Source organism: Halomonas koreensis (genome assembly GCF_031451675.1).
In the GTDB taxonomy this organism is placed as follows: domain Bacteria; phylum Pseudomonadota; class Gammaproteobacteria; order Pseudomonadales; family Halomonadaceae; genus Halomonas; species Halomonas koreensis.
On sequence record NZ_JARWAK010000018.1, the window covers coordinates 1 to 54,195 of the forward strand.

Annotated in this window: 57 protein-coding genes and 1 other RNA gene (1 of these 58 only partly in view); 19 read left to right on the top strand and 39 right to left on the bottom strand. The window is 71.1% G+C overall.

Going from position 1 to position 54,195, the window contains the following annotated elements; genetic code table 11:
• Positions 1-229: 229 nt before the first annotated feature.
• Both secA and QC818_RS16335 read right to left on the bottom strand, forming a co-directional pair.
• Positions 230-2,953, bottom strand: coding sequence for a preprotein translocase subunit SecA (gene secA / locus QC818_RS16330; protein ID WP_309653925.1), 2,724 nt, complete (start codon positions 2,951-2,953; stop codon positions 230-232).
• Between the two features lie 61 nt (positions 2,954-3,014).
• Positions 3,015-3,410: a hypothetical protein gene (locus tag QC818_RS16335; protein WP_309653926.1), complete on the bottom strand. Its 396-nt coding sequence runs from the start codon at positions 3,408-3,410 to the stop codon at positions 3,015-3,017.
• Between the two features lie 145 nt (positions 3,411-3,555).
• On the opposite strand from QC818_RS16335, the gene QC818_RS16340 reads away from it, so the two are divergent.
• On the top strand, positions 3,556-3,981 hold the full coding sequence (locus tag QC818_RS16340) for a DUF721 domain-containing protein (RefSeq protein WP_309653927.1): 426 nt from the start codon (positions 3,556-3,558) through the stop codon (positions 3,979-3,981).
• A gap of 137 nt (positions 3,982-4,118) precedes the next feature.
• Here QC818_RS16340 and lpxC read toward each other — a convergent pair whose 3' ends face one another.
• From lpxC to rsmI, 17 genes are all read right to left on the bottom strand, one after another.
• A complete protein-coding gene (gene lpxC, locus QC818_RS16345; protein WP_309653928.1) occupies positions 4,119-5,030 on the bottom strand; it encodes a UDP-3-O-acyl-N-acetylglucosamine deacetylase in 912 nt (303 codons plus the stop codon).
• A gap of 112 nt (positions 5,031-5,142) precedes the next feature.
• On the bottom strand, positions 5,143-6,339 hold the full coding sequence (ftsZ, locus tag QC818_RS16350; protein ID WP_309653929.1) for a cell division protein FtsZ: 1,197 nt from the start codon (positions 6,337-6,339) through the stop codon (positions 5,143-5,145).
• 34 nt (positions 6,340-6,373) lie between these two features.
• Complete coding sequence (ftsA, locus tag QC818_RS16355) at positions 6,374-7,666, bottom strand: cell division protein FtsA (protein ID WP_309653930.1); 1,293 nt, start codon at positions 7,664-7,666, stop codon at positions 6,374-6,376.
• Positions 7,667-7,867: 201 nt separating this feature from the next.
• Complete coding sequence (locus tag QC818_RS16360) at positions 7,868-8,593, bottom strand: cell division protein FtsQ/DivIB (protein WP_309653931.1); 726 nt, start codon at positions 8,591-8,593, stop codon at positions 7,868-7,870.
• A gap of 4 nt (positions 8,594-8,597) precedes the next feature.
• On the bottom strand, positions 8,598-9,524 hold the full coding sequence (locus tag QC818_RS16365) for a D-alanine--D-alanine ligase (protein WP_309653932.1): 927 nt from the start codon (positions 9,522-9,524) through the stop codon (positions 8,598-8,600).
• Complete coding sequence (gene murC / locus QC818_RS16370) at positions 9,521-10,933, bottom strand: UDP-N-acetylmuramate--L-alanine ligase (protein ID WP_309653993.1); 1,413 nt, start codon at positions 10,931-10,933, stop codon at positions 9,521-9,523. Before murC ends, QC818_RS16365 begins: the two co-directional genes overlap by 4 nt.
• Positions 10,934-10,994: 61 nt before the next feature.
• Positions 10,995-12,080, bottom strand: a complete 1,086-nt coding sequence (gene murG / locus QC818_RS16375) for an undecaprenyldiphospho-muramoylpentapeptide beta-N-acetylglucosaminyltransferase (RefSeq protein ID WP_309653933.1) — start codon at positions 12,078-12,080, stop codon at positions 10,995-10,997.
• Positions 12,077-13,285 (bottom strand): putative lipid II flippase FtsW, encoded by a 1,209-nt coding sequence (ftsW, locus tag QC818_RS16380; protein WP_309653934.1) that lies wholly within the window; start codon positions 13,283-13,285, stop codon positions 12,077-12,079. Before ftsW ends, murG begins: the two co-directional genes overlap by 4 nt.
• Positions 13,282-14,670: a UDP-N-acetylmuramoyl-L-alanine--D-glutamate ligase gene (murD, locus tag QC818_RS16385; RefSeq protein ID WP_309653935.1), complete on the bottom strand. Its 1,389-nt coding sequence runs from the start codon at positions 14,668-14,670 to the stop codon at positions 13,282-13,284. Before murD ends, ftsW begins: the two co-directional genes overlap by 4 nt.
• Before the next feature lie 10 nt (positions 14,671-14,680).
• Positions 14,681-15,763: a phospho-N-acetylmuramoyl-pentapeptide-transferase gene (mraY, locus tag QC818_RS16390; RefSeq protein WP_309653936.1), complete on the bottom strand. Its 1,083-nt coding sequence runs from the start codon at positions 15,761-15,763 to the stop codon at positions 14,681-14,683.
• An 8-nt stretch (positions 15,764-15,771) separates the two neighbouring features.
• Positions 15,772-17,139: a UDP-N-acetylmuramoyl-tripeptide--D-alanyl-D-alanine ligase gene (locus tag QC818_RS16395; protein WP_309653937.1), complete on the bottom strand. Its 1,368-nt coding sequence runs from the start codon at positions 17,137-17,139 to the stop codon at positions 15,772-15,774.
• A complete protein-coding gene (locus QC818_RS16400; RefSeq protein ID WP_309653938.1) occupies positions 17,136-18,650 on the bottom strand; it encodes a UDP-N-acetylmuramoyl-L-alanyl-D-glutamate--2,6-diaminopimelate ligase in 1,515 nt (504 codons plus the stop codon). The genes QC818_RS16395 and QC818_RS16400 overlap by 4 nt, the downstream gene beginning before the upstream one ends.
• A gap of 30 nt (positions 18,651-18,680) precedes the next feature.
• Positions 18,681-20,396 carry a peptidoglycan D,D-transpeptidase FtsI family protein gene (locus tag QC818_RS16405; protein WP_309653939.1) on the bottom strand — a complete coding sequence of 572 codons (1,716 nt, stop codon included), beginning with the start codon at positions 20,394-20,396 and terminating at the stop codon, positions 18,681-18,683.
• A complete protein-coding gene (gene ftsL, locus QC818_RS16410; RefSeq protein WP_309653940.1) occupies positions 20,393-20,716 on the bottom strand; it encodes a cell division protein FtsL in 324 nt (107 codons plus the stop codon). Before ftsL ends, QC818_RS16405 begins: the two co-directional genes overlap by 4 nt.
• Before the next feature lie 8 nt (positions 20,717-20,724).
• A complete protein-coding gene (gene rsmH / locus QC818_RS16415) occupies positions 20,725-21,681 on the bottom strand; it encodes a 16S rRNA (cytosine(1402)-N(4))-methyltransferase RsmH (protein WP_309653941.1) in 957 nt (318 codons plus the stop codon).
• A gap of 54 nt (positions 21,682-21,735) precedes the next feature.
• Positions 21,736-22,088, bottom strand: an RNA gene (rnpB, locus tag QC818_RS16420) — RNase P RNA component class A.
• Positions 22,089-22,120: 32 nt separating this feature from the next.
• Positions 22,121-22,981: a 16S rRNA (cytidine(1402)-2'-O)-methyltransferase gene (rsmI, locus tag QC818_RS16425; protein WP_309653942.1), complete on the bottom strand. Its 861-nt coding sequence runs from the start codon at positions 22,979-22,981 to the stop codon at positions 22,121-22,123.
• 47 nt (positions 22,982-23,028) lie between these two features.
• Here rsmI and QC818_RS16430 point away from each other — a divergent pair, with 47 nt between their 5' ends.
• The 4 genes from QC818_RS16430 to QC818_RS16445 are packed head-to-tail and all read left to right on the top strand — an operon-like array spanning position 23,029 to position 26,346.
• Positions 23,029-24,792, top strand: coding sequence for a penicillin-binding protein activator (locus tag QC818_RS16430; RefSeq protein WP_309653943.1), 1,764 nt, complete (start codon positions 23,029-23,031; stop codon positions 24,790-24,792).
• Complete coding sequence (locus QC818_RS16435) at positions 24,776-25,144, top strand: YraN family protein (RefSeq protein WP_309653944.1); 369 nt, start codon at positions 24,776-24,778, stop codon at positions 25,142-25,144. The genes QC818_RS16430 and QC818_RS16435 overlap by 17 nt, the downstream gene beginning before the upstream one ends.
• Before the next feature lie 25 nt (positions 25,145-25,169).
• Complete coding sequence (locus QC818_RS16440) at positions 25,170-25,763, top strand: phosphoheptose isomerase (RefSeq protein WP_309653945.1); 594 nt, start codon at positions 25,170-25,172, stop codon at positions 25,761-25,763.
• 4 nt (positions 25,764-25,767) lie between these two features.
• Positions 25,768-26,346, top strand: coding sequence for a BON domain-containing protein (locus QC818_RS16445; RefSeq protein WP_309653946.1), 579 nt, complete (start codon positions 25,768-25,770; stop codon positions 26,344-26,346).
• 421 nt (positions 26,347-26,767) lie between these two features.
• Here the strand turns inward: QC818_RS16445 and QC818_RS16450 are convergent, their stop codons facing one another.
• From QC818_RS16450 to zapE, 8 genes are all read right to left on the bottom strand, one after another.
• Complete coding sequence (locus QC818_RS16450) at positions 26,768-27,223, bottom strand: ClpXP protease specificity-enhancing factor (RefSeq protein WP_309653947.1); 456 nt, start codon at positions 27,221-27,223, stop codon at positions 26,768-26,770.
• Positions 27,224-27,278: 55 nt separating this feature from the next.
• Positions 27,279-27,905 (bottom strand): stringent starvation protein SspA, encoded by a 627-nt coding sequence (gene sspA / locus QC818_RS16455; protein WP_309653948.1) that lies wholly within the window; start codon positions 27,903-27,905, stop codon positions 27,279-27,281.
• A gap of 153 nt (positions 27,906-28,058) precedes the next feature.
• A complete protein-coding gene (locus QC818_RS16460; protein ID WP_309653949.1) occupies positions 28,059-28,829 on the bottom strand; it encodes a cytochrome c1 in 771 nt (256 codons plus the stop codon).
• A complete protein-coding gene (locus QC818_RS16465) occupies positions 28,829-30,088 on the bottom strand; it encodes a cytochrome b (RefSeq protein ID WP_309653950.1) in 1,260 nt (419 codons plus the stop codon). The genes QC818_RS16460 and QC818_RS16465 overlap by 1 nt, the downstream gene beginning before the upstream one ends.
• Positions 30,088-30,687 (bottom strand): ubiquinol-cytochrome c reductase iron-sulfur subunit, encoded by a 600-nt coding sequence (gene petA / locus QC818_RS16470; RefSeq protein WP_309653951.1) that lies wholly within the window; start codon positions 30,685-30,687, stop codon positions 30,088-30,090. The genes QC818_RS16465 and petA overlap by 1 nt, the downstream gene beginning before the upstream one ends.
• Before the next feature lie 220 nt (positions 30,688-30,907).
• Positions 30,908-31,297, bottom strand: coding sequence for a 30S ribosomal protein S9 (gene rpsI, locus QC818_RS16475; protein WP_309653952.1), 390 nt, complete (start codon positions 31,295-31,297; stop codon positions 30,908-30,910).
• Between the two features lie 13 nt (positions 31,298-31,310).
• Positions 31,311-31,739 (bottom strand): 50S ribosomal protein L13, encoded by a 429-nt coding sequence (gene rplM, locus QC818_RS16480; protein ID WP_309653953.1) that lies wholly within the window; start codon positions 31,737-31,739, stop codon positions 31,311-31,313.
• A 328-nt stretch (positions 31,740-32,067) separates the two neighbouring features.
• Entirely contained in the window at positions 32,068-33,234 is a 1,167-nt protein-coding gene (gene zapE / locus QC818_RS16485; RefSeq protein ID WP_309653954.1) for a cell division protein ZapE, read from the bottom strand.
• 206 nt (positions 33,235-33,440) lie between these two features.
• Here zapE and QC818_RS16490 point away from each other — a divergent pair, with 206 nt between their 5' ends.
• A complete protein-coding gene (locus QC818_RS16490; RefSeq protein ID WP_309653955.1) occupies positions 33,441-33,881 on the top strand; it encodes a Z-ring associated ZapG family protein in 441 nt (146 codons plus the stop codon).
• Between the two features lie 52 nt (positions 33,882-33,933).
• Here the strand turns inward: QC818_RS16490 and QC818_RS16495 are convergent, their stop codons facing one another.
• On the bottom strand, positions 33,934-34,695 hold the full coding sequence (locus QC818_RS16495) for a Nif3-like dinuclear metal center hexameric protein (RefSeq protein WP_309653956.1): 762 nt from the start codon (positions 34,693-34,695) through the stop codon (positions 33,934-33,936).
• 100 nt (positions 34,696-34,795) lie between these two features.
• Between QC818_RS16495 and QC818_RS16500 the strand changes: the two genes are divergently transcribed.
• On the top strand, positions 34,796-36,010 hold the full coding sequence (locus QC818_RS16500; protein ID WP_309653957.1) for a Do family serine endopeptidase: 1,215 nt from the start codon (positions 34,796-34,798) through the stop codon (positions 36,008-36,010).
• Positions 36,011-36,077: 67 nt separating this feature from the next.
• Here QC818_RS16500 and hisD read toward each other — a convergent pair whose 3' ends face one another.
• The 9 genes from hisD to QC818_RS16545 all read right to left on the bottom strand — a co-directional run bounded on the left by hisD (position 36,078) and on the right by QC818_RS16545 (position 42,934).
• Entirely contained in the window at positions 36,078-37,400 is a 1,323-nt protein-coding gene (hisD, locus tag QC818_RS16505) for a histidinol dehydrogenase (RefSeq protein ID WP_309653958.1), read from the bottom strand.
• Positions 37,401-37,428: 28 nt separating this feature from the next.
• Entirely contained in the window at positions 37,429-38,082 is a 654-nt protein-coding gene (gene hisG / locus QC818_RS16510) for an ATP phosphoribosyltransferase (RefSeq protein ID WP_309653959.1), read from the bottom strand.
• Positions 38,083-38,098: 16 nt separating this feature from the next.
• Positions 38,099-39,361 (bottom strand): UDP-N-acetylglucosamine 1-carboxyvinyltransferase, encoded by a 1,263-nt coding sequence (murA, locus tag QC818_RS16515; RefSeq protein WP_309653960.1) that lies wholly within the window; start codon positions 39,359-39,361, stop codon positions 38,099-38,101.
• Positions 39,362-39,374: 13 nt separating this feature from the next.
• Complete coding sequence (locus QC818_RS16520; protein WP_309653961.1) at positions 39,375-39,629, bottom strand: BolA family protein; 255 nt, start codon at positions 39,627-39,629, stop codon at positions 39,375-39,377.
• A gap of 199 nt (positions 39,630-39,828) precedes the next feature.
• Positions 39,829-40,176: an STAS domain-containing protein gene (locus tag QC818_RS16525; protein WP_309653962.1), complete on the bottom strand. Its 348-nt coding sequence runs from the start codon at positions 40,174-40,176 to the stop codon at positions 39,829-39,831.
• Positions 40,173-40,823 carry an MlaC/ttg2D family ABC transporter substrate-binding protein gene (locus QC818_RS16530; RefSeq protein ID WP_309653963.1) on the bottom strand — a complete coding sequence of 217 codons (651 nt, stop codon included), beginning with the start codon at positions 40,821-40,823 and terminating at the stop codon, positions 40,173-40,175. Before QC818_RS16530 ends, QC818_RS16525 begins: the two co-directional genes overlap by 4 nt.
• 5 nt (positions 40,824-40,828) lie before the next feature.
• Positions 40,829-41,293 (bottom strand): outer membrane lipid asymmetry maintenance protein MlaD, encoded by a 465-nt coding sequence (mlaD, locus tag QC818_RS16535; RefSeq protein WP_309653964.1) that lies wholly within the window; start codon positions 41,291-41,293, stop codon positions 40,829-40,831.
• A gap of 49 nt (positions 41,294-41,342) precedes the next feature.
• Positions 41,343-42,125 carry a lipid asymmetry maintenance ABC transporter permease subunit MlaE gene (gene mlaE, locus QC818_RS16540; protein ID WP_309653965.1) on the bottom strand — a complete coding sequence of 261 codons (783 nt, stop codon included), beginning with the start codon at positions 42,123-42,125 and terminating at the stop codon, positions 41,343-41,345.
• Positions 42,122-42,934, bottom strand: coding sequence for an ABC transporter ATP-binding protein (locus QC818_RS16545; protein ID WP_309653966.1), 813 nt, complete (start codon positions 42,932-42,934; stop codon positions 42,122-42,124). Before QC818_RS16545 ends, mlaE begins: the two co-directional genes overlap by 4 nt.
• A 146-nt stretch (positions 42,935-43,080) precedes the next feature.
• On the opposite strand from QC818_RS16545, the gene QC818_RS16550 reads away from it, so the two are divergent.
• From QC818_RS16550 to QC818_RS16600, 11 genes are all read left to right on the top strand, one after another.
• The gene (locus QC818_RS16550; RefSeq protein WP_309653967.1) at positions 43,081-44,022 is read left to right on the top strand and encodes a calcium/sodium antiporter; all 942 of its coding nucleotides are present in this window, start codon (positions 43,081-43,083) and stop codon (positions 44,020-44,022) included.
• Between the two features lie 40 nt (positions 44,023-44,062).
• Positions 44,063-45,049, top strand: a complete 987-nt coding sequence (locus QC818_RS16555; RefSeq protein WP_309653968.1) for a KpsF/GutQ family sugar-phosphate isomerase — start codon at positions 44,063-44,065, stop codon at positions 45,047-45,049.
• A 14-nt stretch (positions 45,050-45,063) separates the two neighbouring features.
• A complete protein-coding gene (locus tag QC818_RS16560) occupies positions 45,064-45,621 on the top strand; it encodes a KdsC family phosphatase (RefSeq protein ID WP_309653969.1) in 558 nt (185 codons plus the stop codon).
• Between the two features lie 3 nt (positions 45,622-45,624).
• Complete coding sequence (lptC, locus tag QC818_RS16565) at positions 45,625-46,209, top strand: LPS export ABC transporter periplasmic protein LptC (RefSeq protein WP_309653970.1); 585 nt, start codon at positions 45,625-45,627, stop codon at positions 46,207-46,209.
• Positions 46,206-46,736: a lipopolysaccharide transport periplasmic protein LptA gene (lptA, locus tag QC818_RS16570; RefSeq protein WP_309653971.1), complete on the top strand. Its 531-nt coding sequence runs from the start codon at positions 46,206-46,208 to the stop codon at positions 46,734-46,736. Before lptC ends, lptA begins: the two co-directional genes overlap by 4 nt.
• On the top strand, positions 46,733-47,458 hold the full coding sequence (gene lptB / locus QC818_RS16575) for an LPS export ABC transporter ATP-binding protein (RefSeq protein WP_309653972.1): 726 nt from the start codon (positions 46,733-46,735) through the stop codon (positions 47,456-47,458). The genes lptA and lptB overlap by 4 nt, the downstream gene beginning before the upstream one ends.
• Before the next feature lie 154 nt (positions 47,459-47,612).
• Positions 47,613-49,013: an RNA polymerase factor sigma-54 gene (locus QC818_RS16580; RefSeq protein ID WP_309653973.1), complete on the top strand. Its 1,401-nt coding sequence runs from the start codon at positions 47,613-47,615 to the stop codon at positions 49,011-49,013.
• A gap of 112 nt (positions 49,014-49,125) precedes the next feature.
• A complete protein-coding gene (gene hpf, locus QC818_RS16585; protein ID WP_309653974.1) occupies positions 49,126-49,437 on the top strand; it encodes a ribosome hibernation-promoting factor, HPF/YfiA family in 312 nt (103 codons plus the stop codon).
• 3 nt (positions 49,438-49,440) lie between these two features.
• Complete coding sequence (locus QC818_RS16590) at positions 49,441-49,923, top strand: PTS sugar transporter subunit IIA (protein ID WP_309653975.1); 483 nt, start codon at positions 49,441-49,443, stop codon at positions 49,921-49,923.
• A gap of 29 nt (positions 49,924-49,952) precedes the next feature.
• Positions 49,953-50,855, top strand: coding sequence for an RNase adapter RapZ (gene rapZ, locus QC818_RS16595; protein WP_309653976.1), 903 nt, complete (start codon positions 49,953-49,955; stop codon positions 50,853-50,855).
• 4 nt (positions 50,856-50,859) lie between these two features.
• Positions 50,860-51,129: an HPr family phosphocarrier protein gene (locus QC818_RS16600; RefSeq protein ID WP_309653977.1), complete on the top strand. Its 270-nt coding sequence runs from the start codon at positions 50,860-50,862 to the stop codon at positions 51,127-51,129.
• Between the two features lie 174 nt (positions 51,130-51,303).
• Here the strand turns inward: QC818_RS16600 and pmbA are convergent, their stop codons facing one another.
• The gene (gene pmbA, locus QC818_RS16605; RefSeq protein WP_309653978.1) at positions 51,304-52,644 is read right to left on the bottom strand and encodes a metalloprotease PmbA; all 1,341 of its coding nucleotides are present in this window, start codon (positions 52,642-52,644) and stop codon (positions 51,304-51,306) included.
• 115 nt (positions 52,645-52,759) lie between these two features.
• On the opposite strand from pmbA, the gene yjgA reads away from it, so the two are divergent.
• Positions 52,760-53,266, top strand: a complete 507-nt coding sequence (gene yjgA / locus QC818_RS16610) for a ribosome biogenesis factor YjgA (RefSeq protein WP_309653979.1) — start codon at positions 52,760-52,762, stop codon at positions 53,264-53,266.
• Positions 53,267-53,442: 176 nt separating this feature from the next.
• Here yjgA and tldD read toward each other — a convergent pair whose 3' ends face one another.
• On the bottom strand, positions 53,443-54,195 hold the 3' portion of the coding sequence (gene tldD, locus QC818_RS16615; protein ID WP_309653980.1) for a metalloprotease TldD. Its footprint extends 702 nt past the window's final position; only the last 753 of its 1,455 coding nucleotides appear in the window; its start codon lies off the right edge, out of view — the gene reads right to left on this strand; it ends in the stop codon at positions 53,443-53,445.

Below are 54,195 nucleotides of genomic sequence, written 5' to 3' on the forward strand. Positions count from 1 at the left end.
GGTTCGAGGTTCGAGGTTCGAGGTTCGAGGTTCGAGGTTCGAGGTTCGAGGTTCGAGGTTCGAGGTTCGAGGTTCGAGGTTCGAGGTTCGAGGTTCGAGCAGGTTAATGACCCGTCGGCCGGGACGCCAGGCCTTCTCGCCCGAACTCCTTGCCCCTCACGTTTTACTCCTCGCCCCTCGCTCCTTGCCCCTCACGCCTTACTCCTCGTCCCTCGCCCCTCGTCCCTCGTCAGCTCAGTTTCCCGCAGCACTGCTTGAACTTCTTGCCCGAGCCGCAGGGACAGGGATCGTTGCGCCCCACCTTGGGGCCTTCGCGACGCAGCGGCCGCCCGTCGCTGCCGGGCGCCGGCGCCTCGTCACCGGCCGCGGCGGCCTCGGGGGCGTCGTGCCGGCTGGCGGCCGCCGCCTTCTCGCGCTCCAGGGCTTCGCGGCGCTGGCGCTCCAGGGCCTCGACCTCCTCGGGCTGGCGGACCTTGACGTGGCTGAGGATGCGGGTGACATCGGCCTTGATGTTGGTCAGCAACGCCTGGAAGAGCTCGAAGGATTCCCGCTTGTATTCCTGCTTGGGATTCTTCTGGGCGTAGCCGCGCAGATGGATCCCCCGGCGCAGGTGATCCATGGACTGCAGGTGCTCCTTCCAGCGGGTGTCCAGCACCTGGAGCATCACCTGCTTCTCGAAGCGGCGCATCAGCTCGGGCCCGGCCAGCTCGGTCTTCTCCTCGTAGGCCTGGCGATGCATCTCCTGCAGGCGCTCGCGCAGCTGCTCCTCGTGGAAGCGCTGATCCTCCTCGGCCCACTGCACCACCGGGGCCTCGAGGTTGAACTCGGCCTTGAGGTGAGCCTCCAGCCCGGCCAGGTCCCACTGCTCGGGGAGGCTCTGGGGGGGCACGAACTCGCTGATGGCCTCGTCGAGCACCTCGGCGCGGATGCCGGCGACATTCTCGGAGACATCGTCGGCGGCGAGGATCTCGTTGCGCTGCTCGTAGATCACGCGGCGCTGGTCGTTGGCCACGTCGTCGTATTCCAGCAGCTGCTTGCGGATATCGAAGTTGCGGCCCTCGACCTTCTTCTGGGCACGCTCCACGGCGTTGGAGACCATCTTGTGCTCGATGGCCTCGCCCCGCTCCAGGCCCAGCGCCTGCATCAGCTTCTGCACCCGCTCGGAGCCGAACAGCCGCATCAGGTTGTCTTCCAGGGACAGGAAGAAGCGCGTGGAGCCCGGGTCGCCCTGGCGGCCGGCGCGGCCGCGCAGCTGGTTGTCGATGCGCCGCGACTCATGGCGCTCCGAGCCGACCACGTGCAGGCCGCCGGCCTCGAGCACCGCCTCGTGGCGCTCCCGCCATTCGGCCTTGAGGCGCTCGATCTGCGCCTCGCTGGGCGATTCCAGCTGAGCCGCCTCGGCCTCCCAGTTGCCGCCCAGCACGATGTCGGTGCCGCGACCGGCCATGTTGGTGGCGATGGTGATGGCCCCGGGCCGGCCGGCCTGGGCGATGATCTGGGCCTCGCTCTGGTGCTGCTTGGCGTTGAGCACGTTGAAGCGCATCCCCGCCTTCTTCATCAGCCCGGCCAGGTACTCGGAGGTCTCGATGGAGGCGGTCCCCACCAGCACCGGCCGACCCGCCTCGGTCTGGGCCTGGACGTCGGCGATGATGGCCTCGTACTTCTCCTCGGCGGTGAGATAGACCAGGTCGTTCATGTCCCGGCGGACCAGCGGCCGGTTGGTGGGAATCACCACCACGTCCAGGCCGTAGATCTGGCGGAACTCGAAGGCCTCGGTGTCGGCGGTGCCGGTCATGCCGGACAGCTTGTCGTAGAGGCGGAAGTAGTTCTGGAAGGTCGTCGAGGCCAGCGTCTGGCTCTCGCGCTGCACGGTCACCCCTTCCTTGGCCTCCACCGCCTGGTGGAGCCCCTCGGACCAGCGGCGGCCCGGCATGGTGCGGCCGGTATGCTCGTCGACGATCACCACCTGGCCGTCGCTGACGATGTAGTCGACGTCGCGGTGGTAGAGGTGCCGGGCCCGCAGCGCCGAGTGCATGTGCTGCAGCAGGTTGAGGTTCTGGGCGGCGTAGAGGGAGTCCTCCTCGCCCAGCAGGCCCTCCCCGCGCATCAGCTCCTCGACCTTGTTGTGGCCGCCCTCGGTGAGCTCCACCTGCTTCTGCTTCTCGTCGAGGGTGAAGTCGCCGCTCTCGGGGTCCTCCTCGTCGGCGCAGGGCGCGAGGTTCACCGCCAGGCGGTCGACGACCTTGTAGAGCTCGGTGTTCTCGTCCACCGCGCCGGAGATGATCAACGGGGTCCGCGCCTCGTCGATGAGGATGGAGTCGACCTCGTCGACGATGGCGAAGTGCAGGCCGCGCTGGACCTTGTCCTCCAGCGAGAAGGCCATGTTGTCGCGCAGGTAGTCGAAGCCGAACTCGTTGTTGGTGCCGTAGGTGATGTCGCAGCCGTAGGCCTCGCGCTTCTCCTCGGGCGTCTGGCCGGCAAAGATGGTGCCCACGGACAGGCCGAGGAATTCGTACAGCGGGCGCATCCAGTCGGCGTCGCGGCACGCCAGGTAGTCGTTCACGGTGACCACGTGCACGCCCTCGCCCGGCAGGGCGTTGAGATAGACCGCCAGGGTCGCCACCAGGGTCTTGCCCTCGCCGGTCTTCATCTCGGCGATCCGGCCGCCGTTCAGGGTGATACCGCCGATCATCTGGACATCGAAGTGCCGCATGCCCATGACGCGCTTGCTCGCCTCGCGGACGGTGGCGAAGGCCTCGGGCAGCAGGGCCTCGAGGGGCTCGCCGCCGGCGAGTCGCTCGCGGAAGGCCGCGGTGCGTGCCTTGAGGGCGGCGTCGTCGAGGCCCTCGAGTTCGGGCTCGAGGGCGTTGATGCGGGCCACGGTGCGGCCCATGCGCTTGACTTCACGGTCGTTCTTGGAGCCGACGACCTTGCGTAACAGGTTGTTGATCATGAAGGATCCAGTGCTGCGGGGGCTTCGGGCCGGGCGTCTCTGCCCGGCGGCTCGTCGCGGTTCAGGGACGAGCCCGCGGCGGCCCGCGGCGGGTCAGGACATCATGGGCGGCCACCGGCCGGTGCCCGGCCGGGCGCCCTCCGACCGGATGGCCGAGGGGGCGCAGGGCGGCGCCCGGGCGGCGACCCGGCGGCCAGCGCCGCCGGGCCCGGCGGCGCGCCTGGAGTCGGGAGCTGGCACGAATCCACGCCGGCGCCAGGATGCAGACCTGGATCAGGCGCTCGACGGGCCGCGCCTCGAGCGAGGCCAGCCCCGCCGGCAGCAGGCAGCCCACCAGCAGCCCGGCCAGCCACCAGCGGGCGTGGCGCCGCTCCGGCGGGCGGGGACGCGCGACCTCGGCCGGCGGGGCTTCCCCGGCGAGGGCAGACGGACCTGTCTCCGCGATGAGGCTGGCCATGCTGTCGAGGGACTCCCGTGCCTGTGCTAGGCTTCCGTGTTCCGGGGCCGACGACCGCGTCGACGGCCGACGACATCGCTCCCAGGGCTCAACCCCGAGAATCAAGCCGATGAGTATAAAGGTTAAGCGGTTCCGAGCACAGCCCATGTCCCGGCTGCTGGACGGTCGGGGCGAGCTCGGCGAGCTGATGCGCCGAGCCCGGCTGATCGACCGCGCCCAGGCCCACCTGCGCGAACAGCTGCCGGCGGAGCTCGCCGAGCATCTCTTCGTGGGCGGCTATCGCCGGGGGCGGCTCACCGTGATCACCGACCGCGCCGCCTGGCTCACCCGCCTGCGCTACGAGCAGGCCCGGCTGCTGTCGCTGCTCCACGAGCTGCCTGGCTTCGAGGCGGTGACCGGCTTCGATTTCAAGGTACGGCCGGTGCGCCCGCCCAAGGCGCCGGTGCGCCAGACTCGCCGCCTGCCGGCTCGCGCCGCCGACGAGCTCTCGAGCTGCGCGGACGACGTGGACGACCCGCGCCTCAAGCGCGCCCTGGAGCGCCTCGCCTCCCATGCCGAGCGGGAGACGTAGGCGCGAGGCCAGGATCGCCCCTCCAGATAGCACACAACCCCGCCGGTAACCTACCAGGCGGGGTTGTCGTTTCTTAGAGCTTAAGGCTTACAGCTCCGGGCGAAGCCCGGGTGACTCCCGGCGAAGCCGGGCCCGGGTCAGGCCATGGCCGGGGCGGCGTAGGAGATCGGCGCCTTGGCGCTGTCCTCCTCGAAGGTGACGATTTCCCAGGCCTCCGGGTTCTCGAGCAGGGCCCGGCACAGCTGGTTGTTGAGGGCATGGCCGGACTTCACGCCGCGGAACTCGCCGATCAGGCTGTAGCCCAGCTGGTAGAGGTCGCCGATGGCGTCCAGCACCTTGTGCTTGACGAACTCGTCGTCGTAGCGCAACCCGCCCTCGTTCACGATGCGGTAGTCGTCGACCACGATGGCGTTGTCGAGGCTGCCGCCCAGGGCCAGGTTGTTCGAGCGCAGGTGCTCGAGGTCGCGCATGAAGCCGAAGGTGCGCGCCCGGGAGACCTCCTTGACGAAGGAGGTGGTGGAGAAGTCGACCGCGGCGGACTGCTTCTGGTCCTCGAAGACCGGGTGATCGAAGTCGATGGCGAAGGACACCTTGAAGCCCTGGTGAGGCAGGAAGATGGCCTCCTTGTCGCCGTCGCGCACCACCAGCTCGCGCTTGATGCGGATGAACTTCTTCGGCGCGTTCTGCTCGGCGATACCGGCGGACTGGATGAGGAACACGAAGGGACCGGCGCTGCCGTCCATGATCGGCACCTCGGGAGCGCTGACGTCCACGTAGGCGTTGTCGATGCCCAGCCCGGCCAGGGCCGACATCAGGTGCTCGACGGTGGCCACCTTGACGCCGTCCTTCGACAGGGCGGTGCACAGGGTGGTGTCGGTGACGCTCTCGGCGCGAGCCGGGATCTGCACCTCGGGTTCCAGGTCGGTGCGCACGAAGACGATGCCGGTGTCGACCGGCGCCGGCCGCAGGGTCAGGTAGACCTTCTTGCCGGAATGCAGGCCGACGCCGGTGGCGCGAATGACGTTCTTCAGGGTGCGTTGTCTGATCATGGGCGGTCGCCAGGCAGTCGGTGATTATCAAACACCGTTCACTATAACACCGAACGTTCGTTTCAACAAAAGCAACGTCCTCTAACGGCGCCTATGCGAACGATAGCGATGCTCAATCGGCCTGGCGGCGCAGGAAGGCCGGAATATCCAGGTAGTCGTCCAGATCCTGGGACTTGCTGGGCTCCGGCTGGGCGCGCGGCGATTCCTGGGGCTCGCTCTTGGGGGCGGTGGCCGCACCGCGATTGACGGTGGCCTGGGGCCGCGCCCCGGCGGCGGCCTGGCGCTGGCGATAGTCGCCGCCGCCTTCGCCGCGCCGGGCGGTCTCGCGGCCGGCCGGCTGGGCCTGGCGCTGGCCGTCGAGGCCGGCGGCCACCACGGTCACGCGCAGCTCGTCGGTCATCTCCATGTCGATGGAGGTGCCCACCACGATGGTGGCATCCTGGGAGGCGAACTCCTGGACGGTGGCGCCCACATCGTTGAACTCGCCGATGGACAGGTCGGGGCCGGCGGTGATGTTGACCAGGATGCCGCGGGCGCCGTGCAGGTCGATGTCCTCGAGCAGCGGGCTGCGGATGGCCTTCTCGGCGGCCTCCCGGGCGCGGTTCTCGCCGGTGGCCCCGCCGGTGCCCATCATCGCCATGCCCATCTCGGACATCACGGTGCGCACGTCGGCGAAGTCGACGTTGATGATGCCCGGGCTGGTGATCAGCTCGGCGATGCCCTGGACGGCGCCCAGCAGGACGTCGTTGGCCGCGCTGAAGGCGGTCAACAGGCTGGCGCTCTTGCCGAGCACCGAGAGCAGCTTCTCGTTGGGGATGGTGATCAGCGAGTCGACGTGCTCGGAGAGTTCCTTCATGCCCTCCTCGGCGGCCCGCATGCGCTTGGGCCCCTCGAAGGGGAAGGGGCGGGTCACCACCGCCACGGTGAGGATGCCGAGCTCCTTGGCCACCTGGGCCACCACCGGGGCGCCGCCGGTGCCGGTGCCCCCGCCCATGCCGGCGGTGATGAAGACCATGTCGGCCCCGCCGAGAAGCTCGGCGATGCGCTCGCGGTCTTCCATGGCCGCCTGGCGGCCGACATCGGGGTCGGCCCCGGCGCCGAGGCCCTTGGTGATCTCGCTGCCGAGCTGGAGAACGGTCTTGGCCGCCACCCGCTTCAGCGCCTGGGCATCGGTGTTGGCGCAGATGAACTCGACGCCCTCGATGCTGCTCTCGACCATGTGATTGACGGCATTGCCGCCCCCACCGCCGACACCGATGACCTTGATGACCGCACTGCTTGAGGGTGCGCTGTCTACCAGTTCGAACATTAGCCCCGTCTCCTGGACCGCTGGCGCGGCCCTGTCAGAAATTTCCTTTGAACCAGCCCTTGAGCTTTACTAGCGCCGGAATCCCTTCCCCTGCTCCGCGCCGGGAGACGTCACCACGCCTCGGCTGCGCCGACATGCCGCTGCCCGGCGGCTCTTGTTGGCCGTGCCCCTGACGGGCCTCGTGTAGAGCGTAATGTAGCAAACCGACCCCCGTCGAATAAATCGGATTGCGCACCACGTCGGCGAGGCCGCGGACGTTCTGTGGGCTGGCGATTCGCACCGGCATGTGGAAGATTTCCTCGGCCAGCTCGACCACGCCTTCCATGCGCGCGGTCCCACCGGTCAGCACCACGCCGGCGGCGACCAGGTCCTCGAAGCCGCTGCGCCGCAGCTCGTCGCGCACCAGGGTGAACAGCTCCTCGTAACGCGGCTCGACCACCTCGGCCAGGGACTGGCGGGACAGGTCCCGGGCGGGACGGTCGCCGACGCTGGGCACCTTGATCATCTCGTCGCTGGCGGCCAGCTGGGTCAGGGCACAGGCGTACTTGACCTTGATCTCCTCGGCGTGCTGAGTCGGCGTGCGCAGGGCCATGGCGATGTCGTTGGTGACCTGGTCGCCGGCGATGGGAATCACCGCGGTATGGCGAATCGCCCCCTCGGTGAACACCGCGATGTCGGTGGTGCCGCCGCCGATGTCCACCATGCAGACGCCCAGTTCGCGTTCGTCCTCGGTGAGCACGGCATGGCTGGAGGCGAGCTGCTCGAGGATGATGGCATCCACGTCGAGCCCGCAACGCCGCACGCATTTCTCGATGTTCTGGACGGCGTTGAGCGCCGCCGTGACCAGGTGGACCCGGGCCTCCAGGCGCACCCCGGACATGCCCAGGGGTTCGCGGATGCCGCCCTGGGTGTCGATGGCGAACTCCTGGGGCAGCACGTGCAGCACGCGCTGGCCCTCCGAGATGGCCCGGGCACGGGCCGAGTCGATGACCCGGTCGATGTCGGCCGGCGCCACCTCGCGCTCCTTGATCGCCACCACGCCGTCGGAGTTCATCGAGCTGATGTGGCTGCCGGCGATGCCGACATAGACGGAGTGGATGTCGCAGCCGGCCATCAGCTCGGCTTCTTCCACGGCACGCTGGATGGACTGCACCGTGGACTCGATATTGATGACCACGCCCTTCTTCATGCCGCGCGAGGGATGCGAGCCGATGCCGGCGATCTCGATGCCGCCATCGTCGGTGGGTTGCCCCACGATCGCCACGACCTTGGATGTTCCGATATCCAGCCCGACTACCATATTGGACGCATTGGATGGACCTGCCATGAGCCGGGAAATCTCCTCGAGCCTGACCCGCTAGGGGAATAAGGTGTTTGAAACGTGAAAAAACCTGGGCCAATTATAGGAACAACATCCCGTGTTCCACCAGCCCATGGCGAAAAACATCCGCCACGATACGGCGATTTTTGCCTAAAAGAAACACCCTTCCGGCGTCGCGATCCGGTGACGGCGGACGGCCAGGATCGACTAGTTGTCGGCGGATGCCTCGGCCAGGTCGGGGCCGCTTTCGCCGTGCCAGGCTACCGCCACGCCATTGGGATAGCGCAGGTCGAGATAGCGGATATGCGACGCCACCCCGGCGAATTCCCGCTCCCATGCCGCCAGGAAGCGAGCCAGGCGCGCCTGGCGATGACTGCGGCCGAGCATCACCCAGATGCCCCCTTCCAGCTGCAGCCGCCAGGCGCCGCGATCCTCGAGCCGCAGCTGGCGCAGCGCCAGGTCGTGACGCCCCAGGCGCGCGGCCAGCGCGTCGTGGTAGGCCAGCACCTCCGGGCCGCTGCCGGCGGGACCGGCGAGATGCGCCAGCCCCTCCGGCGGAGCCAGGGGCGCGAAGGCGAACGGCACGCCGTCGGGGTTGAGCAGCGCCGCGTCGTTCCAGCGCGCCACCGGCGTCTGCTCGACCAGCTCGAAGACCAGGGCGTCCGGCCACTCGCGACGGATACGCACCTCGCGCAGCCAGCCGATGGCCCGGGCCCGGCGGCGCAGCTCGCCGAGGTCCGCCGACAACCAGGCCTGGCCCCGCACCAGGGGCGCCAGCTGGCCGCGCAGGTAGTCGGCGCCGACGTGGCTCAGCTCGCCGCGGATCGACACCCGCTCGATGGGACGATCGAGCCACAGCCACAGGGCCCGCCCTCCCGCACCCAGCAGCAGGGCCAGCAGCAGCACGCCGAGCAGGCTTCCGCGACGCGCCACCGAGTCAGGCCCGCCCGGCGGTGGCGAGGATACGCGTCACCAGGGCGTCGAAGTCGAGCCCGGCATGGGCCGCGGCCTGGGGCACCAGGCTGTGATCGGTCATGCCCGGCACGGTATTGACCTCGAGCAGCCAGAAGCGCCCCTCGGCGTCGCGCATCACGTCGACGCGCCCCCAGCCCTCGCCGCCGATGGCGGCGAACGCCTCACGGCACAGCGCGGCCAGGCGCGCCTCCTCGGCCGCCTCCAGCCCGCAGGGCAGATGATACCGGGTCTCGTCGGACAGGTACTTGGCCTCGTAGTCGTAGAAGCCGCTCGGCACCTCGACGCGAATCGCCGGCAGGGCGGCGTCGTCGAGCACCGACACCGTGTACTCCTCGCCACGCACGAAGCGCTCGGCCATGACCCGGGCATCGAAGCGGGCGGCGTCGCGATAGGCGTCCTCGAGCGCCTCGGGGGTCTCGACGATGGTGATGCCCAGGGTCGAGCCCTCGTGGACCGGCTTGACGATCAGCGGCAGGCCGAGCCGCTCGGCCACCCCGCTCCAGTCGGCGTCGGGGCCGAGCATCTCGCTCTCCGGCGTCGGCAGCCCCAGGGCCTGCCAGACCAGCTTGGTGCGCTGCTTGTCCATGCCCAGCGCCGAGGCCAGCACGCCGCTGCCGGTGTAGGGGATGCCCAGCAGCTCCAGGGCGCCCTGCAGGGTGCCGTCCTCGCCGCCCCGGCCGTGCAGGGCGATGAACACCCGGTCCGGCCGCAGGGCCTCCAGTCCGGCCAGCCCGCCCTGCTCGGCGGGATCGAAGCCCACGGCATCGACCCCGGCGCGGGTCAGCGCCGCCAGCACCGCGGCCCCGCTCTTCAGCGACACCTCGCGTTCGGCGGAGTCGCCGCCGTAGAGCACCGCCACCCGGTCGGTGCCGGTCGCCTGCGTCGTCATAGGCTCACCTCGTCGAGCGCCAGTCGGGCGTCGGCCAGGCGCTGGGCGATGCCGCCCACGTCGCCGGCGCCCTGGGTGATCAGGATGTCGCCGGGGCGCAGCACCTTGGCCAGCAGCCCCGGCAGCTCGCCCTTGTCCTGCACGAAGATCGGATCGACCTCGCCGCGCTGGCGGATCGAGCCGGCCAGGCTGCGGCCGTCGGCGCCGGGAAGGGGCGCCTCCCCGGCCGCGTAGACGTCCAGCAGCAACAGGGTATCGACCCCGGCCAGCACCCGCACGAAGTCCTCGTAGAGATCCCGGGTGCGCGAGTAGCGATGCGGCTGATAGACCATCACCAGGCGCCGCTCCGGCCAGCCGTCGCGCACCGCGCGGATGACCATCTCCACCTCGCGGGGATGGTGGCCGTAGTCGTCGACCAGCATCGCCTCGCCGTCGCCGGCCGGCACGGGGAAGTCGCCATGCACCTGGAAACGGCGCCCGACGCCGGCGAAGCCGGCCAGGCCGCGCAGGATGGCGGCGTCGTCGACCCCGGCGTCGCTGGCCACGGCGATGGCCGCCAGGGCGTTCAGGGCGTTGTGGCGGCCAGGCATGGCCAGGCGCACCGGCAGCGGCGCGAGGCCGTCGGGGCGGCGGACGGTGAAGCGCACCTCCCCGCCGGCCTGCTCGAAGTCCTCGAGGCGATAGTCGGCGTCGGCGCTGAAGCCGTAGGTGACGAACTGCCGGTTGACCCGCTCGATCAGCCCGCGCACGTTGACGTCGTCGATGCACAGCACCGCCAGGCCGTAGAACGGCAGGTTGTGCAGGAACTCGATGAAGGTGCCCTTGAGCCGTTCGAAGTCGCCGCCATAGGTGGCCATGTGATCGGCATCGATATTGGTGACCACCGCCACCATGGGCTGCAGGTGCAGGAAGGAGGCGTCGGACTCGTCCGCCTCGGCCACCAGGTAGTCGCCCTCGCCCAGCCGCGCGTTGGTGCCGGCGCTGGTCAGCTTGCCGCCGATCACGAAGGTGGGATCCAGGCCGCCCTCCCCCAGCAGGGTGGCGGTGAGGCTGGTGGTGGTGGTCTTGCCGTGGGTACCGGCCACGGCGATGCCGTGGCGGAAGCGCATCAGCTCGGCGAGCATCTCGGCGCGGCGCACCACCGGCACCCGGTGCTCGTGGGCCCAGCGGATCTCCGGGTTGGTCTCGTCCACGGCGGTGGAGACCACCACCACGTCCGCCTCCCGGGCGTTCTCCTCGGCGTGACCGATCGCCACCCGGATGCCACAGGCCTCCAGGCGCGCCACCACCGGCGAGGCCCGCAGGTCGCTGCCGCTGACCGCGTAGCCCTGGTTGGCCAGCACCTCGGCGATGCCGCACATGCCGGCCCCGCCGATGCCGACGAAGTGGATGCGCCGGATGCGGCGCATGCCCAGGCCGCGCCCGGGGCGCGGGGGCGTGGCTTGGCCGGGAACCGGCCCTAGGGTCTCGTCACTCAAGAGCTGTCTCCATGCAACCGGCCACCAGCCGCTCGACGGCGTCGAGATGGGCACAGCCTCGCGCCCGTGCGGCCATGGTGGCAAGGGATTCGGGGTCGAGCAGCGCCGCCAGCCGCTCGGCCAGGGCGGCCGCGCTCATCTCGGCCTGGGGCATCAGGGCCGCGGCGCCCTCCTCGACCAGGGCCGCGGCATTGGCGGTCTGGTGGTCGTCCACGGCGTGGGGGAAAGGCACGAACAGCGCCGGCTTGGCCGCGGCGGCCAGCTCGGCCACGGTCAGGGCGCCGGCCCGGCACACCACCAGGTCGGCCCAGTCGTAGGCCGCGGCCATGTCGTCGATAAAGGCCGTCACCTCGGCCTGTACTCCCTCGGCGACATAGGCTTCCCGGGTCGCGGCATCCTTGTCGCGCCCGGCCTGGTGGCGCACCTCGGGGCGCCGCCCCTCGGGCAGCCGGGCCAGCGCCTCGGGCAGGGTGCGATTGAGCGCCAGGGCGCCCAGGGAGCCGCCCACCACCAGCAGCCGCAGCGGGCGTCCCGTCATGTCGCCGGCCGTGCGGGGCGCCTCGCCCAGGGCGGCGATCTCGCCGCGCACCGGGTTGCCGACCACCTCGGCGCGCCCCGGGAAGGCCTGGGGGAAGGCCGCGTAGACCCGACGCGCCAACCGCGACAGGGCGCGATTGGTGAGGCCGGCCACGGCGTTCTGCTCGTGGATCACCAGCGGCCGGCGGGCCAGCCAGGCGGCCAGGCCGCCGGGGCCGCTGGCGAAGCCGCCCATGCCCACCACCAGGCCGGGGTCGAACTCGCGGATCACCCGGCGAGCCTCTCGCACCGCACTCAGCAGACGCCAGGGCGCCAGCAGCCAGCCGGCCAGCCCCTTGCCGCGCAGGCCGGCGATCGCCACCCGGTGCAGGGGAAGGCCGGCCTCGGGCACCAGGCGGTTCTCGATGCCTCTCGGGCTGCCCAGCCACTCGACCTCGACGCCCCGCTCGGCCAGGGCGCGGGCCAGGGAAAGGGCCGGGATGACGTGGCCGCCGGTACCGCCGGCCATGATCAGGGCGCGGCGCCCCTCGCGTCGGTTCATGCGCTGTTTCCTCGTGGCTTGCCGGCGGTTCCCTGCCGCGCCGCCGCGGGGCGGGCGCGGCGCACCGCCTGGCGGGTCTCGATGTCGGCGCGCAGCAGGATGGCCATCATCACGCCGCTGATCAACAGGCTGGAGCCGCCGTAGCTGAGCAGCGGCAGGGTCAGGCCCTTGGTGGGCAGCATGCCGGTGCTGACGGCGATGTTGATGAAGGCCTGGGCGCCGATCACCAGGGCGATGCCGTAGCTGGCGTAGGCGGCGAAGGCCAGCCCGGCCAGCTCGGCCCGCCGGCCCACCGCCATGGCGCGCCATACCAGCAGGGCGAACAGGCCCACCACCGCGAAGGCGCCCACCAGGCCCAGCTCCTCGGCCAGCACGGCGAACACGAAGTCGGTGTGGGCCTCGGGCAGGTAGAACAGCTTCTGCACGCTGTTGCCGAGCCCGGTGCCCAGCCAGTGGCCGCGGCCGAAGGCGATCAGCGCCTGGGTGAGCTGGTAGCCGCTGGCGAACTGGTCGGCCCAGGGGTCGGCGAAGCTGGTCAGGCGCGCCATGCGATAGGGCTCGGCGACGGCGGCGACGACGCCCAGGGCGGCGACCAGCGCCATCAGCAGCAGGAAGCGTCCCCAGGGGGCGCCGGCCATCAGCAGCATGCCCATGACGCAGCCGGTCATCACCACCACGGCGCCGTAGTCCGGCTCCAGGATCAGCAGCCCGCCGAGCAGGGCCATCACCACCAGCGGGCGCAGGAAGGCGCCCCACTGGCGGCGCACCTCGGGCAGGAAGCGCTCCAGGTACCCCGCCAGGTAGACGATCAGGCACAGCTTGGCGACCTCGGAGGCCTGGAGGTTGAAGGGCAGCCCGGGCAGCGACAGCCAGCGCTTGCTGCCGTTGACCTCGCGGCCGACCAGCAGCACCAGCCCGAGCAGCATGATGCCGACCAGCAGCAGCAGCGGCCCGTTGGCCCTCCACCAGGCCAGCGGCACCCGCAGCGCCACCGCCGCGGCGGCCAGGGCGACCAGCAGGAAGGCCCCGTGGCGCAGGCTGAAGTACCAGGCATTGCCGGTCAGGCTGGAGGCCACCTCGGTGGAGGCCGAGGTGACCATCACCCAGCCGATCAGCATCAGCGCCAGCGCCGCCAGCACCAGCCAGCCGTCGACCGGCTGCTCGGCGGTGGAGAGCCGGGCGCGCACCCGGGCCAGGCGGCTCATGGGCGCTCCTCCCCCGCCAGGCGTCGCACCGCCTCGCGGAAGGCCTCGCCGCGGGCCCGGTAGTTCGGAAACTGATCGAGGCTGGCGCAGGCTGGGGACAGCAGCACACAGTCGCCCGGCTCGGCGATCGCCGCGGCCCTCGCCATGGCCGCCTCGAGGTCCTCGACCCGGGTCAGCGCCAGCGCGCCGTCGAGCGCCGCGGCGAGCCGGCCGGCGTCGCGGCCGAACAGGATCGCCTCGCGGCCGTGGCGCGCCAGGGGCGGCGCCAGGGGCGCGAAATCCGCCCCCTTGCCGTCGCCGCCGGCGAGCAGGATCAGCCGGCCATCCAGCGTCGGCCCCAGGCCGGCGATGGCGGCCAGGGTCGCGCCCACGTTGGTGCCCTTGGAATCGTTGATCCAGCGCACCCCGTCGATCTCGGCCACCAGCTCGCCGCGATGCGCCAGGCCGGCGAAGCGCTCCAGCACGCCGCGCATGGCGGGAAGCGCAAGGCCCAGGCGATGCCCCATGGCCAGGGCCGCCAGGGCATTGGCCTGGTTGTGGCGACCGGGCAGTCGCACCGCCGAGGCCGGCATCAGCGGCTCGCCGCCGTGCATCAGCCAGTCCCGGGGGCCGTCGCCGCCGTCGTGGCAGGCGATGCCCCACTCCCCGGGGCCCGGCGCCGCGGTGGTGAAGCGCTCGAGCGCCGGCGGCGGGGCGTCCGGCCAGGTGGCGGGATCTTCGGCGTTGACCACGCCGTGACGGGCGCCGCGGAAGATCGCCTGCTTGGCGGCCCGGTAGCCGGCGAGGTCGCCGTGGCGGTCCAGGTGATCCTCGGAGAGGTTGAGGAAGGCGACGCTCTCGGCGCCGAGCCGGGGCGTGGTCTCCAGCTGGAAGCTCGACAGCTCGAGGACGAACAGCTCGGCGTCGGGGCGCTCGGCGAGCAGGTCCAGGGCCGGGGTGCCCAGGTTGCCGCCCACCGCGACGCGCACCCCGGCCTCGGCGGCCATCTCGCCGAGCAGGGTGGTCACGGTGGACTTGGCGTTGGCGCCGGTGATGGCGGCGATCGGCGCCTCGGCCGCGCGCACGAAGAGCGCGATCTCGCCGACCACCCGCGGCTCGCCGTCAGGACCGTGGCGGCCGGCCAGGGCCGCCAGGCCGGGGGTGCGCGGGTCCACCCCGGGGCTCACCACCACCTCACGGGCCGGCTCCATGTCGAGCTCGGTCAGCGGGCCGCAGTGGACCGCGATCCCGGGGTGGGCGGCGCGGAACTCGGCCAGCCCCGGCGGCGCGGCCCGGGTGTCGGCGACCATGAAGGGCCGCCCCCGGCGCTCCAGGTGGCGGCAGATGGCGCGCCCGGACACCCCGAGCCCGACCACCAGCGTGACGCCTTCGGGCACCTCGACCATCGGCGGCTCCTCAGCGGATCTTCAGGGTGGCCAGGCCCAGCAGCACCAGCACCACGGTGATGATCCAGAAGCGCACGATCACCCGCGGCTCCGGCCAGCCCTTCAGCTCGTAGTGGTGATGCAGCGGCGCCATGCGGAAGATGCGCCGCCCGGTGAGCTTGTAGGACGCCACCTGCAGGATCACCGAGACGGTCTCCATGACGAAGATGCCGCCCATGATGAACAGCACGATCTCCTGGCGCACGATCACCGCCACCACGCCCAGGGCGGCGCCCAGGGCCAGGGCTCCCACGTCGCCCATGAACACCTGGGCCGGGTAGGTGTTGAACCACAAAAACCCCAGCCCGGCCCCGGCGATGGTGGCGCAGAATACCGCCAGCTCGCCGGCCCCGGGAATCATCGGGATCTGCAGGTAGTCGGCGAACACCGCATGCCCGCTGGCGTAGGCGAACACCCCCAGGCCCATGGCCACCAGCACGGTGGGCATGATCGCCAGGCCGTCCAGGCCGTCGGTGAGGTTGACGGCGTTGGAGCTGCCGACGATCACCAGGTAGGTGAGCACCACGTAGAACAGCCCCAGCGGCAGCACGAATTCCTTGAACAGCGGCACGATCAGGCTGGTCTCCACCGGCGAGGCGGCGGTGAGGTAGAGGATGACGGCGGCGGCCAGGCCGATCACCGACTGCCAGAAGTACTTCCAGCGCGCCGGCAGGCCCCGGGGGTTCTTCTCCACCACCTTGCGGTAGTCGTCGACCCAGCCGATGGCGCCGAAGCCCAGGGTCACGGCCAGCACCACCCAGACATAGTGGTTGGTCAGGTCGCCCCACAGCAGGGTGCTGACGGCGATGGCCATCAGGATCATGGCGCCGCCCATGGTCGGCGTGCCGGCCTTGGAGAGGTGGGACTGGGGGCCGTCGTCGCGCACCGCCTGGCCGATCTGGCGCTCCACCAGGCGGCGGATCACCACGGGGCCCAGCCACAGGCACAGCACCAGGGCCGTCAGGGTGCCCAGGATCATGCGCAGCGTCAGGTAGTTGAAGACGTTGAAGGCGCTGTGGAATTGCGCCAGCAGTTCAGCCAGAAAGAGCAGCATGTAATGCCTTACCTTGATGCATCCGGGCGCAGCGCCGTCACCACGGTTTCCATGCCGGCGCTGCGCGATCCCTTGACCAGCACGCTGGCCCCCGGCGGCAGATGATGGAGAACGTGGCGCGTCAGCGCCTCGCGATCGTCGAAATGGCACCCCGCCTCGCCGAAGGCCCGGCTGGCCGGCCGCGCCGCCTCGCCGAGGGTGCCCAGGAAGTCGATGCCCAACGCCCGGGCGTGGCGGCCGATCTCGGCGTGCAGCCGATCCGAGGCCTCGCCCAGCTCGCCCATGGCGCCCAGCAGGCACCAGCGGGGCCCCGGCAGCGAGCTCAGCAGCTCGAGGGCGACCTTCACCGCGCCGGGGTTGGCGTTGTAGGTATCGTCCAGCAGCCGGCCGTTCTTGAGGCCGGGGACCACGCTCAGGCGTCCCGGCATCGGCGTCACGGCCTCGAGGCCGGCGATCACCTCCGCCGGGGGCAGGCCCATGGCCAGGGCCGCCCCGGCCGCGGCCAGGGCGTTGGCGACGTTGTGCCGGCCGAGCAGGGCCAGCTGGACCCGGCCCAGCGCCCGACCGTCGTGAAACAGCGTGAAAGCATAGCGCCCGAGCGCATCGCAGGCCAGTGTCTCGGCGCGCAGACGGGCCGGCGCCTCGACGGCGAAGTCCAGCACCTCCCGGGGCGCGGCGAGGCTGGCCCAGGTGGCGAAGTAGCGATCGTCGCGGTTGAGCACCGCCACGCCGTCGCCGGGCAGCGACGCCAGGATCTCGGCCTTGGCCTGGGCGATGCGGCCCATGCCCCCGAACTCGCCGACGTGGGCCCCGGTGACGTTGGTGATCACCGCCACCCGGGGCTCGGCCAGGCTCGCCGTCCAGGCGATCTCGCCCAGGTGGTTGGCGCCCAGCTCCACCACCGCCTGGCGATGCCCGGGGGCCAGCTCGAGCAGGGTCAGCGGGGCGCCGATGTCGTTGTTGAGGTTGCCCCGGGTGGCCAGGGTCTCGCCGCGCCGCGCCAGCAGGGTGGCCAGCATCTGCTTGACCGTGGTCTTGCCGCTGTTGCCGGTCACGGCGACCAGCGGCCCGCCCCAGGCCCGACGCCGGGCGCGGCCCAGCAGGCCCAGCGCCAGCCGGGTGTCGGCGACCTCCAGCTGCGGCAGCGGGTCGTCGACGCGGCGCTCGACCAGCGCCGCCACGGCCCCGGCCTCCCGGGCGGCGGCGACGAAGTCGTGGCCGTCGAAGCGCTCGCCGACCAGCGCCACGAACAGCGCCCCCGGCGCCAGTCGCCGGGTGTCGGTGACGATCTCGCCGACCGGCGCGTCCGCCGCCGGCGCCGCCAGGCCGAGCGCCCGGGCCGCCTCGGCCAGCGTGCCGAGCCCCACGCCGCTCATGCCCCGCCCTCCCGGCGCTCGGCCAGCGCCGCCTCGGCCTCGGCCAGGTCGGAGAAGGCATGGCGGACGCCGTCGATCTCCTGGTAGGTCTCGTGGCCCTTGCCGGCCACCAGGATGACGTCGCCGGCGCCCGCCCCGACGATGGTGTCGCGGATCGCCCGGCCCCGGCCGTCGACGACCCGGGCCGCGGCCCGGCCCGCCTCGGACAGGCCGGCCAGGATCTGCTCGCGGATCGCCCCGGGAGCCTCGCCGCGGGGATTGTCGTCGGTGATCACCAGGCGGTCGGCATGGCGCGCCGCGGCGGCGGCCATCAGTGGCCGCTTGCCGGCGTCGCGGTCGCCGCCGCAACCGAACAGGCACCACAGCCGGCCGGCATCCGGCAGGTGGGCGCGCAGCCCCTGCAGGGCGTTCTCCAGGGCGTCCGGGGTATGGGCATAGTCGATCACCACCGTGGGCGCCCTCTCGGCGACCAGCGCCTGCATGCGTCCCGGCACCGGGGACAGCTCGCCGGCCGCCTCGAACAGGGCGTCGAGATCCTCGCCCAGGCCATGCAGGGTGGCGATGGCCAGCAGCACGTTGGTCAGGTTGAAGCGCCCCATCAGCGGCAGCGACAGCACCCGCTCGCCCCCGGGGGTGGCGACCAGCGCCCGCTGCCCCTCGGCATGGGGGATCCAGTCCACCACCCGCAGGGTCACGGCCTCATCCTCGCCCACCGCCAGCACCCGCACGCCCTCGGGCACGCCGGCCAGCATCAACCGGGCCAGGGGGTCGTCGGCGTTGACCACCGCCAGGGCGAGTTCGGGGCGCCGGAACAGCCGGGCCTTGGCGGCGGCATAGGCGGCCATGCTGCCGTGATAGTCCAGGTGATCGCGGCTCAGGTTGGTGAACACCGCGGCCGTCACCCGGCAGGCGTCGAGGCGCTCCTGCTCCAGGGCATGGGAGGAGGCCTCCATGGCCACCCGCCCGGCGCCCTGGCCGGCCAGCTCGCCCAGCGCGGCCTGCAGCGCCAGCGGCCCGGGCGTGGTCAGCGCGCCCTCGGCGAGGGCCCCGGGGCGACCGTGGCCCAGGGTGCCGACCATGGCCGCCGGGCGACCCAGCCGCTCGCTGAGCGCGGCGATGTAGTGGGTCACCGAGCTCTTGCCGTTGGTGCCGGTGACGCCGACCAGCTCCAGGGCCTCGGGGACCGCGAACAGGCCCTTCCCGAGCTCGCCCAGCCGGCGGCGCAGGTGCGGCAGGCGCAGCACCCGGGGATCGTCGTCGGTGCCGGCCGGCTCGGCGTCGTCGCCGTGGGCCAGCACCAGGGCGGCCCCGGCGGCCAGGGCCGCGGGAATGTGGTCGCGACCGTCCGCGGCGACCCCGGGCACGGCGATGAACACCGTCCCCGGCCCCGCCTCGCGGCTGTCCAGGCACAGCCGCAGGCGCTCGGGCAGGTCACGGTCGGCCAGGGCCGCGTGCCGGCGCGGCCAGAGCGCGCCCAGTTCGGCGATCAGGCGGGAAGCGGTCACGTCCATGGCAGTCTCTCGTCGCAGGCGTGGGGAAAGTCAGTCATCGTCGTCGATCCGGTCCGGGGGCACGTCGAGGATACGCAGGGCATTGCCGGCCACCCGGGAGAACACCGGCGCGGCCACCGCCCCGCCGTAGTAGTCGCCGCCCCGGGGGTGGTCGATCATCACCACCGCTATCAGGCGCGGGTCGCTGACCGGGGCGATGCCCACGAACAGCGAGCGATAGGCGTCCTCCTGGTAGCCCCCGCCGCCGGTCTTGCGCACCGTGCCGGTCTTGCCGGCCACGCTGTAGCCCGGCACCAGGGCGCGCCGCGCCCCGGTGCCGGGTTCGACGACCCGGTCCATCATGCCCAGCACGCGATCGGCGACCCCGGGCTCGACGACCGGTTGGCCGGCCGGGGCTTCGGGGAGGCGCAGCAGCGAGGGCGGCAGGCGCTCGCCGTGGTTGGTGATGGCGGTATAGGCGCTGGCCAGCTGCAGCGCGGACACCGAGAGCCCGTAGCCGTAGGAGAGCGCCGCCCACTGGCTGCTCGACCAGCGCATCGGCGCCGGCACGCTGCCCCCGGCCTCGCCGGGGAAGCCGGTGCCCGGGGCGCGATCGAAGCCCAGGGCGCGGTAGCGTTCGGGGACCACCGGGTCGTCCAGCTCCAGGGTCAGCTTGGCCATGCCGATGTTCGAGGACTTCTCGAGGATGCCGGACAGGCTGAGCTCGCCGTAGTTGACCACGTCCTTGATGGTATAGCCGTCGATGACCATCCAGCCCGGCGAGGTGTCGACCCGGGTGTCAGGGGGGAAGCGGCCGGTCTCCAGCAGCGCCGACATGGCCAGCGGCTTCATCACCGAGCCCGGCTCGAAGACGTCGACGATGGCGCGGTTGCGCAGCCCCTCGGGGTCCAGCCCGGCGCGATCGTTGGGGTTGTAGGACGGCTGGTTGGCCATGGCCAGCACCTCGCCGGTGCGCGCATCCAGCATCACCAGCACCCCGCCGTCGGCGGCGTGCTCGTCCACCGCCGCCTTGAGCTCGCGGTAGGCCATGTACTGCAGGCGCTGATCGATGGACAGCGTCAGGTCGCCGCCGGGCTGGGCCTCGCGCAGCACCGCCAGGTCCCGGACCAGGCGCCCGCGACGATCCTTGAGCACCCGCCGCCGGCCCGGCTCGCCGGACAGGTAGGGCTGGTAGGCCAGTTCCAGTCCCTCCTGGCCCTGGTCGTCGATGTTGGTCACGCCGATCAGCTGGGCGACCACCTCCCCGGCCGGATAGTAGCGCTTGTACTCCTCGCGCTTGTGCACCCCGGGAATCCGCAGGTCGAGCACCCGCTGGGCGGCCTCGGGAGTCAGGCGGCGGCGCAGGTACATGAACTCGCGATCGGCATAGCGCTCGATGCGCGCCTCGAGGGCCTCGAGATCCTGGCCCAGCGCCCGGGCCAGGCGCAGCCGCTGGATGCGGTCGTCCGGCAGGTCCTGGGGATTGGCCCACAGGGTCACCACCGGGGTGGAGATGGCCAGCGGCTCGCCGTGGCGGTCGGTGATCATGCCGCGATGGGCGGGAATGGGCTCGACCCTCAGGGTCCGGGCATCGCCCTGGCCCTGGAGGAAGGAACGGTCGAAGACGTGCAGGTCGACGATGCGCCCGGCGAGCAGCGCCAGCCCCAGCAGCACCAGCCCCAGCATCAGCCGGTAGCGACCCCGGCCCATGGGGGCCAGGTCCGCCTTGCGGCGGGCGGCGTCGGCGCGTCGCGGCGTCGCGCTCATGGCCGGACCACCTCCACCTCGTCGATGGCCGGCAGGCGCATCTCCAGGCGCTCGCTGGCCAGCCGCTCGATGCGCGACGGCGACGACCAGGCGCCCTCCTCGAGGAGCAACTGCCCCCATTCGGTCTGCAGCTGCTGCTGCTCGCGCTCGAGGGCCTGGAGGCGGGCGTATTCCTCGCGGGTCAGGTGGCTGGTGGCGATCACCGCCAGGGCGGCGCCCAGACAGGCCAGCAGCAACACCCCGTTGGCCACCAGCGCCAGGCTGGGGCGCAGGCGCAGCGGCCAGGCGAAGGCGGAGGTGGCGTCGCGTCCCTGAGCCATGCCGCCCCTCAGTAGCGCTTGCGGGCCGCGCGCATCACCGCGCTGCGCGCCCGGGGATTGGCCTCGACCTCGTCGGCGCCCGCCCGGCGCGCCTTGCCCAGGGCCTCCAGGCGCCGCCGGAGCTGATCGTCGCGCAGCGGCACGCCCCTGGGCAGGTGGGTGTCGCCGCGCACGTGATCGCGGATGAAGCGCTTGACCCGGCGATCCTCCAGGGAATGGAAGCTGATCACCACCAGGTGGCCGCCGGGGGCCAGGGCCTCCAGGGCGGCCTCGAGCGCGGCGTCCAGCTGCTCGAGCTCGCCGTTGACCTGGATGCGCAGCGCCTGGAAGGCGCGGGTGGCGGGATGCTTGCCCTTCTCCCAGGCGGGGTGGGCGGCCTTGATCACCTCGGCCAGGTCGGCGGTGCGGGTGAAGGGCCGCTCGCCGCGGCGGGCCACGATGGCCCGGGCCAGGCGGCGGGCGAAGCGCTCCTCGCCATAGGCCTTGAAGACCCGGGCGATCTCGCCTTCGGCGGCGCGGGCCAGCCAGTCCGCGGCGCTCTCGCCGCGACTGGGGTCCATGCGCATGTCCAGGGGGCCGTCGCGCAGGAAGCTGAAGCCGCGCTCGGGATCGTCGAGCTGGGGCGAGGAGACCCCCACGTCGAGCAGCACGCCGGCCAGCCTGCCATGCAGGTCATGGGCCCGGGCGATCTCGCCCAGGCGGGCGAACTCGCCGCGCTCGATGGCGAAGCGGGGATCGGTGATGGCCGCCGCCTCGGCGATGGCCTGGGGGTCGCGGTCGATGGCCAGCAGCCGTCCCTCGGGAGCGAGCCGCTCGAGGATCGCCCGGGAGTGCCCGCCGCGGCCGAAGGTGCCGTCCAGGTAGGCACTGGCGGGATCGTCGATCAGGGCGTCGACGGCGCCGTCGAGCAGCACGCTGGCATGGCGGAAGCCGCGATCGGTGGAGTCGGAGGCGGTTGGCGTCATGCGGTTCTCGTCGACGGCTGGCGGGGGTGCCGCGGGGCGGCGGACAGGGAAAACGGGGGGAGTCGGCCGATAAGCCGGGTTCTGTCGCGGACAGTCATTCCTCTAGGGGCCGCGTCGCCGCGGCCCTCAAGCAACCTACCCGAACCCAGCGCGGGCCACGCCTTGGGGTTCCTATTTGGTCTTGCTCCGAGTGGGGTTTACCGTGCCACGCTCTGTTGCCAGGCGCGCGGTGCGCTCTTACCGCACCCTTTCACCCTTACCGGCCTCCCGAGGGAGACGTAGGCGGTCTGCTCTCTGCTGCACTTTCCGTCGGCTCGCGCCGCCCAGGCGTTACCTGGCACTCTGCCCTGTGGAGCCCGGACTTTCCTCCCCCGGCGGCTGCCGGCGGCGACTGTCTGGCCAACTCCCGCGGCAAGGATACCAGCGCCCCGCCACCCCCTCAACAATCCCCGTCCTTGAGCGCCTGAGCCCGGGCGTACCAGGCCTTCTTGGCGCCGCCCAGGGTGCGCGCCGCCACCCCGGCCGCCTGCTTGACCCCGACGCCCTCGGCGAGCAGCGCGGCCAGCAGCGCGTCGCCCTCCACGGCCGCGGCGGCCCCGGCCTCCCGCGGCGGCGCCCCGGCCACCATCACCACGAACTCGCCCCGCGCCTGGTCCGGGTCCTCGGCGAGGCGCGCCAGCAGCGCCTCGGCGCTGCCCTCGAGGAAGGTCTCGAAGGTCTTGGTCAGCTCCCGGGCGAGCACCACCCGGCGCTCGCCGAGGACGGCTGCCAGGTCGGCCAGGGTGTCGCGGATGCGATGCGGGGACTCGTAGAAGACCAGGGTCTCGTCGCGTTCGGCCAGGCCCTCGAGACGGCCCCGGCGGCTGCCCCCCTTGGCCGGCAGGAAGCCCTGGAAGACGAAGCGGTCGGTGGGCAGGCCGGCGGCCGACAGCGCGGCCACCAGGGCGCAGGGGCCGGGCACCGGCACGATGCGGCGGCCGCGCTCGCGCAGCGCGCGGACCAGCACGAAGCCGGGATCGCTGATCAGCGGCGTGCCGGCATCGCTGACCAGGGCCACCGACTCGCCGGCGGCCAGGCAGGCGTCGAGCCGCTCGACCCGGGCCGCCTCGTTGTGCTCGTGCAGCGACAGCATCGGCGCCGCCACCCCCAGGTGGCGCAGCAGCCGCGCCGTATGGCGGGTGTCCTCGGCCGCCACCAGGTCGACCTCGCCGAGCAGGCGCCCCGCCCGCGGGCTCAGGTCCTCCAGATTCCCAATCGGCGTGGCGACCACGTACAATGCCCCTGCAATGGCGTCTGACATTTCGGCTCCCTGGGATGCGTTCCGCACGTGAGGACAAGGAAGGATTCATGAAGATTTCGTCTCGCGGCCCCCTGGCCGCCGCCCTGCTGGCCCTGATGATGGCCGGCTGCGCTTTCCAGCCGCCCCTCGTCGAAAGACGGCCGGCCGGCGACCCCGACCAGTTGCTGACCCGCGCCGAGCAGCAGGCGCCCGAGCGGGCCGCCCGATCGCGCCTCGAGGCGGCGGCCATCCTAGCACGCCAGGGGCGCCGCCCCCAGGCGCTGGAGATCGCCAAGCAGCTCGACGACGCCCGCCTGCCGACCGAGGCCCGGGGCCGCTGGGCGCTGCTGCTCTCCGACCTGGGCGAGACCGAGGGCGACCCCTGGGCGGTGATCCGGGCCACCCAGGGCCTGGAGGCGCTGTCGCTGCCCGGCGATCGGGCCGACCTGCTGCGCGAGCGCCAGGCCCGGGCCCTGGGCCGGGTGGACGAGCCCCAGGCCGCCGCCGAGATCCTGCTGCGGCTGCAGGCGGGCAGCGGACGCCTCGACCTCAACGACCCCATCTGGGAGCAGCTGTCCCGCCTGGCCCCCGGGGCCCTGCGGGAGCTCGGCGACGACGCCGGCGCCACGGCCCGGGCCTGGCTCGAGCTGGCGTCCCTGGTGCGCAGCGGCAGCGGCGACATCCAGCGGCTGTTCACCCGCCTCGACGACTGGCGAGACCGCCACCCCGAGCACCCGGCGGCGCGCCGCCTGCCGTCCGATATCCTGGCCCTGCGCGACCTGCGCGGGCGGGACGTTCGCCACATCGCCGTCCTCCTGCCCGAGTCCGGTCCCCTGGCCGGCGTCGCCGACGCCATCGAGGACGGCATCCGGGCCCATCACCTGAACACCGTGAACGGCGGCGCCAGCGGCGCGCGCCTGAGCTTCCTCGACTCCGCCGGCGGCGATCTCGACGCCCTCTACGCCGAGGCCCGCAACCGCGGCGCCCAGGTGGTCCTCGGGCCGCTGGACAAGGACGCGGTCAGCCGCCTGGAGCAGCGCGACCGGGTGCCCCTGCCGACGCTGGCCCTGAACTACGGCGAGGCCGACCGCAACGCCGCCGACGGACTCTTCCAGTACGGCCTGTCCGCCGAGGACGAGGCCCGCCAGGTCGCCGTCCGCGCCCGCCAGGACGGCCATCGCCGCGCCTCGCTGCTGGTCCCGGACAACGCCTGGGGCCGCCGGGTCGGCGAGGCGTTCGCCGCCGCCTGGCGGGAGGACGACGGCGAGATCGCCAACGCCGTGCGCTACAACCCCGGGATGCCGGCCACCGAGAGCACCAAGCGCGCCCTGGGCGGCGGTCGCGCCGAACTGCTGTTCCTGCTGGCGCTGCCCGACTACGCCCGCCAGGTGCCGCCGACCATCGACTATTTCGCCTACGAGCGGGAGCTGCCGGTCTACGCCACCTCGCACCTCTACGAGGGGCGCCCCCAGCCACGCCTGGACCAGGACCTCAACGGCGTGCTGTTCGTCGACATCCCCTGGCAGATCCCGGATGCCGCCGTGGGCGGCGAAGAGGCCCTGCCCTTCCTCGACAGCTACCGCCAGCTGCGCGAGGAGTCGGATCCGGCGATGTTCCGGCTGATGGCCATGGGCGTCGACGCCTACGAGCTGGCCCGGCGCCTGCCCCAGTTCCAGGCCATCCCCGGCAGCGAGCTGTTCGGCGCCACGGGCACGCTGAGCGCCGCCGAGGACGGCCGGATCCACCGCGACCTGCCCTGGGCCCGCTTCCAGGAGGGCGTGCCCCGGCCGGCGATCGACCTGGAGCGACTGACCGATGGCCGGGCCCGCTGACGCCCGAGCCCGGGGCGCGCGCATCGAGCGCTTCGCCGCGGACTGGCTGGCGGCCCGGGGCCTGGCCCTGGAGGCCGCCAATCAGCACGCCAAGGGCGGCGAGCTCGACCTGGTGATGCGCGACGGGGCGACCCTGGTGTTCGTCGAGGTGCGCCATCGGACCGACGCCCGCCACGGCCATCCCCTGGAGACGATCACCCCCGCCAAGCGGCGCCGCCTGATCCAGGCGGCGCGTTTTTATCTGCAGCGCAACGGGCTATCATGTGCCTGCCGCTTCGATGTGCTGGCCGTCACCGGCACCCCGCCCGACCTCGCGGTCGAGTGGATCCCCGGCGCCTTCGAAGCGTTCTGACCGCCCCAAGGACCAGGAAGCCACGATGGATTTCCAGAACCGCATTCTCGGACACTTCAACGCCAGCATCGACACCAAGACCTACGCCAGCGAGGTGCTGCCGCCCTTCATCGAGGTCGCCAGCCAGATGATGGTGCAGACCCTGGTCAACGAGGGGAAGATCCTGGCCTGCGGCAACGGCGGCAGCGCCGGCGACAGCCAGCACTTCTCGTCCGAGCTGCTCAACCGCTTCGAGCGCGAGCGGCCGAGCCTTCCGGCCCTGGCCCTGACCACCGACACCTCGACGCTGACCTCGATCGCCAACGACTACAGCTACAACGAGGTCTACTCCAAGCAGGTGCGCGCCCTGGGCCAGCCCGGCGACGTGCTGCTGGCGATCTCCACCAGCGGCAACTCCGGCAACGTCATCCAGGCCATCCAGGCCGCCCACGACCGCGAGATGACGGTGGTCGCCCTGACCGGGCGCGACGGCGGCAACATGGCCTCGCTGCTGGGCCAGGACGACTGCGAGATCCGCGTGCCGGCCACCTCCACCGCGCGCATCCAGGAGGTTCACCTGCTGGTGATCCACTGCCTGTGCGACCTGATCGACGAACAGCTCTTCGGCACAAGCGAGTGATCCCATGACCCAGACCTCACGCCTGATCGCCCTCTCCCTCGCCCTGCTGCTGGCCCTGTCCGGCTGCACCGCCGTGACCTCGGTCACCACCCCGGGCACCATCGAGGAGAACTACGGCGAACGCACCCTCGGCACCAAGGTCGAGGACGAGAGCATCGAGACCAAGATCGCCCACAACCTGGGACGCACCGACGCCCGGCTCGGGGATGCCCGCATCAACGTCGACAGCTTCAACAACGTGGTGCTGCTGACCGGCCAGGTGCCCAGCCAGGAGCTCAAGCGGCTCGCCGAGCGCGTCGCCGGCCAGGTGCGCAACGTGCGCCGGGTCCACAACGAGCTGGCCATCGCCGCCAACCTGCCCGCCGGCCAGCGCCTCGCCGACACCTGGCTCAACACCCGGGTGCGCACGGCCCTGGTGGCCAACGAGGCGGTCGACTCCAGCCGACTGCGCCTGGTCACCGAGAACGACAGCGTCTACCTGATGGGCATCGTCAGCCGCGCGGAGGCCGAGCGCATCGTCGCCGCGGTGCGCAACGTCGGCGGCATGCAGCGCATCGTCAAGGTCTTCGACTACCTGGACTGAACCGGCGCCCGATCGACGCACGAAAAAAAGGTTCTTCGCAGATCAGCGTGAAGTCGCTGCACGGCTCAGCTTGGCATGGTGGGTGTGCTCTTCGTGGGAGCGATCTTCAGATCGCGATCCGCCCCGCAGCGGCGGCGATAGAGGCACCGCGGTAGGATCTCCCCCGGGCGCCTATCGGCGCCTTTCGCCCAATGAATTGGGCTCCCACGATGACCTGCGCGATGGCTCTGTCCCGCTGATAGGGCGCTTCGCGGGAGACTCTATGTTGCCCGCCCGGCCTTGAGGGGCTCTGAAGCGCCGAACCGAGTGCCCCACAATGGTATTCACGCCAAGGTGCGAAGAACCGAAAAAAACGGCAGGCCTCGGGCCTGCCGTTTCTCGTTCCGGCGTCGTGGACGCCCGAGCCTGACGGCTCGCGGCGCTACTTGACCACGCGCAGCGAGGGGCGCCCGCGGGCCGGCCGCTCGGGCGCCTCGCCCGCCTCCTCGTCGCGGCTCGCCTCGCTCTCGACGCCGGACAGCGCCGGGCCTTCATCCTCGTCGGCCTCGGCCGCCTCGAGCGGCAGCTCCGGCTCGTGGCCGAAGACCATGCCCACGCCGTTCTCCTTGGCGTAGATGGCGATCAGCGCCGACATCGGCACCATCAGCTGCATCGGCTGGCCGCCGAAGCGCGCCGAGAAGGCGATGGCCTCGTTCTCCATGCTCAGGTCGCGAATCGCGGACACCCCGAGGTTGAGCACGATCTGGCCGTTCTGCACGAACTGCCGCGGTACCTCGACGCCCTCCTGCTCGGCGTCGACGACGATGAACGGCGTCAGCTCGTTGTCCAGCAGCCACTCGTACAGGGCCCGTGCGATGTAGGGACGACTCGATTGCATCGGTGTTGGCCCTCCTGGGTCAGGGCCCCGGCCATGCCGGGGCATGAAATGGGGATCAGGCGCGCATCTCGCGCTCGGCCTCGCTCAGCGAGGCCTTGAAGCCGTCGCGATCGAAGACCCGCTCCATGTAGCTCACCAGCGGCTTGACCTGCTTCTCCGGCAGCTCGATGCCCAGCGCCGGCAGGCGCCACAGGATCGGCGCCAGGCAGCAGTCCACCAGGGTGAACTCCTCGCTCATGAAGAAGGGCATGTCCTCGAAGATCGGCGAGATGCCGACCAGGCTCTCGCGGAGCTCCTTGCGCGCCTTCTCGGCCTCCTTCTTGGTGCCGGCCTGGATCTGCTCGACCAGCGGGCACCACTCGCGCTCGATGCGATGCATCCACAGCCGGCTCTGGGCCCGGGCCACGGGGTAGACCGGCAACAGCGGCGGATGCGGGAACCGCTCGTCGAGGTACTCCATCATCACCTTGGACTCGTAGAGCACCAGGTCGCGATCGATCAGCGTGGGCACGCTGTTGTAGGGGTTGAGATCGGCCAGCTCCTCGGGGTGGCTATCCTCGGTGACCTCGACGATGTCCACCGACACGCCCTTCTCGGCGAGCACGATACGCACCCGATGACTGTAATGGTCATCGCCCCCGGAGTAGAAGATCATCGACGACCGCTTGGCCACTACACCCATGAAACAATCCTCGCATCAGTTCGTGCCGAGATGATAACACGACAGCCCCACTCCCGGGGCGTCGCGACGCCACCCGGCCTCGTGCCGGGCAGCGACCAGAAGGGGGCGCATGGCCCACGCCATGCGCCCCCTCTCGCGTCCGTCATCGACGGATCAGTGAATGTCGCGCCAGTACTCGCGCTTGAGCAGGTAGGCGATGACGCCGAAGATGAAGATGAAGATCAGCACCTTCGGCCCCAGGGCCTGGGCCTGCAGCTTGGACGGCTCGCCGACGTAGGCCAGGAAGTTGGTCAGGTCGTAGACCGCCTCCTCGAACTCCTCCGGCTCCATCTGGCCCGGCTGGGTCACCTGCAGGGTCTCGCAGGACTGGTACTTGCCGGTCAGCGGATCCAGCTCGGCGCCCTCGATGGGATGATCGGAGGCGGCGCAGACCTTCTCCTGGACCCCCTGCAGCGGCTCCAGCACATTGGGCATGGCCACCAGCGGGAAGACCTTGTTGTTGACGCCGGTGGGACGCTCCGGGTCCTTATAGAAGCTCAGCAGGTAGGAGTATATCCAGTCCGTGCCGCGCAGGCGCGCCTCCAGGGTCAGGTCCGGCGGCGCGGCGCCGAACCAGTTCTCGCCGTCGGCGCTCGACATGGCGTTGTGCATCTGGTCATTGAAGCCCAGGTCCGAGGCGAAGATCAGGTTGTCCTCCACCAGGTCCTGGGGCATGTCCAGGTCCTCGGCGGCCCGGGAGAAGCGCTGGTGCTCCAGGGAGTGGCAGCCCATGCAGTAGTTGACGAACAGCTTCATGCCGTTCTGCAGCGACGCCTTGTCGTGCAGGTCCGGGTTCATCTCCTGCAGGTGCGCCCCGCCGCCGCCGGCGGCGAACCCCATCGCGGGGACCAGCGCGAAGAGCAGTGCGAACAGTTGCTTTTTCATTAGCCAGTCACCCTTTCCGGAACGGGTTTGGTCTTCTCCAGCCGGGTGTAGAACGGCATCAGCAGGAAGAAGGCGAAGTAGATGGCGGTGCACACCTGGGCCAGGATGGTGCGCCCCTCGGTGGCCGGCAGCACGCCGAGCACGCCGAGGATGACGAAGCTCACCGCGAACAGCGCCAGCATCAGCTTGGAGATCCAGCCCTTGTAGCGCATGGAGCGCACCGGGCTGCGGTCCAGCCAGGGCAGCACGAAGAGCACCGCGATGGCCGCGCCCATGCACACCACGCCGAGGAACTTGGCGTCCAGCCCGAACAGCGAGAAGGTGATCGCGCGCAGGATCGCGTAGAAGGGCGTGAAGTACCACACCGGGGCGATATGGTCCGGGGTCTTCAGCGGGTTGGCCGGCTCGAAGTTGGGCTTCTCGATGAAGTAGCCGCCGCCCTCGGGGAAGTAGAAGACCACCACGCTGAACACGAACAGGAAGACGGCGACGCCGACGATGTCCTTCACCGTGTAGTAGGGGTGGAAGGGAATGCCGTCCAGCGGCTTACCGGTCTCGTCCTTCTTCTGCTTGATGTCGATGCCGTCCGGGTTGTTGGAGCCGACCTCGTGCAGGGCGATGATGTGCAGCACCACCAGCGCCAGGATCACGATCGGCAACGCCACCACGTGCAGGGCGAAGAAGCGGTTCAGGGTGATGCCGGAGATCAGGAAGTCGCCGCGCACCCACTGGGCCAGGTCCGGGCCGATGGCCGGGATCGCGGAGAACAGCGAGATGATCACCTGGGCGCCCCAGTAGGACATCTGCCCCCAGGGCAGCAGGTAGCCCATGAAGGCCTCGGCCATCAGCGCCAGGTAGATGGCCATGCCGAAGATCCACACCAGCTCGCGGGGCGCCTTGTAGGAGCCGTAGAGCAGGCCGCGGAACATATGCAGGTAGACCACCACGAAGAACGCCGAGGCGCCGGTGGTGTGCAGGTAGCGGATCAACCAGCCCCACTCCACGTCGCGCATGATGTACTCGACGGAGGCGAAGGCGCCCTCGGCGGAGGGATTGAAGCTCATGGTCAGCCAGACCCCGGTGAGGATCTGGTTGACCAGCACCAGCAGCGCCAGGGAGCCGAAGAAGTACCAGAAGTTGAAGTTCTTCGGCGCGTAGTACTTGGACAGGTGCTCCTGCCACATCTGGGTGGCGGGGAAGCGATCGTCGACCCAGCGCATGAAGCCGCGTTCCGCCTTGGCCTTGTTCGGATTACCCATCAGGCAGTCTCCTCATCTTCGCCGACGACGATGACCTCATCGCTCTCGAAGCGATAGGGGGGCACCTCGAGGTTGATCGGGGCGGGGACGTTGCGGAAGACCCGGCCGGCCAGGTCGAAGCGCGACCCGTGGCAGGGGCAGAAGAAGCCGCCCGGCCAGTCGTCGACGCCGACCCCCTCGGCATTGGGCTCGGGCTTGAACAGCGGCGAGCAGCCCAGGTGGGTGCAGATGCCGATGAGCACGCCGATCTCCGGCTTGATGGAGCGCAGCGGGCCGCCCGCATAGGCGGGTTGCTGGGGCTCGCTGGAGGCCGGGTCCGAGAGGCGATCCTCGCCCAGGGCCTCGGTGCGCTCGATCATCTCGGGGGTGCGATTGAGGATCCAGATCGGACGCCCGCGCCATTCCACGGTCATCCGCTGCCCGGGCTCGAGCTTGGACACGTCGGCCTTGACGGGTGCGCCCGCCGCCCTCGCCCTGGCACTGGGCTGCCAGGAAGCCACAAAGGGGACCGCTACCCCGACAGCGCCCGCCGCTCCGACGACGGAGGTGGCGCCCACGAGGAAACGGCGCCGCCCTTTGTTCACGCCGTTGTCTGCCATCTTCAGGTTTCTCCCATCAACTTACCCGCTGTTCCATCACGAGCGTCAAAACGAGTCGCGACCACGGATTTTGAAATGCGTTATATGGTAAAAAAACGGATCGCCCCGCACAAGAAGACCCCCGACCGGGGGCGACCAATTAACGACAATACATTGACCTCGCACAAAAAAACGCCCGAGCGAATGCCCGGGCGTGGTACGGCGAGAGCGGCGTCGCGGATCAGCGCTTGGAGAACTGCGGACGACGACGCGCCTTGCGCAGGCCGATCTTCTTGCGCTCGACCTCGCGGGCGTCCCGCGTCACGTAGCCGGCCTCGCGCAGCGGCTTGCGGAAGTCCTCGTTGTACTCGATCAGGGCACGGGTGATGCCGTGACGGATGGCGCCGGCCTGGGCGCTACCGCCGCCGCCCTTGACGGTGACATAGACGTCGAACTGCTCGAGGGTCTCGGTCAGCTCGAGGGGCTGGCGGACCACCATGCGGCCGGTGACGCGACCGAAGTAGTCGTTCAGGTCACGGCTGTTGACGGTGATCTTGCCGGTGCCCGGCTTCAGGAAGACGCGGGCGGTAGAGGTCTTGCGGCGACCGGTACCATAGTGCTGCTGTGTCATGGCGAAGACTCCCTCAGATGTTCAGTTCTTGCGGCTGCTGGGCGGCGTGCGGGTGCTCGGTGCCGGCGTAGACCTTGAGCTTGGAGTGCATGGCACGACCCAGCGGACCCTTCGGGAGCATGCCCTTGACCGCGAATTCGATGACGCGCTCCGGAGCATAGTCGATCATCTGCTCGAAGTTCATGGAGCGCAGGCCACCCGGGTAGCCGGTGTGGCGGTAGTAGTTCTTGGCGCTGGCCTTGTTGCCGGTGACCTTCACCTTCTCGGCGTTGATCACGACGATGTAGTCGCCGGTATCCACGTGCGGGGTGTATTCCGGCTTGTGCTTGCCGCGCAGGCGACGGGCGATCTCGGTGGCCAGGCGGCCCAGAGTCTTGTCCGCAGCGTCGACGACGTACCAGTCGCGCTGGACGGACTGCGGCTTGGCAGTGAACGTCTTCATGGGTGAATCACCAAATCGATGTGTTGGGCCCTTCACCGCCGCGGCGGATCGGACCATCCCTATTCTTCTTGGTTGCCGCCGGGAGGCGACAACGGTCGAGCGAGCGCGCATTCTACACGACCCGCGGCGGGCAAGGGAAGGGCTTCGGGCTTCGGGCTTCGGGCTTCGGGCTTCGGGCTTCGGGCTTCGGGCTTCGGGCTTCGGGCTTCGGGCTGCCTCAGACTTATCGGGCTGGCTACCCACTGCTCGAAGCTCGTGGCCCGAAGCCCGGGCCGGGTTTTCTTCCAGCTTAAAGCTTACGGCTTACAGCTCCCGGACGAAGTCCGGGTCAGGGCTTGTGGGGCAGCGCCAGGTACTCGCGGGACTGCATCTCCTGGAGCCGGGAGAGGGTCCGCTGGAACTCGAACTCCAGCTTGCCGTCGCGATACAGCCGCTCGGCCGGGGCCTCGGCGGACATCAGCAGCTTGACCCCGCGGTCGTAGAACTCGTCGACCATGTTGATGAAACGCCGGGCCTGGTCGTCGCTGGCCCCATCCATGCACGGCACATTGGACACCAGCACGCTGTGGTACTCCCGGGCCAGCTCGATATAGTCGTTCTGGCTCCGCGGGCCGTCGCAGAGCTCGGCGAAGTCGAACCACACCACGTCGTCATGCAGCCGGCGACTGTGCAGGATCCGGCGATTGATCTCGATGGGCGCCTCGGCCTCGCCCGCCTGGCCGGCGATCTCGCGAAAGCTGCGCGCCAGCTCGGCCTCGGCGGCCTCGTCCAGGGGCGCATGGAAGATCTCGGCCCGCTCCAGGGCGCGCAGCCGATAGTCGATGCCGGAGTCCACGTTGACCACCTCGCAGTGGCGCTCGAGCAGGTCGATGGCCGGCAGGAAGCGCGCCCGCTGCAGGCCGTCCTTGTAGAGGTCGGCGGGCACGATGTTGGAGGTCGCCACCAGCACCACGCCGCGGGCGAACAGCGCCTCGAGCAGGTTGGCCAGGATCATGGCGTCGGTGATGTCCTTGACGAAGAACTCGTCGAAGCAGATCACCCGGGCCTCGGCGGCGAACTTGTCGGCGACCAGCGACAGCGGGTTCTTCTCGCCCTTGTAGTGTTCCAGCTCGCTGTGCACCCGCTGCATGAAGCGGTGGAAGTGGGTGCGCATCTTCTCCGGGAAGGGCAGCGACTCGTAGAAGGTGTCGACCAGGTAGGTCTTGCCGCGACCCACGCCGCCCCAGAAGTAGAGCCCCGTCACGGCGGGCGTCGACGGCGCCCGGGGCGCCTCGCGCCGGCCCAGCCAGCCGGCGACCCGGGACTTCAGCCCAGCGCCGGGCCGGCCGGACGGGGCGGCCGGGCGGGGAGCGGCGGCGAGATCGTCGAACAGGCGCTGGAGATGCTCCACGGCCCGCTCCTGGGCGGGATCGTACTGGAAATCGTCGCGCTCGAGGTCGGCGCGGTAGCGTCCCAGCGGCGTGGCCGGGCGGGACGTTCGGGGCGCATTCGACATCCTGTGACTCTCGCGGGTGGGCATGGTGGACAGGGATCCTTCGGCATCCGGTGGAGGGGGGGATTATACGCGCCGCGCCGGCGCTTGGCATCGCCCGGGCGGCGTTGACCCCGGCGTCGGCCTCGGCCCTATAATGGGCGCGCCGGCCCGGCCGGCGCTGGGGCCGGACGCCGACGCCGGGCCGCTCGACCGCTCAGGAGAACAATGTGGAACAAAGCAATATCAACTGGATGCTGGCCATCGCCTGCCTGCTCGCCGGCGTGGGAGTCGGCGCGCTGGGCTACCACCTGCTCAATGCCGGCGCACGCAACGCCCAGCGGCTGCGACAGCGTCTCGCCGAACGCGACCGCCAGCTGACCGAGCTGCGCGACGGGGCCGGCGAGCGCCTGGCGCGCCTGGCCGAGCTCGCCGAGGCCCTGGGCCGCGACAGCCAGACGCTGCGCGAGGAAGTCGCCGAGACCACCGCTCGACTGGGCGGCGAGCGCCCGCGCGGCCTCGACCTGACGGCCGCCGACGCCGAGCCCAAGCGGGACGAGGACGGCGTCGCCGCCCCCCGGGACTATGCCGACGGCAACCGCGGCACCCTCTCCGAGGACTTCGGCCTGAAGTCCAGCGACGCCGACGCCCCCCAGCCCCCCCGCTACTGACCGCCGCCGGCCATCGACACGGGCCGGGCCGCGAGGCCCGGCCCGTCGCGCGTCAGGCCGGATTGTCGATATCGACGAAACGGTGCTCGACGCCGGTCTCGCGAGCCAATCGCTCGCCCAGCGCCTGCACCCCGTAGCGCTCGGTGGCGTGGTGCCCCGCCGCCAGGTAGTGGATCCCCAGCTCGCGCGCCAGGTGGGTGGTGCGCTCGGAGATCTCCCCCGAGATGAAGGCATCCGCCCCGGCCGCCGCGGCCTGGGCGATCATGTCCTGGGCGCCACCGGTGCACCAGGCCACGCGCCGGATCTCGCCGGCCGCCGGGGCCTCGACCAGCAACGGCTCGCGCTCCAGGCGCGCCGCCAGCCGTTGCGCCAGGTCGCCGGCCGACAGCGGTGCCTCCGGGGTGCCGAGCCAGACCAGCCCCTCGCCGAGCTCCCCGTCGGCACAGCCCGTCGGCGCAAGGCCCAGCCGTTCGCCCAGGGTCGCGTTGTTGCCCAGCTCGGCATGGGCGTCCAGCGGCAGGTGGTAGGCCAGCAGGCCGATGTCGTGACGCAGCAGGGTCGCCAGGCGGCGGCGCTTCATGCCGGTGACCGCCACCGGCTCGTTCTTCCAGAAGTAGCCGTGATGGACCAGCAGCAGATCGGCGCCCCAGGCCACCGCCTCGTCGAGCAGCGCCTGACAGGCGGTGACTCCGGTCATCACGCGAGCAACCCGCTCGCGCCCCTCGACCTGGAGGCCGTTGAGGGTGTAGTCCTTGAAGCGCTCGGGGGTCAGCAGCCGATCGCAGGCCGCTACCAGTTCCTGGGATGTGGTCATGTCTCCTCCGGACGAAAACGGGACGGCGATGTTACAATTCGCCCATTCTACCCAGCCGACCCCAGCCGCGACCACGCACCCCGACAAGGAAGCCCGCCGCATGCGACGCGCCCTGCCCTACCTCTGGCCCATTGTGATCGGCCTGCTGCTGGCCATCGCGCTGCTCAACGCCTTTCCGCAGCTGCTGGGCCGCCGCGCGGCGCCCCCCGAGGCGGCCGCCCCCTCGCCCCGGCCCGCGCCCGCCGCGGAGGCGACCTCGCGTCCGGCGCCGTCGCTGCGCCAGGCCGATCCGCTGGATCGCGGCCAGGGGCCGGTGAGCTACTCGGCGGCGGTGGAAAAGGCCGCCCCGGCGGTGGTCAACATCTATTCCTCGCGGGTGGTCGAGCGCGATGCCCATCCGCTGATGTCGGACCCCTTCTTCCGGCAGTTCTTCGGCGACGACCAGCCGCGCCGCCGGCGCATGCTCTCGAGCCTGGGCTCCGGGGTCATCGTCAGCGAGGACGGCTACGTGCTGACCAACCATCACGTGATCCGCGGCGCCGACCAGATCCAGGTGGCCCTGCGCGACGGCCGCGAGACCCTGGCGGAGGTGGTCGGCACCGACCCGGAGAGCGACCTGGCGGTGCTGCGCATCGACCTGGAGGACCCGCCGGTCATCGCCCTGGCCGACTCCCGCCGGGTAGCGATCGGCGATGTCTCGCTGGCCATCGGCAACCCCTTCGGGGTCGGCCAGACCGTGACCATGGGCATCATCAGCGCCACCGGTCGCAGCCACCTGGGCCTGAACGCCTACGAGGACTTCATCCAGACCGATGCCGCCATCAACCCCGGCAACTCGGGGGGCGCGCTGATCGATCCCCAGGGCGCCCTGGTGGGCATCAACACCGCCATCTTCTCGCGCTCCGGAGGCTCCCAGGGCATCGGCTTCGCCATCCCCGCCAACCTGGCGCGCAACATCCTCGAGGAGATCGTCACCCGCGGCCGGGTGGTGCGCGGCTGGCTGGGCGTCGAGGCCCAGGAGCTCAACCCCGAGCTGGCCGCCTCCTTCGGCCTGGAAGCGCCTGGCGGGGTGATCATTTCGGGCGTGATCCCCGACGGCCCCGCCGACCGGGCCGGCCTGCAGCCCGGTGACGTGCTGCTCGAGGTGGATGACCGGCCGATCCTCGACCCGCGTCAGACCATGAGCGACATCGCCGCGGTGGCGCCGGGCACCCGCCTGCCGGTCACCGTGGTGCGCGGCGGCGAGCGCCTCGAGGTGACGCTGAGGGTCGCCGAGCGCCCCACCCCGGCGCGCCCGGCGCCGACCACGCCCTAGGGCGCCCCGCAACGACGACGGCCCCGCCATCGGGCGGGGCCGTCGTCGCATCGGCAGCCGGGGCATCTCAGTCGCGAATGCGATACTCGGCGCTGCGGGCGTGGGCGGTCAGCGACTCGCCGCGGGCCAGCGTCGAGGCGACCGGCCCCAGGCCGGAGGCGCCCTGCGCCGAGCACTGGATCAGCGACGAGCGCTTCTGGAAGTCGTAGACCCCCAGCGGCGAGGAGAAGCGCGCAGTGCCGGAGGTCGGCAGCACGTGGTTGGGGCCGGCACAGTAGTCGCCCAGCGCCTCGGCGGTGTAGCGGCCCATGAAGACCGCGCCGGCATGGCGCACCTCGGGCAGCCAGGCCTCGGGGTCGGCCACCGAGAGCTCCAGGTGCTCGGGGGCGATGCGGTTGAGCAGCGCCACCGCCTCGTCGCGGTCGCGGCAGTGGATCAGGGCGCCGCGCTCGGCCAGCGAGGTGCGGATGATCGCCTCGCGCTCCATGGTCGGCAGCGCCCGGGCCATGGCGTCGGCGACCGCTTCCAGGTGGGCGTCGTCCCAGGTCACCAGGATCGACTGGGCGTCCTCGTCGTGCTCGGCCTGGGAGAACAGATCCATGGCCAGCCAGTCCGGGTCGGTGCCGCCGTCGGAGACCACCAGGATCTCCGAGGGCCCGGCGATCATGTCGATGCCCACCTGGCCGAACACCGCCCGCTTGGCGGTGGCCACGTAGATGTTGCCGGGGCCGACGATCTTGTCGACCCGCGGCACCGTCTCGGTGCCGTAGGCCAGGGCCGCCACCGCCTGGGCGCCGCCGATGGTGAAGACGTGGTCGACGCCGGCCAGGTGGGCGGCGGCCAGCACCAGGTCGTTGAGCACGCCGTCCGGCGTGGGCACCACCATGACGATCTCGCCGACGCCGGCCACGTGGGCGGGCAGCGCGTTCATCAGCACCGAGGAGGGATAGGCGGCCTTGCCGCCGGGCACGTAGATGCCGGCCCGATCCACCGGCGTGACCTGCTGGCCGAGCACGGTGCCGTCGGCCTCGGTGTACGACCAGGACTCGGGCTTCTGGTGCTCGTGGTAGCGCCGCACCCGGTCGGCGGCGGTGGCCAGCGCCTCGCGCTGGGCCTCGGGCAGGCCCTCGAAGGCCTGGCGCAGGCGCTCGGCCCCCAGGGTCAGCTCGGCCATGCTCGACGCCGCCAGGCGGTCGAAGCGGTTGCTGTAGTCGATCAGGGCGGCGTCGCCGCGGGTCTTGACGGCGTCGAGGATCTCGGCGACTCGGCGCTGGACCGCGTCGTCGGAGACGCCCTCCCAGGCCAGCAGGGCATCCAGGCGGGCCTCGAAGTCGGGATCGCGGGTCGACAGGCGCGCGACCTCGAGGCCGCTGGCGGAAGCTTCACTCATCACAGTTTTCCTCTCGGAGTCACGTCGCTCAGGCCGTCGCCTCGCTGCGGCGCCGGGCCACCGCCTCGCGCAGCCGCCCGATCAGCGGCTTGAGACGCTCGTGCTTCATGGTCATGGAGGCCTTGTTGACCACCAGCCGGGTGGTGATCGGGGCGATCAGCTCCCGCGGCTCCATGCCGTTGGCACGCAGGGTATTGCCGGTGTCGACGATATCGACGATCTCGTCGGCCAGGTTCATCAGCGGCGCCAGCTCCATGGCCCCGTAGAGCTTGATGACCTCGGCCTGGATGCCCTGCTCGGCGTAGTAGCGCTTGGCCACGTTGACGAACTTGGTGGCCACCCGGCGCCGCGCCCGGGCCGGCTCGGCACCGGTCACGCCGGCGGTCATCAGCTTGCAGCCGGCGATCTCCAGGTCCAGCGGCTCGAACAGGCCCTCGGCACCGTGCTCGAGCAGCACGTCCTTGCCGGCCACGCCCACGTCGGCGGCGCCCAGCTGCACATAGGTGGGCACGTCGGTGGCGCGGATCACCACCAGCTTGACGTCCGGCAGGTTGGTGTCGAACAGCAGCTTGCGGCTGGCCCCCAGATCCTCGGCGGGGGTGATGCCGGCCTCGGCCAGCAGCGGCAGGGTCTCGTCGAGAATGCGGCCCTTGGACAGGGCCAGGATCAGTTGCTTGCTCATGGTCTCGCCTCTTGCCTCAGCCCGGAATGCGACGGATCTTGGCACCCAGCAGCTGGAGTTTTTCCTCGATGCACTCGTAGCCGCGATCGATGTGATAGATGCGGTCGACCAGGGTCTCGCCCTCGGCCATCATCGCCGCGATCACCAGCGAGGCGGAGGCGCGCAGGTCGGTGGCCATCACCGGCGCGCCGGACAGGCTCTCGACGCCGGTGATGACCGCGGTATTGCCTTCCAGGGCGATGCTCGCCCCCATGCGATTGAGCTCCTGGACATGCATGAAGCGGTTCTCGAAGATGGTCTCGACCACCCGGGCGGTGCCCTCGGCCACCGCATTCAGCGCCACGAACTGGGCCTGCATGTCGGTGGGAAAGGCCGGATAGGGCGCGGTGCGCACATTGACCGCCTGCGGCCGCCGGCCCTGCATGTCCAGGGCGATCCAGCCCTCGCCGCTGGTGACGACCGCGCCGGCCTCCTCCAGCTTGGCCAGCACCGCCTCGAGGATGTCGGCCCGGGTGTTGCGCACCCGGACCCGGCCCCGGGACAGCGCCGCGGCCACCAGGAAGGTGCCGGTCTCGATGCGGTCCGGCATGACGTCATGCTCGGCGCCGTGCAGGCGCTCGACGCCCTCGACCACGATGGTGTCGGTGCCGTGGCCGCGGATGTCGGCGCCCATCTTGATCAGGCACTCGGCCAGGTCCACCACCTCGGGCTCCCGGGCGGCGTTCTCCAGCACCGTGGTGCCCTCCGCCAGGGTCGCGGCCATCAGCAGATTCTCGGTGCCGGTGACGGTGACGGTGTCGAAGAAGATGGTCGCCCCCTTGAGGCGGCCGTCGACCCGGGCGCGGATGTAGCCGCCCTCGACCCGGATGTCGGCGCCCATGGCCTCGAGGCCGCGGATGTGCAGGTCGACCGGCCGGGAGCCGATCGCGCAGCCGCCGGGCAGGGAGACATCGGCGCGACCGAAGTGCGCCAGCAGCGGGCCGAGCACCAGGATGGAGGCGCGCATCTTCTTGACCAGCTCGTAGGGCGCGTGACAGTCCCGCACCTGGGCGCCGTCGAGCTCGATGCTCATGCGCTCGCCCATCACCGCCTGGACCCCCATGTGGCCGAGCAGCTCGAGGGTGGTGGTGATGTCCTGGAGATGCGGCAGGTTGCCGATGGTCACCGGCTCGTCGGCCAGCAGGGTCGCGCAGAGGATCGGCAGGGCGGCGTTCTTGGCGCCGCTGGCCCAGACCTCGCCGTCGACGGGGCCGTTGCCGGTAATGATCAGCTTGTCCATGGGTGCTCGCGCCTCAGGCCCCCTTGTTCTCGGGGGCGGTCTGCCACTGCTCCGGGGTGTAGGTCTTGATGGTCACCGCATGCAGGGCGCCGGAGGCGATCTCCTCGGACAGGGCGCCATAGATCAGCTGCTGGCGCTTGACCCGGGACAGCCCCTCGAAGACCTCGCCGACGGCCACCACCTGGAAGTCGCAGCCCTCGCCCTGGATGTGGAATTCGCAGCCGTCGAGTCGGCCCTCGAGCAGCGCCTTGACCTCAGTGGGATGCATCGAACCCTCGCTTGAATTGGTTGATCCGTTGACACGCCGTCGTCGCGACGGCGGGATGACTGGACTCGACATGGTAAAGAAAAGCGTCGCGCTTGGCGACGGGCGCGGGAGAAAGGTGCAAGGAGAAAGGCGCGAGGGGCAAGGAACACCTCACGCCTCACGCCTCACGCCTCGAACCGCGAACCTCATCCCTCGCCCCTCACGCCTCGGCGGACTCGGCCGGCGCCTCCACCGGCAGCAGGGTGTCCAGGCCGGCCACCCGGGTCAGCCGAGCCAGGGGCGCCGAAAGGCGCACCCGCTCGACCTCCAGCCCCCGAGCCCGGCTCTGGCGGGTCCACTCCAGCAGCACGCTAATGGCCGCGCTGCTGACGCGCCCGACCCCGCTCAGGTCGAAGGAGACCCGGCTGCCGGCGGCCCGTTCGAGGAGCCAGCGGCGGCCGGCGGCGGCCAGCTCCGCGGCACCGTCGAAATCGACATCGCCGGACACGGCCAGCACCTCGGCCTCGGCGGCCAGGCGGCTGCTGCCGTTCTCGAGCAGCACGTTCACCCTTCGCCGCCCTGCTCCAGTTCCTCGACGGCGAGCTCCGGCGCCCAGCCGTCGATCACCGCGTCGAAGTCGCGATTGGCGTCGCGCATGGCCTGGTCGAACTGGTTGCGGAAGGTCAGCCCCAGGTTGATGCCGTTGACGATGACGTTGACCACCCGCCACCGGCCGTCGTCCTCGCGCAGGGTGTAGCTCACCGGATAGACGCTGCCGTCGGTGGCGACCACCTCCATGGCCACGCTGGCCTGATCCTCGAAGCGCGAGGCCTGCTGGTCGTCGAGCACCCGCAGCTCGCGGTAGTCGAAGGTCACCAGCCCCTTGGCATAGGTGTCGATCAGCGTCTGACGGAAGGTCTCGACGAAGCGCGAGCGCTGCTCGGGGGTGGCGTGGCGGAAGTAGCGGCCCATGACGCTGGCGCCGATGTAGCGGAAATCGGCCACCTCGGCCAGGCTGTCATCGACGATCGTCTCGAGCTCGTCGGGATGCTCGCTGAAGTAGGCCTCGCGGCCCTCGATGCGGGACATCAGCTGGTTGACGCTGTCGCGGATCAGCTGCACCGGCGGCTGGGCCAGGGCCGGCAGGGCCACCAGCAGCAGGCACAGGGCCAGCGCCGCTCGGGCCGGCCAGGCGCGGGGAGGGGTCGCGGTCATCGTTATCACTCCTTGACCATGTTGGACACGAACTGCTGGATCAACTCCTCCAGCACCAGGGCGGACTGGGTATCGCGGATGCGGTCGCCATCGTCCAGGGTCGCCGGGGCGCCGCCAACGGACAGGCCCACGTATTGCTCGCCGAGCAGCCCCGAGGTCAGGATCGAGGCGGTGCTGTCCTCGGGCAGGGCCCCCTCGAGCTCGGCGTCCAGGGTGAGCACCACCCGGGCATCGAACCATTCGGGGTCGAGCCGGATGCTCTCGACCCGACCGACGGTGACGCCGGCCATGGTCACCCGGGCCCGGGGCTTGAGGCCGCCCACGTTGGCGAAGTTGGCCTCCAGCCGGAAATCATCGCCCGGCGGCTCCAGGCTCAGGCCGCTGACCCTGAGCCCCAGGAACAGCAGGCCCAGGATCCCGGCCAGCATGAACAGGCCGACACCCAGTTCCATCGTCTTGCTGCGCTTCATTCCATGTCTCCAAGCAGTCGCGGGGATCCGGCCCCGACGGCGTGCGGCATCATGACAGCCCCCCGAACATCAGGGCGGTCAGCACGAAATCCAGTCCCAGCACCGCCAGGGAGGCATAGACCACGGTCCGGGTGGTGGCCCGGGAAATGCCTTCCGAGGTGGGGATCAGGGCATAGCCCTGGTAGACGGCGATCCAGGTGACCACCAGGGCGAACACCAGGCTCTTGATCAGGCCGTTGAGCACGTCGTCGACGAAGTCGACGCTGGCCTGCATGTTGCCCCAGTAGGAGCCCTCGAACACCCCCAGCCACTTCACGCCCACCAGCTCGCCGCCCCAGACGCCGATGACACCGAAGCCGATGGTCAGCAGCGGCAGGGCCACGAACCCCGCCCACAGGCGCGGCGCCACCACCCGGCGCAGGGGATCGACGCCGATCATCTCCATGCTGGTGAGCTGCTCGGTGGCCTTCATCAGGCCGATCTCGGCGGTCAGCGCCGACCCCGCGCGGCCGGCGAACAGCAACGCCGCCACCACCGGCGCCAGCTCGCGCAGCAGCGACAACGCCACCATCTGGCCCAGGGCATCCTCGGCGCCGAAGTCGACCAGGATGGTGTAGCCCTGCAGGCCCAGCACCATGCCGATGAACAGCCCCGAGACCAGCACGATGGCCAGCGACATCACGCCCACGAAGTGCATCTGGCGCAGCCACAGCCGCAGCCCCTCGGCGGAGGGCAGCCCGGCCAGCGACTGGCCCAGCAGGATGGCCGCCCGGCCGAGCCCCTCGGTGACCTCGCAGCCCACGGCTCCCAGGCGACGAATCGCGGCGATCATGGCGTCCCTCCCGTGCCCAGCAGGTCGGCGTGGAAGTCCGCGGCCGGATAGTGGAAGGGCACCGGGCCGTCGGGCTCGCCGTGGATGAACTGGCTGACCCGGGGGTCGCGGTCGACGTCCAGGCTCTGCGGCGTGCCCTGGGCCATCACCTTGCCGTCGGCGATCACGTAGACGTGGTCGGCGATGGACAGGGTCTCCTTGATGTCATGGGAAACCACCACGGCGGTCAGCCCCAGGGCGTCGTTGAGGCGCCGGATCAGCTGCACCAGCACCCCCATGGAGATCGGGTCCTGGCCGACGAAGGGCTCGTCATAGAGGATCAGCTCGGGATCCAGGGCGATCGCCCGAGCCAGGGCCACGCGGCGCGCCATGCCGCCGGACAGCTCCGAGGGCATCAGCGCCCGGGCGCCGCGCAGGCCCACCGCCTGGAGCTTCATCAGCACCAGGTCGCGGATCATCGTCTCCGGCAGGTCGGTATGCACGCGCAGCGGAAAGGCCACGTTCTCGAAGACGTCCAGGTCCGAGAACAGCGCGCCGCTCTGGAACAGCATGCCCATGCGGCGGCGCAGCCGGAAAAGCGCCTTGCGCGACAGGGCGTGCACGTCCTGGCCGGCGATGCGCACCCGCCCGGCCTCCGGGGCCAGCTGGCCGCCGATCAGCTTGAGCAGGGTGGTCTTGCCGGTGCCGCTGGGCCCCAGGATCGCGGTGATCTTGCCTCGCGGCACCACCATGTCCAGGCCGCGGAAGATCTCCCTGTCTCCGCGCGAGAAGTGCAGGCCCTCGACCTCGACGAGGGGGGTGTCGGTCATCCGTTGGCGTCCTTTCACGAGATTATCGAACATCGTATCCTAACCGTGTCCCGGGGCGCCAGCCTGGCGATCCCTCCGGCTTGCACCCGGCGCACGCAGCGGGTTCAATGGGCGCCCTTTTCCGACACCGGACGCCCCCGACGACCATGCTGGCTCCCTCCCTGATCGTGATCCTCGGCTTCATCGGCCTGCTATGGAGCGCCGACCGCTTCGTCGGCGCCGCCGCCGCGACCGCCCGCCAGGCGGGCATGAGCACCCTGCTGGTGGGCATGACCATCGTCTCCATCGGCACCTCGGCGCCGGAGATCGTGGTCTCGATCATGGCGGCCCTGGACGGCATCCCCAACCTGGCGATCGGCAACGCCCTGGGCTCCAACATCGCCAACATCGGCCTGGTGCTGGGCCTCACCGCCCTGGTGGTGCCCATCCCGGTGCGCTTCTCGATCGTGCGCAAGGAACTGCCCCTGCTGCTCGGCGCCACCGGCCTGGCGGGCTACGCCCTGGCCAACGGCCATCTGGACCGCCTCGACGGCCTGCTGCTGCTGGCGTTGCTGTTCTTCAGCCTGTGGTGGCTGTTCCGGGCCGACACCCCGGATGCGATCGACGCCGAGGGCGAGATCCCCGACATGCGCCTGGGCCGGGCCCTGCTGTGGCTGGCGACGACGCTTGCGATCATGGTCGCCAGCTCCCGGGCCCTGGTCTGGGGCGCCAGCGAGCTGGCCCTGGCGATGGGCATCAGCGAGCTGGTCATCGGCCTCACCGTGGTGGCCATCGGCACCAGCCTGCCGGAACTGGCCGCCTGCGTGGCCAGCGCCCTCAAGCGCCACCACGACCTGGCCATCGGCAACGTCATCGGCTCCAACCTCTTCAACATGCTCGCCGTGCTGCCCGTGCCCGCCCTGCTGAGCCCCGCCGCCGCCGACCCCGCCGCCGCCAGCCGCGACTACCCCACCATGCTGGTGTTGACCCTGGCGCTGGGCATGCTGCTGCTGTGGCAGCGCCGCGGCCATCTGGGCCGCCTGCCGGGCGCCCTGCTGGCCCTGGCCTATGCCGGCTACCTGGCGTGGCTGGCCGGCGCCTGGACCTGACCCCTTGAGCCAAACCCCGCGACAGGCAACAATCGACGCCATGACCGACGCATCCTCCTCCTCTTCCGGCCTGCTGGCCAGTGCCGAGCGCACCCTTCGCCTCGAGCAGCAGGCCATCGGCGCCCTGGTCGAACGCCTGGACGGCGACTTCGAGCGCGCCTGCGAGCTGATCCTGGCCTGCCGCGGGCGCGTCGTCGTCACCGGCATGGGCAAGTCCGGCCACATCGGCGGCAAGATCGCCGCGACCCTGGCCAGCACCGGCACCCCGGCCTTCTTCGTTCACCCCGGCGAGGCCAGCCACGGCGACCTGGGCATGATCACGCCCGGCGACGTGGTCCTGGCGCTGTCGAACTCCGGCGAGACCGCCGAGGTGACCGCGCTGCTGCCGCTGCTCAAGCGCCTGGGCACGCCGCTGATCAGCCTGACCGGCCGCCCCGGCTCGACCCTGGCCCGCCACGCCGAGGCCCACCTGGACGCCGGCGTCGAGCGCGAGGCCTGTCCGCTGGACCTGGCCCCCACCTCCTCCACCACCGCCGCCCTGGCCCTGGGCGACGCCCTGGCGGTGGCGCTGCTCGAGAGCCGCGGCTTCACCGCCGAGGACTTCGCCCTCTCGCACCCCGGCGGCAGCCTCGGCAAGCGGCTGCTGCTCACCGTGGCCGACCTCATGCACAGCGGCGACCGCCTGCCCCGCGTCCCCCTGGGCAGCCCGCTGCGCGACGCCCTGCTGGAGATCACCCGCCAGGGCCTCGGTTTCACCTGCGTGATCGACCCGGCGGGCCGGCTGGCCGGGGTCTACACCGACGGCGACCTGCGCCGCACCCTGGACCAGCACAGCGACCTCTCCGGCCTGAGCGTCGACCGGGTCATGACCGTGCCCGGCAAGCGGGTATCGCCCGACACCCTGGCCGCCGAAGCGGTGCGCCTCATGGAAGACGGCCGCATCACCGCGCTGGCGGTGGTGGACGACGACGACCGCCCGGTGGGCGCCCTGCACATGCACGACCTGCTGGCCAGCGGCGTGATCTGACTCAAGGAGACCCCATGACCTTCGATGCCTCCCCGCTGGACCCCCGCCTGGTCGACCGCCTGCGCCGCGTGCGCCTGCTGGCCATGGACGTGGACGGCGTGCTGACCGATGGCCGCCTCTACTTCCACGCCGACGGCGGCGAGAGCAAGGCCTTCCACACCCTGGACGGCCACGGCATCAAGCTGGCCCAGCGGGCCGGCATCGAGGTGGCGCTGATCACCGGCCGCGACTCGCCGATGGTCAGCCGCCGCGCCGCCGCCCTGGGCATCGCCCACCTCCACCAGGGCGTCGAGGACAAGCTGCCGGTACTGCGCGCGCTGTGCCGGCGCCTGGCGCTCGACCTCGACCAGGCCGCTTACTGCGGCGACGACATGCCCGACGTGGCGGCCATCCGCCAGGCCGGCGTGGGCATCAGCGTGCCCGGCGCCCCCGACTACATCCGTCGGCAGGCGGACTGGGTGACCGAGCGCGAGGGCGGCTTCGGCGCGGCCCGCGAGATCTGCGACGCCCTGCTCCAGGCCCAGGGCCACTGGGACGCCGTGCTGGACACCTACCTCCACGGCCGGGCCTGAGCCATGCGCCTGCCCCGCCCCGGCTTCCGCACCTGGCTGCTGCTGCTGCTGCTCGTCCTGGGCGGCGGCCTGGCGACCCTCGACCGCCGGGACGCCTCGGCGCCGGGCCCGGTGCCCCAGGGTCAGCGCGGCGAGCCCGACTACTACCTGGAGGACGCTCGGCTGACCCGCTTCGACGCCACCGGCCACGCCCACCAGCGCCTGACCACGCCGCGCCTCACCCACACCCCGGTCGACGACGTCACGCGGCTGGTCGAGCCGGACGCCCGGCTGCGCGACGACGCCGGCCGCCTGTGGCTGGCCTCGGCCCGGCGCGGCCGCCTCGGCGCCGGCGGCGCCCCCCTGCTGCTCGAGGGCCAGGCGCGGCTCGTCGCCCCCCGGGAGCGCTGGCGGCTCGAGACCGAACGCCTCCACTACGACGCCGAGGCCGGCCATGCCTGGAGCGACACCCCGGCGCGGCTCAGCCAGCCGCCCCAGCGCATGCGCGGCGAGCGCTTCGACGCCTGGCTCGATGACAACCGCGCCCGGCTGACCGACAATGTGCGCGGCCACCACCCGCCGCAACCCCAGGAGGACCCCGAGTCATGACGCGACCGCCCCTCGCCCCGCTGCTGGCCCTGATGCTGGCCGCCCTGATGCTGGCCGCCCCCTCGGCCCTGGCCCTGGAAGGCGACGCCAGCGCCCCGATCCAGGTGGAGGCCGACCGCCTAGACCTGGACGACCGCGCAGGCACCGCCGTCTACCGCGGCGACGTGCGGATCCGCCAGGGCAGCCTGCTGCTGACCGGGGCCCGGGTCGAGATCCAGCGCAACGACGCCGGCCGACTGACCCGCGCCACCGCCACCGGCGAGCGCGCCTACCTGGAGCAGCAGCCCGCCCCCGACCAGCCGACGGTGCGCGCCTGGGGCCGCACCGTCGTCTACCACGTGGCCGAGCGACGCATCGAGCTGATCGACCGCGCCGAACTGCACCAGGGCGGCGACACCTTCGACGGCGGCTACCTGGAATACTTCCTCGACCGCCGGGTCGTCCAGGCCCGCGCCGACGCCGAGGGCGTCGACGAGCGCCAGCGGGTGCGCATGACCCTGGAGCCCGAGCAGCAGGACGCCCCATGAAGACCCTCAGCGCCCAGCACCTCGCCAAGAGCTACAAGCGCCGCCGGGTGGTCCACGACATCAGCCTGGAGATCCGCCAGGGCCGCATCGTCGGCCTGCTCGGCCCCAACGGCGCCGGCAAGACCACCTCCTTCTACATGATCGTCGGCCTGGTGCGCGCCGACGCCGGCCGCGTCGCCATCGACGATCGCGACCTCTCGGGAGCGGCCATGCACGAGCGCGCCCGGGCCGGGATCGGCTACCTGCCCCAGGAGGCCTCGATCTTCCGCAAGCTCTCGGTGGCCGACAACATCATGGCCATCCTGGAGACCCGGGGCGACCTGGATCGCGCCGGCCGCCGGGCGCGCCTCGAGCAGCTGCTGGAGGATTTCCACGTCACCCATATCCGCGACAATCCGGGCATGAGCCTGTCGGGCGGCGAGCGACGCCGGGTCGAGATCGCCCGGGCCCTGGCCACCGAACCTGACTTCATCCTGCTCGACGAGCCCTTCGCGGGGGTCGATCCCATCTCGGTGGGCGAGATCAAGGGCATCATTCGCCAGCTCCGGGATCGCCACATCGGCGTACTGATCACCGATCATAACGTGCGCGAGACCCTGGATATCTGCGACGGCGCCTACATCGTCGGCGACGGCCAGATCATCGCCGAGGGCGACGCCGAGGCGATCCTCGCCAACCAGAAGGTGCGCGACGTCTACCTGGGTCAGGACTTCCGGCTCTGACTCGATTTTTCTTCGCAAGTCACTGATATTTCGTCGACGAATGGCGACGGGCATGGCGCTTGCCGGTGGCATGCTAATTGCTTGGCCAGGACTTGCGCCGCGCCGCCGCCGGGACTAGGGTGGGGGCTTCTTCGCCTGGAGAGTGGAGCCCCCCATGGCCATGAAGGCATCCCTGCAACTGCGCGTCGGCACCCAGTTGACCATGACGCCGCAGCTGCAGCAGGCGATCGGCCTGCTGCAGCTCTCCACCCTCGACCTGCGCCAGGAGATCCAGCAGGCCCTGGAGGCCAACCCCATGCTGGAGCTCGAGGAGGACTTCGGCGAGCAGGCGGTCGGCGAGGCCGCCGACGACGACTGGGCCGACGAGATCCCCGCGGAGCTCAGCGTGGACAGCGACTGGTCGGACACCTTCCAGGACGCCGGCGGCAGCGGCGAGGGGCCCGACTTCGAACGCCAGGCCGCCGGCCAGAGCCTGCAGGGCCACCTGGCCTGGCAGCTGGCGATGAGCGGCCTGGAGGAGCGCGAGACGCGCATCGCCGAGAGCCTGATCGATGCCGTCAACGCCGACGGCTACCTGGACCAGTCCCTGGACGAGCTCCGCGACGGCCTGCGCGCCCAGGGCCTCGACGGCCTGACCCACCGCGAGGTCGAGGGCGTGCTGCTGCGCCTCCAGCAGTTCGAGCCCACCGGCGTGCTGGCCCGGGACCTGCGCGAGTGCCTGCTGCTGCAGCTCGCCGCCCTGCCCGACGATACCCCCCTGCTGCCCCAGGCGCGCCGCCTGGTGCGCCAGTTCCTCGAGGCCCTGGCCGGCGACGACCGGCGCCTGCTCAAGCGCCGCCTGGGGCTCGACGACGCCACCCTCGATCGGGTGATCGCCCTGATCCGCGGCCTGGACCCGCGCCCGGGCAGCGCCTTCTCGAGCGGCGACAGCGACTACGTGATCCCCGACCTGATCGCGCGCCACACCGCCCGGGGCTGGCAGGTGGAGCTCAACCCCGAGGCCATGCCGCGGCTGCGCATCCAGCCCGACTACGCGGCACTGATCAAGCGCGCCGACAAGAGCCAGGACAACCAGTTCCTCAAGGACCACCTCCAGGAGGCCCGCTGGCTGATCAAGAGCCTGTCGAGCCGCAACGACACCCTGCTGCGCGTCGGGCGCGAGGTCATGACCCGCCAGCTCGACTTCCTGGAACGCGGCGAGGAGGCCATGAAGCCGCTGATCCTGGCCGATGTCGCCCAGGCGGTGGAGATGCACGAGTCGACCATCTCGCGGGTCACCACCCAGAAGTTCATCCACACCCCGCGCGGCGTGTTCGAGCTCAAGTATTTCTTCTCCAGCCAGGTGGGCGGCGGCGAGGATGCCCACTCCAGCACCGCGATCCGCGCCCGCATCCGCAAGCTGATCCAGGACGAGCCGCCCCGCAAGCCGCTCTCCGACAGCCGCCTGGTGGCCCTGCTCGGCGAGGAGGGCATCGAGGTCGCCCGGCGCACCGTGGCCAAGTATCGGGAGGCGATGCAGATCCCCTCCTCGAGCCAGCGCAAGCGCCTGCGCTGAGGGCGTTGCCCGGCTGCGTTGAACGGCCCTGAGCGGGGCGCCGGACGGGGGGTTTGCATGGCACCAAAAAGGGTTACAATCGAGTCACCACCCAAGGAGCAAGGAGCGTGTCATGCAAGTCAACCTCACCGGCCACCACGTGGAACTGACCGATCCCCTGCGTGACTACGTGCAGGAAAAGCTCGCTCGCCTGGAGCGCCACTACGACAACATCACCACCGTCCAGGTCACGCTCTCCGTCGAGAAGGAACGCCAGCAGGCCGCCTGCACCCTTCACGCCGCCGGTGCCGACCTCCATGCCGAGGCCATGGACGGCGACATGTACGCCGCCATCGACGCCCTTGCCGACAAGCTCGACCGCCAGCTGGTCAAGCACAAGGAAAAGGCCCAGGCACGCGCCCAGGGCGCCGCTAGCGTCCGCTGACCCATGTCACTGGAAGCCATCCTGCCCCCCGAGCGCATCCTCTTCGGCGTGCCCGGGGGAAGCAAGAAACGGGTGCTGGAGTTCTTCAGCACCTTCATCGCCCAGAACACCCCGAGCCTCGACAGCCAGGAGGTCTTCAGCCGGCTGATCGGGCGCGAGCGCCTGGGCAGCACCGGCATCGGGCACGGGGTCGCCATTCCGCACTCCCGCAACCCCCACTGCAAGGCGCCCATCGCCGGCTTCCTCAAGCTCGCCGAGCCGGTCGACTTCGACGCCGTCGACGGCGAGCCCGTGGACCTGGTGTTCGTGCTGCTGGTGCCCGAACAGGCCGATGACGCCCATCTCGCCCTGCTCGGCCAGGTCGCCGGGGTGATGAACGACGCCGAGACCCGCAGCGCCCTGCGCCGCGCCGGCAGCCAACGCGAGCTTCACGACTGCCTCATCGAGGCCATACGACGCCAGGCCCCCAGCGACAGCCGCGACTGATCCGGCCGCTCGACCAGGAGACCCCCGTCATGCAGCTCGTCATCATCAGCGGACGCTCCGGCTCCGGCAAGTCGATCGCCCTGCAGGCGCTGGAGGACCTGGGCTTCTACGCCATCGACAACCTCCCGGCCATGCTCCTCGGCCCCCTGGTGGACGAGCTCAGCGGCGGCCAGTCGCTGCGCAGCGCCATCGCGGTGAGCATCGACGCCCGCAACCTGCCGCACGCCCTGGAGCGCTTCCCCGACCTGCTCGACGAGGTCCGCGCGCGCCAGATCCACTGCCAGGTGATCTACCTGACCACCGACGCCCGCATCCTGCTCGAGCGCTACTCCGCCACCCGACGCCGGCATCCGCTGACCCGCGACAGCGAGATGACCCTGGCCGAGGCGATCGACTGCGAGGAGGACGCCCTGGCCGGGATCCGCGACCTGGCCGACCTGCTGATCGATACCTCCCGGCTCTCGGTGCACGACCTGCGCGGCCGCATCACCGACCAGGTCGCCGGTCACCGCCCGGAGGGGCTGACGCTGACGGTGGAATCCTTCGGCTTCAAGCGCGGCGTGCCCCTGGACGCCGACATCGTCTTCGACGCCCGCTGCCTGCCCAACCCCTACTGGGATCCGCGCCTGCGCGATGCCACCGGCCTCGATGCCAGCGTGATCGCCTTCCTGGAAGCCTATCCGGTGGTCGACGAGATGGCCGGCGACATCCTGGCCTGGATCGAGCGCTGGCTGCCCCGCTATCGGGCCAGCCAGCGCAGCTACCTGACCGTGGCCATCGGCTGCACCGGCGGCCAGCACCGCTCCACCTACCTGGCCGAGCGCCTGGCGCGCCGCCTGGCCGAGACCCGGGCCGGCGTCCGGCTGCGCCACCGGGAGCTCGGCGTTCACCTCACCCTGCCCGCGCCGCCGACCGACGACGAGGATGCCTGACCCCGTGCCCCGCCGAACCCTCACCCTGACCAACAAGCGCGGCCTGCACGCCCGCGCCGCCACCCGCCTGGTGCAGTGCTGCCAGCCCTATGCCGCCCGGGTCACCGTCCATCACGGGGAGCAGCAGGCCGACGCGGCCAACATCATGTCGCTGCTGATGCTGGCCGCCCCCTGCGGCACCGAGCTGACCCTGGAGGCCGACGGCGAGGACGGCGAGGACGTGCTGGACGCCCTGGAGGCACTCTTCGAGGCGCGGTTCGACGAGGAGGCCTGACAGGGGCGAGGTGCGAAGTGCGAGGCGTGAGGCGTGAGGCGTGAGGCGTGAGGCGTGAGGCGTGAGGCGTGAGGCGTGAGGCGTGAGGCGTGAGGCAGGACGTTGCCACCAGCCTGTGGTGGCAACGCTTTTTCTTACCGCTTACGGCTTATAGCTTACAGCTGCCCGAAGGGGTCAGCCGCCCGCGACCGTCATCTCGTCGATCAGCCAGCTGCCGGTGTGGATGCTGCCGCGGGTGTCGGTGTCGTCGCCGACGCCCGCCAGGCCCTTGAACATGGCCTCCAGGTTGCCGGCGATGGTGAACTCCTCCACCGGGTGCTGGATGCGGCCGTCCTCCACCCAGAAGCCCGCCGCGCCCCGGGAGTAGTCGCCGGTGACGCCGTTGACGCCCTGCCCCATCAGCTCGGTGACCAGCACGCCGCGATCCATCCGCGAAAGCAGCGCCTCCTGGCGCTCCAGCGGCGCGTCAAGGCGCAGGTTGCGGGCGCCGCCGGCGTTGCCGGTGGTCTCCATGCCCAGCCGCCGGGCGCTGTAGGCGGAGAGCAGGTAGCTGGCCAGGCGCCCCTGGTCGATGAAGACGTTGTCGCGGGTCGCCACGCCGTCGTTGTCGAAGGGACTGCTGGCCATGCCGCCCCTCAGTTGGGGCTTCTCCTGCAGCGAGAACCACTCGGGGAAGAGCGTCTCGCCCAGCCGGTCGCACAGGAAGGACGACTGGCGATAGAGGGCGCCGCCGGCGATGGCCCCCAGCAGGTGGCCGACCAGCCCCGCGGCCAGGCTCGGGTCGAAGAGCACCGGCATCCGCCCGGTGGCCGGCCGGGTCGCCCCCAGCCGGCGCAGGGTGCGCCGGGCGGCGCTCTCGCCGACGACCTCGGGGGCCAGCAGGTCGCGCGGGTCACGGGCGCTGGTGTAGTCGTAGTCGCGCTGCATGCCGTGCTCGTCCTCGGCGATCAGCAGGCAGGACAGCGAATGGCGGCTGCCGCGCTGGCTGCCCAGGAAGCCGTGGCTGTTGGCGTAGACCCGCACGCCCTCGCCGCTGGACAAGCCGGCGCCGTCGGAGCTCTTGATGCCCGCCATGCCGCGCCCGGCGGCCTCGCAGGCCAGCGCGATGTCGATCGCCTCCTCGGTGGACAGCGCCCAGGGATGGTGGACGTCCAGGTCGGGCAGCTCCCGGGCCATCAGCTCGGCGGGGGCGAGCCCCGCCGCCGGATCCTCGCCGGTGTGGCGGGCGATGGCCAGGGCCTTCTCGACCACGTCCTTGATCGAGGCCTCGGCGGCGTCCGTGGAAGACGCGCTGCCCTTGCGGCTGCCCACGTAGACGGTCACCGCGATGCCCTGGTCCCGGGACAGCTCGACGGTCTCCACCTCGCCCTCGCGGACGTTGACGCCCACCCCCTGGTCGACGCTGGCGCCCACCTCGCAGGCATCGGCGCCGAGCCGGCGGGCCAGCGCCAGCGCCGCCTCGGCACGGGTTTCCAGCAGCGACTGCTGGGCGGCGGCATCGAAAGCCTGTGTCATCGTCTCGACTCCTCAGTCGATCGGCCCGGGGGCCGATCCTCAAGCATGTGGCAATGGTCAGCCCGCCGCGGCGGGCTGGTATACTGGGCCTTTCTCCACGACGGATGAACGCGGCATGACCCAGGAAGATCTCTCTCCGGCCGACGAGCGGCCCAGCAAGTCCCAGCTCAAGCGCGAGATGCACGCCCTCCAGGCGCTCGGCGAACGCCTGATCGCCATGAAGCCCGCCGAGCGCGCCCGCTTTCCGCTGTCCGACGAGCTCCTGGCGGCCATCGCCGAGACCGACCGCATCCGCGCCCGGGAGGCCCGCCGCCGACACATGCAGTACGTCGGCAAGCTGATGCGTCGCGAGGACCTCGAGGGCATCCAGGCGGTGTTCGACGAGATGGACCGCGAGCAGCTGCGCCGGGACCACGCCTTCCACCGCCTGGAAAAGTGGCGCGACCGTCTGGTCGACGAGGGCGACGAGGCGGTCGAGGCCTTCATCGCCGACTATCCCGACGTCGACCGCCAGGCCCTGCGCCAGCTGATCCGCAACGCCCGCCGCGAGCGCGACCAGGGCAAGCCGCCGACCAACGCCCGCCGGCTGTTCAAGCTGATCCGCGATACAGCCGGACTCTAGCGGCTTCGCCGCTAGGAGCGGGAAGAGCGCGGCTACGCCGCTGGAAGTACGGCGCTTCGCGCCTTGAAGAGGGAAGAAGAACCCCGATCCTGGCTTCTCTCTTCCCTCTTCGCTCTTCCCTCTTCTCCCTTCCCTCTTCGCTCTTCCCTCTTCTCCCTTCCCTCTTCGCTCTTCCGCTAGGACTGGGTTCCGCCCACGGTCAGCTCGTCGAGCTTGAGCGTCGGCTGACCGACGCCCACCGGCACGCCCTGCCCCTCCTTGCCGCAGACGCCGATGCCGGTGTCCAGTTCCAGGTCGTGGCCGATCATCGACACCCGCCCCATGGCCTCGGGCCCGTTGCCGATCAGGGTCGCGCCCTTGACCGGGGCGGTGATCCGGCCGTCCTCGATCAGGTAGGCCTCGCTGGCCGAGAACACGAACTTGCCCGAGGTGATGTCCACCTGGCCGCCGCCGAAGCTCACCGCATAGAGCCCCCGGGAGACGCTCTTGATGATCTCCTCGGGGTCGTCCTGGCCGGCGCGCATGTAGGTGTTGGTCATGCGCGGCATCGGCAGGTGGGCGAAGGACTCGCGCCGGGCGTTGCCGGTGGGCGCCATGCCCATCAGCCGGGCATTGAGCTTGTCCTGCATGTAGCCGGTGAGGATGCCGTCCTCGATCAGGGTGGTGCACTCACCCGGAGTGCCCTCGTCGTCGACGCTCATCGAACCGCGACGGTCGGCCAGGGTGGCGTCGTCCACCACGGTGACCCCCGGCGAGGCCACCCGCTCGCCCAGGCGGCCGGCGAAGGCCGAGCTGCCCTTGCGGTTGAAGTCGCCCTCCAGGCCGTGGCCCACGGCCTCGTGGAGCAGGATGCCCGGCCAGCCGGCGCCCAGCACCACCGGCATCTGCCCGGCGGGGGCGTCCACGGCCTCCAGGTTGACCAGCGCCTG

What these genes read in the sequence shown, in the direction of transcription:
- hpf (WP_309653974.1), top strand. Translation starts at nt 49,126, where the DNA reads ATGCAAGTCAACCTCACCGGCCACCACGTGGAACTGACCGATCCCCTG.
- rapZ (WP_309653976.1), top strand. Translation starts at nt 49,953, where the DNA reads ATGCAGCTCGTCATCATCAGCGGACGCTCCGGCTCCGGCAAGTCGATC.
- murD (WP_309653935.1), bottom strand. Translation starts at nt 14,670, where the DNA reads ATGGTCGAGGTGCCCGAAGGCGTCACGCTGGTGGTCGGGCTCGGGGTG.
- ftsA (WP_309653930.1), bottom strand. Translation starts at nt 7,666, where the DNA reads ATGGCAGGTCCATCCAATGCGTCCAATATGGTAGTCGGGCTGGATATC.
- QC818_RS16495 (WP_309653956.1), bottom strand. Translation starts at nt 34,695, where the DNA reads ATGACCACATCCCAGGAACTGGTAGCGGCCTGCGATCGGCTGCTGACC.
- QC818_RS16435 (WP_309653944.1), top strand. Translation starts at nt 24,776, where the DNA reads ATGGCCGGGCCCGCTGACGCCCGAGCCCGGGGCGCGCGCATCGAGCGC.
- hisD (WP_309653958.1), bottom strand. Translation starts at nt 37,400, where the DNA reads ATGAGTGAAGCTTCCGCCAGCGGCCTCGAGGTCGCGCGCCTGTCGACC.
- rplM (WP_309653953.1), bottom strand. Translation starts at nt 31,739, where the DNA reads ATGAAGACGTTCACTGCCAAGCCGCAGTCCGTCCAGCGCGACTGGTAC.
- ftsZ (WP_309653929.1), bottom strand. Translation starts at nt 6,339, where the DNA reads ATGTTCGAACTGGTAGACAGCGCACCCTCAAGCAGTGCGGTCATCAAG.
- rpsI (WP_309653952.1), bottom strand. Translation starts at nt 31,297, where the DNA reads ATGACACAGCAGCACTATGGTACCGGTCGCCGCAAGACCTCTACCGCC.
- QC818_RS16440 (WP_309653945.1), top strand. Translation starts at nt 25,170, where the DNA reads ATGGATTTCCAGAACCGCATTCTCGGACACTTCAACGCCAGCATCGAC.
- QC818_RS16405 (WP_309653939.1), bottom strand. Translation starts at nt 20,396, where the DNA reads ATGAGCGCGACGCCGCGACGCGCCGACGCCGCCCGCCGCAAGGCGGAC.
- mlaE (WP_309653965.1), bottom strand. Translation starts at nt 42,125, where the DNA reads ATGATCGCCGCGATTCGTCGCCTGGGAGCCGTGGGCTGCGAGGTCACC.
- QC818_RS16560 (WP_309653969.1), top strand. Translation starts at nt 45,064, where the DNA reads ATGACCTTCGATGCCTCCCCGCTGGACCCCCGCCTGGTCGACCGCCTG.
- QC818_RS16460 (WP_309653949.1), bottom strand. Translation starts at nt 28,829, where the DNA reads ATGAAAAAGCAACTGTTCGCACTGCTCTTCGCGCTGGTCCCCGCGATG.
- sspA (WP_309653948.1), bottom strand. Translation starts at nt 27,905, where the DNA reads ATGGGTGTAGTGGCCAAGCGGTCGTCGATGATCTTCTACTCCGGGGGC.
- QC818_RS16500 (WP_309653957.1), top strand. Translation starts at nt 34,796, where the DNA reads ATGCGACGCGCCCTGCCCTACCTCTGGCCCATTGTGATCGGCCTGCTG.
- lptC (WP_309653970.1), top strand. Translation starts at nt 45,625, where the DNA reads ATGCGCCTGCCCCGCCCCGGCTTCCGCACCTGGCTGCTGCTGCTGCTG.
- QC818_RS16465 (WP_309653950.1), bottom strand. Translation starts at nt 30,088, where the DNA reads ATGGGTAATCCGAACAAGGCCAAGGCGGAACGCGGCTTCATGCGCTGG.
- ftsL (WP_309653940.1), bottom strand. Translation starts at nt 20,716, where the DNA reads ATGGCTCAGGGACGCGACGCCACCTCCGCCTTCGCCTGGCCGCTGCGC.
- QC818_RS16430 (WP_309653943.1), top strand. Translation starts at nt 23,029, where the DNA reads ATGAAGATTTCGTCTCGCGGCCCCCTGGCCGCCGCCCTGCTGGCCCTG.
- zapE (WP_309653954.1), bottom strand. Translation starts at nt 33,234, where the DNA reads ATGTCGAATGCGCCCCGAACGTCCCGCCCGGCCACGCCGCTGGGACGC.
- yjgA (WP_309653979.1), top strand. Translation starts at nt 52,760, where the DNA reads ATGACCCAGGAAGATCTCTCTCCGGCCGACGAGCGGCCCAGCAAGTCC.
- lptB (WP_309653972.1), top strand. Translation starts at nt 46,733, where the DNA reads ATGAAGACCCTCAGCGCCCAGCACCTCGCCAAGAGCTACAAGCGCCGC.
- murG (WP_309653933.1), bottom strand. Translation starts at nt 12,080, where the DNA reads ATGAACCGACGCGAGGGGCGCCGCGCCCTGATCATGGCCGGCGGTACC.
- QC818_RS16550 (WP_309653967.1), top strand. Translation starts at nt 43,081, where the DNA reads ATGCTGGCTCCCTCCCTGATCGTGATCCTCGGCTTCATCGGCCTGCTA.
- petA (WP_309653951.1), bottom strand. Translation starts at nt 30,687, where the DNA reads ATGGCAGACAACGGCGTGAACAAAGGGCGGCGCCGTTTCCTCGTGGGC.
- QC818_RS16555 (WP_309653968.1), top strand. Translation starts at nt 44,063, where the DNA reads ATGACCGACGCATCCTCCTCCTCTTCCGGCCTGCTGGCCAGTGCCGAG.
- QC818_RS16545 (WP_309653966.1), bottom strand. Translation starts at nt 42,934, where the DNA reads ATGACCGACACCCCCCTCGTCGAGGTCGAGGGCCTGCACTTCTCGCGC.
- QC818_RS16580 (WP_309653973.1), top strand. Translation starts at nt 47,613, where the DNA reads ATGGCCATGAAGGCATCCCTGCAACTGCGCGTCGGCACCCAGTTGACC.
- murC (WP_309653993.1), bottom strand. Translation starts at nt 10,933, where the DNA reads ATGCGCCGCATCCGGCGCATCCACTTCGTCGGCATCGGCGGGGCCGGC.
- QC818_RS16450 (WP_309653947.1), bottom strand. Translation starts at nt 27,223, where the DNA reads ATGCAATCGAGTCGTCCCTACATCGCACGGGCCCTGTACGAGTGGCTG.
- QC818_RS16530 (WP_309653963.1), bottom strand. Translation starts at nt 40,823, where the DNA reads ATGACCGCGACCCCTCCCCGCGCCTGGCCGGCCCGAGCGGCGCTGGCC.
- QC818_RS16395 (WP_309653937.1), bottom strand. Translation starts at nt 17,139, where the DNA reads ATGAGCGGCGTGGGGCTCGGCACGCTGGCCGAGGCGGCCCGGGCGCTC.
- secA (WP_309653925.1), bottom strand. Translation starts at nt 2,953, where the DNA reads ATGATCAACAACCTGTTACGCAAGGTCGTCGGCTCCAAGAACGACCGT.
- lptA (WP_309653971.1), top strand. Translation starts at nt 46,206, where the DNA reads ATGACGCGACCGCCCCTCGCCCCGCTGCTGGCCCTGATGCTGGCCGCC.
- mlaD (WP_309653964.1), bottom strand. Translation starts at nt 41,293, where the DNA reads ATGAAGCGCAGCAAGACGATGGAACTGGGTGTCGGCCTGTTCATGCTG.
- rsmH (WP_309653941.1), bottom strand. Translation starts at nt 21,681, where the DNA reads ATGACGCCAACCGCCTCCGACTCCACCGATCGCGGCTTCCGCCATGCC.
- QC818_RS16400 (WP_309653938.1), bottom strand. Translation starts at nt 18,650, where the DNA reads ATGGACGTGACCGCTTCCCGCCTGATCGCCGAACTGGGCGCGCTCTGG.
- QC818_RS16445 (WP_309653946.1), top strand. Translation starts at nt 25,768, where the DNA reads ATGACCCAGACCTCACGCCTGATCGCCCTCTCCCTCGCCCTGCTGCTG.
- QC818_RS16520 (WP_309653961.1), bottom strand. Translation starts at nt 39,629, where the DNA reads ATGCATCCCACTGAGGTCAAGGCGCTGCTCGAGGGCCGACTCGACGGC.
- mraY (WP_309653936.1), bottom strand. Translation starts at nt 15,763, where the DNA reads ATGCTGCTCTTTCTGGCTGAACTGCTGGCGCAATTCCACAGCGCCTTC.
- QC818_RS16365 (WP_309653932.1), bottom strand. Translation starts at nt 9,524, where the DNA reads ATGACGACGCAGGCGACCGGCACCGACCGGGTGGCGGTGCTCTACGGC.
- QC818_RS16340 (WP_309653927.1), top strand. Translation starts at nt 3,556, where the DNA reads ATGTCCCGGCTGCTGGACGGTCGGGGCGAGCTCGGCGAGCTGATGCGC.
- hisG (WP_309653959.1), bottom strand. Translation starts at nt 38,082, where the DNA reads ATGAGCAAGCAACTGATCCTGGCCCTGTCCAAGGGCCGCATTCTCGAC.
- ftsW (WP_309653934.1), bottom strand. Translation starts at nt 13,285, where the DNA reads ATGAGCCGCCTGGCCCGGGTGCGCGCCCGGCTCTCCACCGCCGAGCAG.
- QC818_RS16590 (WP_309653975.1), top strand. Translation starts at nt 49,441, where the DNA reads ATGTCACTGGAAGCCATCCTGCCCCCCGAGCGCATCCTCTTCGGCGTG.
- lpxC (WP_309653928.1), bottom strand. Translation starts at nt 5,030, where the DNA reads ATGATCAGACAACGCACCCTGAAGAACGTCATTCGCGCCACCGGCGTC.
- rsmI (WP_309653942.1), bottom strand. Translation starts at nt 22,981, where the DNA reads ATGTCAGACGCCATTGCAGGGGCATTGTACGTGGTCGCCACGCCGATT.
- QC818_RS16335 (WP_309653926.1), bottom strand. Translation starts at nt 3,410, where the DNA reads ATGGCCAGCCTCATCGCGGAGACAGGTCCGTCTGCCCTCGCCGGGGAA.
- pmbA (WP_309653978.1), bottom strand. Translation starts at nt 52,644, where the DNA reads ATGACACAGGCTTTCGATGCCGCCGCCCAGCAGTCGCTGCTGGAAACC.
- murA (WP_309653960.1), bottom strand. Translation starts at nt 39,361, where the DNA reads ATGGACAAGCTGATCATTACCGGCAACGGCCCCGTCGACGGCGAGGTC.